The organism is Mesorhizobium sp. P2_E6 (genome assembly GCF_056403835.1).
In genome coordinates this window covers 57,318-112,003 of record NZ_JBFUEQ010000013.1, presented here as the reverse complement: position 1 = coordinate 112,003, position 54,686 = coordinate 57,318, and the positions used below count along the sequence as shown (strand labels likewise).

At 62.1% G+C, this 54,686-nt stretch carries 61 protein-coding genes and 1 tRNA gene (2 of these 62 cut by a window edge); 32 read left to right on the top strand and 30 right to left on the bottom strand.

Annotation, left to right across the window (positions count from 1 at the left end; translation table 11 throughout):
• Positions 1-816, top strand: partial view of a glycoside hydrolase family 25 protein gene (locus AC1D08_RS27635; RefSeq protein WP_457154131.1) — the 3' portion only. 297 nt of this gene lie to the left of the window's left edge; only the last 816 of its 1,113 coding nucleotides appear in the window; its start codon lies beyond the left edge, outside the window; it ends in the stop codon at positions 814-816.
• Between the two features lie 10 nt (positions 817-826).
• On the opposite strand, the gene AC1D08_RS27630 is transcribed toward AC1D08_RS27635, so the two are convergent.
• The gene (locus AC1D08_RS27630; protein WP_477424510.1) at positions 827-1,738 is read right to left on the bottom strand and encodes a LysR substrate-binding domain-containing protein; all 912 of its coding nucleotides are present in this window, start codon (positions 1,736-1,738) and stop codon (positions 827-829) included.
• A gap of 104 nt (positions 1,739-1,842) precedes the next feature.
• Here AC1D08_RS27630 and AC1D08_RS27625 point away from each other — a divergent pair, with 104 nt between their 5' ends.
• From AC1D08_RS27625 to AC1D08_RS27605, 5 genes are all read left to right on the top strand, one after another.
• The gene (locus AC1D08_RS27625) at positions 1,843-2,004 is read left to right on the top strand and encodes a hypothetical protein (protein ID WP_457154571.1); all 162 of its coding nucleotides are present in this window, start codon (positions 1,843-1,845) and stop codon (positions 2,002-2,004) included.
• Between the two features lie 70 nt (positions 2,005-2,074).
• Positions 2,075-2,683, top strand: a complete 609-nt coding sequence (locus AC1D08_RS27620) for a class I SAM-dependent DNA methyltransferase (RefSeq protein ID WP_457154570.1) — start codon at positions 2,075-2,077, stop codon at positions 2,681-2,683.
• Between the two features lie 92 nt (positions 2,684-2,775).
• A complete protein-coding gene (locus AC1D08_RS27615; RefSeq protein WP_457154569.1) occupies positions 2,776-3,747 on the top strand; it encodes a DUF3592 domain-containing protein in 972 nt (323 codons plus the stop codon).
• Positions 3,748-3,789: 42 nt separating this feature from the next.
• On the top strand, positions 3,790-4,311 hold the full coding sequence (locus AC1D08_RS27610) for a hypothetical protein (protein WP_457154568.1): 522 nt from the start codon (positions 3,790-3,792) through the stop codon (positions 4,309-4,311).
• 121 nt (positions 4,312-4,432) lie between these two features.
• Complete coding sequence (locus tag AC1D08_RS27605; RefSeq protein ID WP_457154567.1) at positions 4,433-4,930, top strand: hypothetical protein; 498 nt, start codon at positions 4,433-4,435, stop codon at positions 4,928-4,930.
• A 314-nt stretch (positions 4,931-5,244) separates the two neighbouring features.
• Here the strand turns inward: AC1D08_RS27605 and AC1D08_RS27600 are convergent, their stop codons facing one another.
• The 6 genes from AC1D08_RS27600 to AC1D08_RS27575 form a co-directional block, all read right to left on the bottom strand.
• Positions 5,245-9,027, bottom strand: coding sequence for a vitamin B12-dependent ribonucleotide reductase (locus AC1D08_RS27600; protein ID WP_477424507.1), 3,783 nt, complete (start codon positions 9,025-9,027; stop codon positions 5,245-5,247).
• Between the two features lie 594 nt (positions 9,028-9,621).
• Positions 9,622-9,933 carry a PilZ domain-containing protein gene (locus AC1D08_RS27595; RefSeq protein WP_457155393.1) on the bottom strand — a complete coding sequence of 104 codons (312 nt, stop codon included), beginning with the start codon at positions 9,931-9,933 and terminating at the stop codon, positions 9,622-9,624.
• A 127-nt stretch (positions 9,934-10,060) separates the two neighbouring features.
• Positions 10,061-10,549, bottom strand: coding sequence for an NUDIX hydrolase (locus tag AC1D08_RS27590; protein WP_477306424.1), 489 nt, complete (start codon positions 10,547-10,549; stop codon positions 10,061-10,063).
• 211 nt (positions 10,550-10,760) lie between these two features.
• The gene (gpt, locus tag AC1D08_RS27585; protein ID WP_006200882.1) at positions 10,761-11,261 is read right to left on the bottom strand and encodes a xanthine phosphoribosyltransferase; all 501 of its coding nucleotides are present in this window, start codon (positions 11,259-11,261) and stop codon (positions 10,761-10,763) included.
• A gap of 216 nt (positions 11,262-11,477) precedes the next feature.
• Positions 11,478-12,311, bottom strand: a complete 834-nt coding sequence (locus AC1D08_RS27580) for a universal stress protein (RefSeq protein ID WP_457153476.1) — start codon at positions 12,309-12,311, stop codon at positions 11,478-11,480.
• Between the two features lie 97 nt (positions 12,312-12,408).
• On the bottom strand, positions 12,409-13,152 hold the full coding sequence (locus AC1D08_RS27575) for a competence/damage-inducible protein A (protein WP_457153475.1): 744 nt from the start codon (positions 13,150-13,152) through the stop codon (positions 12,409-12,411).
• A 184-nt stretch (positions 13,153-13,336) separates the two neighbouring features.
• Here AC1D08_RS27575 and AC1D08_RS27570 point away from each other — a divergent pair, with 184 nt between their 5' ends.
• Both AC1D08_RS27570 and AC1D08_RS27565 read left to right on the top strand, forming a co-directional pair.
• Positions 13,337-14,350, top strand: a complete 1,014-nt coding sequence (locus AC1D08_RS27570) for an alpha/beta fold hydrolase (RefSeq protein ID WP_457153474.1) — start codon at positions 13,337-13,339, stop codon at positions 14,348-14,350.
• 53 nt (positions 14,351-14,403) lie between these two features.
• Positions 14,404-14,688 (top strand): hypothetical protein, encoded by a 285-nt coding sequence (locus tag AC1D08_RS27565; RefSeq protein WP_457153473.1) that lies wholly within the window; start codon positions 14,404-14,406, stop codon positions 14,686-14,688.
• A gap of 159 nt (positions 14,689-14,847) precedes the next feature.
• On the opposite strand, the gene AC1D08_RS27560 is transcribed toward AC1D08_RS27565, so the two are convergent.
• The 4 genes from AC1D08_RS27560 to AC1D08_RS27545 all read right to left on the bottom strand — a co-directional run bounded on the left by AC1D08_RS27560 (position 14,848) and on the right by AC1D08_RS27545 (position 17,101).
• Positions 14,848-15,087, bottom strand: coding sequence for a DUF2188 domain-containing protein (locus AC1D08_RS27560; RefSeq protein ID WP_127399068.1), 240 nt, complete (start codon positions 15,085-15,087; stop codon positions 14,848-14,850).
• 29 nt (positions 15,088-15,116) lie between these two features.
• Positions 15,117-15,395 carry a DUF982 domain-containing protein gene (locus AC1D08_RS27555; protein WP_477228526.1) on the bottom strand — a complete coding sequence of 93 codons (279 nt, stop codon included), beginning with the start codon at positions 15,393-15,395 and terminating at the stop codon, positions 15,117-15,119.
• A 153-nt stretch (positions 15,396-15,548) separates the two neighbouring features.
• A complete protein-coding gene (locus tag AC1D08_RS27550) occupies positions 15,549-15,866 on the bottom strand; it encodes an SH3 domain-containing protein (protein WP_457153471.1) in 318 nt (105 codons plus the stop codon).
• 131 nt (positions 15,867-15,997) lie between these two features.
• Positions 15,998-17,101, bottom strand: coding sequence for an NADH:flavin oxidoreductase/NADH oxidase (locus AC1D08_RS27545; protein WP_457153470.1), 1,104 nt, complete (start codon positions 17,099-17,101; stop codon positions 15,998-16,000).
• A 155-nt stretch (positions 17,102-17,256) separates the two neighbouring features.
• Here AC1D08_RS27545 and AC1D08_RS27540 point away from each other — a divergent pair, with 155 nt between their 5' ends.
• Entirely contained in the window at positions 17,257-17,835 is a 579-nt protein-coding gene (locus AC1D08_RS27540) for an NUDIX domain-containing protein (protein WP_477424503.1), read from the top strand.
• 1,750 nt (positions 17,836-19,585) lie between these two features.
• On the top strand, positions 19,586-20,215 hold the full coding sequence (locus AC1D08_RS27535; RefSeq protein WP_245331332.1) for a hypothetical protein: 630 nt from the start codon (positions 19,586-19,588) through the stop codon (positions 20,213-20,215).
• 139 nt (positions 20,216-20,354) lie between these two features.
• Here AC1D08_RS27535 and AC1D08_RS27530 read toward each other — a convergent pair.
• The 3 genes from AC1D08_RS27530 to AC1D08_RS27520 all read right to left on the bottom strand — a co-directional run bounded on the left by AC1D08_RS27530 (position 20,355) and on the right by AC1D08_RS27520 (position 22,821).
• Positions 20,355-20,440, bottom strand: a tRNA-Leu gene (locus AC1D08_RS27530).
• A gap of 340 nt (positions 20,441-20,780) precedes the next feature.
• Positions 20,781-21,428: a hypothetical protein gene (locus tag AC1D08_RS27525; RefSeq protein WP_457155033.1), complete on the bottom strand. Its 648-nt coding sequence runs from the start codon at positions 21,426-21,428 to the stop codon at positions 20,781-20,783.
• A 727-nt stretch (positions 21,429-22,155) separates the two neighbouring features.
• Positions 22,156-22,821, bottom strand: coding sequence for an outer membrane protein (locus tag AC1D08_RS27520; protein WP_457153912.1), 666 nt, complete (start codon positions 22,819-22,821; stop codon positions 22,156-22,158).
• Between the two features lie 183 nt (positions 22,822-23,004).
• On the opposite strand from AC1D08_RS27520, the gene AC1D08_RS27515 reads away from it, so the two are divergent.
• The gene (locus tag AC1D08_RS27515) at positions 23,005-23,382 is read left to right on the top strand and encodes a SecDF P1 head subdomain-containing protein (RefSeq protein ID WP_457153911.1); all 378 of its coding nucleotides are present in this window, start codon (positions 23,005-23,007) and stop codon (positions 23,380-23,382) included.
• Between the two features lie 105 nt (positions 23,383-23,487).
• Positions 23,488-25,305 (top strand): adenine deaminase, encoded by a 1,818-nt coding sequence (gene ade, locus AC1D08_RS27510; protein ID WP_477424501.1) that lies wholly within the window; start codon positions 23,488-23,490, stop codon positions 25,303-25,305.
• Between the two features lie 24 nt (positions 25,306-25,329).
• On the opposite strand, the gene AC1D08_RS27505 is transcribed toward ade, so the two are convergent.
• The 3 genes from AC1D08_RS27505 to AC1D08_RS27495 all read right to left on the bottom strand — a co-directional run bounded on the left by AC1D08_RS27505 (position 25,330) and on the right by AC1D08_RS27495 (position 29,212).
• Complete coding sequence (locus AC1D08_RS27505) at positions 25,330-26,493, bottom strand: alpha/beta hydrolase (RefSeq protein ID WP_457153909.1); 1,164 nt, start codon at positions 26,491-26,493, stop codon at positions 25,330-25,332.
• 143 nt (positions 26,494-26,636) lie between these two features.
• Positions 26,637-27,710: an alpha/beta hydrolase gene (locus AC1D08_RS27500; RefSeq protein ID WP_457153908.1), complete on the bottom strand. Its 1,074-nt coding sequence runs from the start codon at positions 27,708-27,710 to the stop codon at positions 26,637-26,639.
• Between the two features lie 98 nt (positions 27,711-27,808).
• Entirely contained in the window at positions 27,809-29,212 is a 1,404-nt protein-coding gene (locus tag AC1D08_RS27495) for an aminopeptidase P family N-terminal domain-containing protein (RefSeq protein WP_477424499.1), read from the bottom strand.
• A gap of 203 nt (positions 29,213-29,415) precedes the next feature.
• Between AC1D08_RS27495 and ilvA the strand changes: the two genes are divergently transcribed.
• Both ilvA and AC1D08_RS27485 read left to right on the top strand, forming a co-directional pair.
• Positions 29,416-30,672: a threonine ammonia-lyase IlvA gene (gene ilvA / locus AC1D08_RS27490; protein ID WP_477424497.1), complete on the top strand. Its 1,257-nt coding sequence runs from the start codon at positions 29,416-29,418 to the stop codon at positions 30,670-30,672.
• Positions 30,673-30,687: 15 nt separating this feature from the next.
• Positions 30,688-31,248: a DUF1697 domain-containing protein gene (locus AC1D08_RS27485; protein ID WP_457155388.1), complete on the top strand. Its 561-nt coding sequence runs from the start codon at positions 30,688-30,690 to the stop codon at positions 31,246-31,248.
• Positions 31,249-31,253: 5 nt separating this feature from the next.
• Here the strand turns inward: AC1D08_RS27485 and AC1D08_RS27480 are convergent, their stop codons facing one another.
• Positions 31,254-31,547, bottom strand: coding sequence for a DUF2218 domain-containing protein (locus AC1D08_RS27480; protein ID WP_095090733.1), 294 nt, complete (start codon positions 31,545-31,547; stop codon positions 31,254-31,256).
• A gap of 139 nt (positions 31,548-31,686) precedes the next feature.
• The gene (locus AC1D08_RS27475; RefSeq protein ID WP_095090732.1) at positions 31,687-32,127 is read right to left on the bottom strand and encodes a VOC family protein; all 441 of its coding nucleotides are present in this window, start codon (positions 32,125-32,127) and stop codon (positions 31,687-31,689) included.
• A 208-nt stretch (positions 32,128-32,335) separates the two neighbouring features.
• Here AC1D08_RS27475 and AC1D08_RS27470 point away from each other — a divergent pair, with 208 nt between their 5' ends.
• The 3 genes from AC1D08_RS27470 (at position 32,336) to AC1D08_RS27460 (ending at position 34,499) form a co-directional block, all read left to right on the top strand.
• Positions 32,336-32,932: a cold-shock protein gene (locus AC1D08_RS27470; RefSeq protein WP_457152787.1), complete on the top strand. Its 597-nt coding sequence runs from the start codon at positions 32,336-32,338 to the stop codon at positions 32,930-32,932.
• A gap of 215 nt (positions 32,933-33,147) precedes the next feature.
• Positions 33,148-33,711 carry a DUF192 domain-containing protein gene (locus tag AC1D08_RS27465; protein WP_457152788.1) on the top strand — a complete coding sequence of 188 codons (564 nt, stop codon included), beginning with the start codon at positions 33,148-33,150 and terminating at the stop codon, positions 33,709-33,711.
• Positions 33,712-33,731: 20 nt separating this feature from the next.
• Positions 33,732-34,499: an alpha/beta fold hydrolase gene (locus tag AC1D08_RS27460; RefSeq protein WP_457152796.1), complete on the top strand. Its 768-nt coding sequence runs from the start codon at positions 33,732-33,734 to the stop codon at positions 34,497-34,499.
• Here the strand turns inward: AC1D08_RS27460 and AC1D08_RS27455 are convergent.
• Positions 34,478-35,149, bottom strand: coding sequence for an HD domain-containing protein (locus AC1D08_RS27455; RefSeq protein WP_457152789.1), 672 nt, complete (start codon positions 35,147-35,149; stop codon positions 34,478-34,480). The two genes, AC1D08_RS27460 and AC1D08_RS27455, sit on opposite strands and share 22 nt — an antisense overlap.
• A 169-nt stretch (positions 35,150-35,318) precedes the next feature.
• On the opposite strand from AC1D08_RS27455, the gene AC1D08_RS27450 reads away from it, so the two are divergent.
• From AC1D08_RS27450 to AC1D08_RS27440, 3 genes are all read left to right on the top strand, one after another.
• Positions 35,319-35,957, top strand: a complete 639-nt coding sequence (locus AC1D08_RS27450) for a VOC family protein (protein ID WP_457152790.1) — start codon at positions 35,319-35,321, stop codon at positions 35,955-35,957.
• A 286-nt stretch (positions 35,958-36,243) separates the two neighbouring features.
• Positions 36,244-37,092: a serine O-acetyltransferase gene (gene cysE / locus AC1D08_RS27445; RefSeq protein ID WP_095091679.1), complete on the top strand. Its 849-nt coding sequence runs from the start codon at positions 36,244-36,246 to the stop codon at positions 37,090-37,092.
• 152 nt (positions 37,093-37,244) lie between these two features.
• Entirely contained in the window at positions 37,245-37,448 is a 204-nt protein-coding gene (locus AC1D08_RS27440; RefSeq protein ID WP_006200852.1) for a DUF3126 family protein, read from the top strand.
• 63 nt (positions 37,449-37,511) lie between these two features.
• Here the strand turns inward: AC1D08_RS27440 and AC1D08_RS27435 are convergent, their stop codons facing one another.
• The gene (locus tag AC1D08_RS27435) at positions 37,512-38,243 is read right to left on the bottom strand and encodes a hypothetical protein (protein WP_457152791.1); all 732 of its coding nucleotides are present in this window, start codon (positions 38,241-38,243) and stop codon (positions 37,512-37,514) included.
• A 121-nt stretch (positions 38,244-38,364) separates the two neighbouring features.
• Here AC1D08_RS27435 and AC1D08_RS27430 point away from each other — a divergent pair, with 121 nt between their 5' ends.
• Positions 38,365-38,706 carry a DUF6949 family protein gene (locus AC1D08_RS27430; RefSeq protein WP_457152792.1) on the top strand — a complete coding sequence of 114 codons (342 nt, stop codon included), beginning with the start codon at positions 38,365-38,367 and terminating at the stop codon, positions 38,704-38,706.
• Positions 38,707-38,725: 19 nt separating this feature from the next.
• Entirely contained in the window at positions 38,726-39,253 is a 528-nt protein-coding gene (locus AC1D08_RS27425) for a gamma carbonic anhydrase family protein (RefSeq protein WP_457152793.1), read from the top strand.
• Between the two features lie 40 nt (positions 39,254-39,293).
• On the opposite strand, the gene AC1D08_RS27420 is transcribed toward AC1D08_RS27425, so the two are convergent.
• The 5 genes from AC1D08_RS27420 to AC1D08_RS27400 all read right to left on the bottom strand — a co-directional run bounded on the left by AC1D08_RS27420 (position 39,294) and on the right by AC1D08_RS27400 (position 43,316).
• Positions 39,294-39,854, bottom strand: a complete 561-nt coding sequence (locus AC1D08_RS27420) for an ankyrin repeat domain-containing protein (protein WP_477424494.1) — start codon at positions 39,852-39,854, stop codon at positions 39,294-39,296.
• Positions 39,855-39,975: 121 nt separating this feature from the next.
• A complete protein-coding gene (locus AC1D08_RS27415) occupies positions 39,976-40,725 on the bottom strand; it encodes an NYN domain-containing protein (RefSeq protein WP_095090723.1) in 750 nt (249 codons plus the stop codon).
• Positions 40,726-41,060: 335 nt separating this feature from the next.
• The gene (locus AC1D08_RS27410) at positions 41,061-41,669 is read right to left on the bottom strand and encodes a transglutaminase-like cysteine peptidase (protein WP_477424492.1); all 609 of its coding nucleotides are present in this window, start codon (positions 41,667-41,669) and stop codon (positions 41,061-41,063) included.
• A gap of 279 nt (positions 41,670-41,948) precedes the next feature.
• The gene (locus AC1D08_RS27405; protein ID WP_095091678.1) at positions 41,949-42,566 is read right to left on the bottom strand and encodes a PilZ domain-containing protein; all 618 of its coding nucleotides are present in this window, start codon (positions 42,564-42,566) and stop codon (positions 41,949-41,951) included.
• A 117-nt stretch (positions 42,567-42,683) separates the two neighbouring features.
• Positions 42,684-43,316, bottom strand: coding sequence for a PAS domain-containing protein (locus AC1D08_RS27400; protein WP_457154678.1), 633 nt, complete (start codon positions 43,314-43,316; stop codon positions 42,684-42,686).
• Positions 43,317-43,706: 390 nt separating this feature from the next.
• Here AC1D08_RS27400 and AC1D08_RS27395 point away from each other — a divergent pair, with 390 nt between their 5' ends.
• The 7 genes from AC1D08_RS27395 to AC1D08_RS27365 all read left to right on the top strand — a co-directional run bounded on the left by AC1D08_RS27395 (position 43,707) and on the right by AC1D08_RS27365 (position 49,274).
• Positions 43,707-44,468 (top strand): rhomboid family intramembrane serine protease, encoded by a 762-nt coding sequence (locus AC1D08_RS27395; protein WP_457154677.1) that lies wholly within the window; start codon positions 43,707-43,709, stop codon positions 44,466-44,468.
• An 89-nt stretch (positions 44,469-44,557) separates the two neighbouring features.
• Positions 44,558-44,989: a CBS domain-containing protein gene (locus AC1D08_RS27390; RefSeq protein WP_184870665.1), complete on the top strand. Its 432-nt coding sequence runs from the start codon at positions 44,558-44,560 to the stop codon at positions 44,987-44,989.
• Between the two features lie 210 nt (positions 44,990-45,199).
• Positions 45,200-46,705, top strand: coding sequence for an Asp-tRNA(Asn)/Glu-tRNA(Gln) amidotransferase subunit GatB (gene gatB / locus AC1D08_RS27385; RefSeq protein WP_477306175.1), 1,506 nt, complete (start codon positions 45,200-45,202; stop codon positions 46,703-46,705).
• Positions 46,702-47,397 carry a hypothetical protein gene (locus tag AC1D08_RS27380; protein WP_457153306.1) on the top strand — a complete coding sequence of 232 codons (696 nt, stop codon included), beginning with the start codon at positions 46,702-46,704 and terminating at the stop codon, positions 47,395-47,397. Before gatB ends, AC1D08_RS27380 begins: the two co-directional genes overlap by 4 nt.
• A gap of 11 nt (positions 47,398-47,408) precedes the next feature.
• The gene (locus tag AC1D08_RS27375; protein WP_457153305.1) at positions 47,409-47,891 is read left to right on the top strand and encodes a GNAT family N-acetyltransferase; all 483 of its coding nucleotides are present in this window, start codon (positions 47,409-47,411) and stop codon (positions 47,889-47,891) included.
• Positions 47,892-48,052: 161 nt separating this feature from the next.
• Complete coding sequence (locus AC1D08_RS27370; RefSeq protein ID WP_095090716.1) at positions 48,053-48,751, top strand: AIM24 family protein; 699 nt, start codon at positions 48,053-48,055, stop codon at positions 48,749-48,751.
• A 178-nt stretch (positions 48,752-48,929) separates the two neighbouring features.
• Complete coding sequence (locus AC1D08_RS27365) at positions 48,930-49,274, top strand: VanZ family protein (protein ID WP_477424489.1); 345 nt, start codon at positions 48,930-48,932, stop codon at positions 49,272-49,274.
• Between the two features lie 23 nt (positions 49,275-49,297).
• Here AC1D08_RS27365 and panC read toward each other — a convergent pair whose 3' ends face one another.
• Together panC and panB are read right to left on the bottom strand one after the other, a co-directional pair.
• Positions 49,298-50,149, bottom strand: coding sequence for a pantoate--beta-alanine ligase (gene panC / locus AC1D08_RS27360; RefSeq protein WP_457153303.1), 852 nt, complete (start codon positions 50,147-50,149; stop codon positions 49,298-49,300).
• Complete coding sequence (gene panB / locus AC1D08_RS27355; RefSeq protein WP_457153302.1) at positions 50,146-50,988, bottom strand: 3-methyl-2-oxobutanoate hydroxymethyltransferase; 843 nt, start codon at positions 50,986-50,988, stop codon at positions 50,146-50,148. The genes panC and panB overlap by 4 nt, the downstream gene beginning before the upstream one ends.
• A 227-nt stretch (positions 50,989-51,215) precedes the next feature.
• Here panB and AC1D08_RS27350 point away from each other — a divergent pair, with 227 nt between their 5' ends.
• The 3 genes from AC1D08_RS27350 (at position 51,216) to AC1D08_RS27340 (ending at position 52,836) form a co-directional block, all read left to right on the top strand.
• Positions 51,216-51,614, top strand: coding sequence for an NADH:ubiquinone oxidoreductase subunit NDUFA12 (locus AC1D08_RS27350; protein ID WP_457153301.1), 399 nt, complete (start codon positions 51,216-51,218; stop codon positions 51,612-51,614).
• Positions 51,615-51,759: 145 nt separating this feature from the next.
• Complete coding sequence (locus AC1D08_RS27345; protein WP_457153300.1) at positions 51,760-52,374, top strand: DUF2155 domain-containing protein; 615 nt, start codon at positions 51,760-51,762, stop codon at positions 52,372-52,374.
• 75 nt (positions 52,375-52,449) lie between these two features.
• The gene (locus AC1D08_RS27340; RefSeq protein ID WP_457153299.1) at positions 52,450-52,836 is read left to right on the top strand and encodes a hypothetical protein; all 387 of its coding nucleotides are present in this window, start codon (positions 52,450-52,452) and stop codon (positions 52,834-52,836) included.
• Positions 52,837-52,848: 12 nt separating this feature from the next.
• Here the strand turns inward: AC1D08_RS27340 and aat are convergent, their stop codons facing one another.
• Together aat and accC are read right to left on the bottom strand one after the other, a co-directional pair.
• Positions 52,849-53,466 (bottom strand): leucyl/phenylalanyl-tRNA--protein transferase, encoded by a 618-nt coding sequence (gene aat, locus AC1D08_RS27335; RefSeq protein ID WP_457153298.1) that lies wholly within the window; start codon positions 53,464-53,466, stop codon positions 52,849-52,851.
• Positions 53,467-53,478: 12 nt separating this feature from the next.
• Positions 53,479-54,686, bottom strand: partial view of an acetyl-CoA carboxylase biotin carboxylase subunit gene (gene accC / locus AC1D08_RS27330; RefSeq protein ID WP_095090710.1) — the 3' portion only. Its footprint extends 136 nt past the window's final position; only the last 1,208 of its 1,344 coding nucleotides appear in the window; its start codon lies off the right edge, out of view — the gene reads right to left on this strand; it ends in the stop codon at positions 53,479-53,481.

Here is a 54,686-nt window from a genome sequence, read left to right as displayed (position 1 = left end):
TTTCCGGCGCCTGAACTGCCCGACAGCGCCGAACCGCCGGTCGAGCCGGCTGCGCTCGTGTCGCCGCCGAGGCTGTTGAGCCGCGCGGCACCGCCCATGCTGGCCGGGCCGGTCACCCGTTACGGCTTTCGCGATGCCAAGCCGATCAATTTCGGCCGGTCCTCGCCCCGGCACCTTGCCGTGCACGGCGTCGACGTTTCGCGCTGGCAGGGCAACGTCAACTGGGAAAAGCTGCGCGCGCAGGGCGCCAACTTCGCCTACATCAAGGCGACCGATGGTGGCGACCATCTCGATCCGATGTTCATGAAGAACTGGCGCAATGCCGACGCCGCCGGCCTGAAGCGCGGCGCCTATCACTTCTTCTACTGGTGCCGCACTGCGGGCGAACAGGCCGACTGGTTCATCCGCAACGTGCCCAAGGTCGACGGCGCGCTGCCGCCGGTGATCGACGTCGAATGGAACGGCGAATCCAGCTGCAAGCGGCGGCCGTCGCGCGAAAAGGTGCTGGAAAAGATGCAGGTGTTCATGGACAAGCTGGAGCGCCACTACGGCCAGCGGCCCATCATCTACACCGCGCCTGATTTCTATCGCGACAATCTCCGGGGCGAATTTCTCGATTATCCGTTCTGGGTGCGCGCCGTGGCGCGGCATCCGTCGAAGGTTTACCCCGACCGCAAATGGCTGTTCTGGCAGTATTCCGGCTCCGGCCTGTCGCATGGTGTCACCGGCCGCATCGACCTCAACGTCTTCCATGGCGACGAACGGCAATGGCGCGCCTGGGCCGGTGGACGGATTTCCGTCGCCGACGCCGACTGAGGCCAGCCTATCAGGCCCGGCGTACTTCGCGCTCGCGTATGTCAGCCGTCTGGGCCAGCACCCAGTCCCGGAACACCTTGATCTTGGGCGTGTTGCGGCGGCTTTCCAGGTGGACGAGCCAATAGCCGTCGCCATCTGATCCCAGCACTTCAAATGGCTGTATCAACTGGCCCTTTGCCAGCAGGGCGCTGTAGATGTTGCGGGTCAGGATCGCGGCGCCCTGGTCGGTTAGCGCCGCCATTGCATCGTAAGCCTGCGAACCCAGGTTCGGTCCGGCCATGACGCGATCGGGCTCGAAGGGCACCCCGGCTGCTTCGAACCAGATTTTCCACCAGGGATCGTCGGCACAGCACAGCGCCACCTTGTAGAGATCCTCAGGATGGCGAATGCCACCCACGCTCTCGGCCAGTTTCGGGCTGATCATTGGCGTATAGTCCGCCTTGAACAGGTAATGGGCCGTCAGGCCGGGCCATTTTCCGGTGCCGGTTCTGATCCCGATATCCATGTCCTCGCGCGTGAAGTCGACCAGCCGGGACGACGTATTCACCTTCACGGCGAGATCGGGATGCATCAACTGGAATGTTCCGAGCCACACGGCCAGCCAGTTCGATGCGAATGTTTCCGAGGTTGTGACGGACAGCACGCCAGTCGCTCCACCTTTTGTGGCGACCCACGCATCGGCCAGGGTCGAGAAGGCGCCCGTTGCGTGCGGCGCCAATTGCTGTCCAGCTTCGGTCAAGGCGATTTGCCTTGTTTTTCTTATAAAAAGAGGCGTTCCGGCGCGCTCTTCCAGCACCTTGATCTGATAGCTGGCCGCCGACTGTGTCATGCCGAGTTCCTCGGCCGCCTTGGTGAAACTGCCCAGCCGCGCCGCGGCTTCAAAGACGCGAATGGCGCCCAGTGGTGGTAGCTCCCAACTCATGACGCATCAATCCTCCTGATGCATGCTACGCGACGTTCGATTGGAAGCCAAGGCCGTGAACAGGCATACTCTGGTCATCAACTCGAACCCGAAAGGACACGGCAATGACCCTCTACAACACACTTCGTCGTCCGGTGCTCGACCTCTTCACCGCTCCGTTCAGACCCCGCACGCGTGGCCTGCTCGACCACCGTGCGCTGTCGGATCATTTCCTGCGCGATATCGGCGTGCTCGACGGACACGCCTCTGCCGGCAGCACCCGTTGACTTGCGTGCCCCGCTGACTTGCGTGCCCCGCTGACTTGAGTGCATTGACCGGTGCAAACGGGAGGAAAGGATGAGCGTATCTGCGGAGGCCCTGGCGAAGAGCCGTCAGACGATCTCCTCCTACGAGGATTATGCGGAACAGTATGATGCAGTCGTGCGGCATGTTCCCAACCCGAGGGAGCAGGCAGCGCTAAGGCGCCTCGTGGCGATCGCCGGCACAGGCGGCCAGATTCTGGAAGTCGGGTCGGGAGCGGGATACGACGCCGACTTTCTGGAGACCTTGGGCGCTAGGGTTCGGCGCACCGACGCGACAAGGCGGTTTCTTGAGCTGCAGGCCGCGCGCGGCAAGCACGGTGAACTGCTCGATCTCATCACCGATGATCTCGGCGGCCCCTACGACGCAGTCTTGGCCCTGTGCGTCCTGATCCATGTGCCTCGCGACCAGACCGACCAGGTCCTTGCCAAGATAGCCGGGTCGCTGCGGCCAGGCGGCGCGTTCCTCGTATCGATGCGCAATGGCGATGGTGAGACGAGCGGCGAATATCATACCGTCTACTGGCGCAGGGACGACTTTGCGGCCCGCATCGAAAGCGCCGGGCTGGTCCTCATCAGGGACGACTTCAACATCGGCCGCAACAACGAAGAGTGGAACACGTTCCTGGCCGTGAGACCGTCGTGACTGGATCCGTCACCTCCGATTTTTGCGAATAGGCGAGACATTGCCGCCGCAGTGCTGTCTAGTGCCTGTTCCTGCACTCCGGGGGGATCAGGGTGGAGCTGGAACTCAAATTTCTGCTTGTCGGCTTTGCCTGCGCGGTCTCCGGCATGCTGTCGCTCATCACCTTCGTGAAGTGGCGCGAGGTGCAGACCCTCAGCCGCTGGTTGCCGACGCCGGGAAAGATCATCTCGTCACGCGTCGAGGCGCGTGAGGTCAGAAGCTCGGGCGCTGGCTCGGACAGCACCGATACCACTGAGATGCGCAATTTCCCGGCCATCACCTTCGAATACAAAGTCGGCGGCAAGAAATTTCAAAGCTCGCGCTACAGCGTGAAGGAGAATTTGGGGAACTTTGAAGTCCCCGAAACCCTTGCGCAGTTTCCCCGCGGCGCGGAGGTGACCGTCTTCTACAATCCAGCCGACCCGAGCAAAGCCGTAATCGAGCGCACCATGCCGGATGGTGCCTTCAAGTTCATGGCCCAGCTCTCGGCCGGTTTGGTGATCGGCACGGCGGTTCTGGTGTTTTCCGTCGGCGGCGTGCTCGAGGCGATCCGGCCGCATCTGCCCAAACCACAAAACCTCGGTGCCGCGGCATTGCTGCTGTTCATGGGCCTGTTCGCCCTGCGCATGGGCTTTGCCCAGAAGTCGCTTGCCGAGCAGGCGGCAAAATGGCCGGTCGCCGCCGGCCGCATCGATGCGTCAGGTCTGCAGGCGCTGCGAAGCCATTCAAGCTATCAACGCTGGCGCACTGTTTTCAAATCTCGCATCGTCTACAGCTATGGCGTCGCCGGCCAGCGCTACAGCGCCGACCGCGTCACCTTCGGCGCCACGGTCACGGCTTCGCTGCCCGGCCTCGTCGGTGGCCAGGCGCGTCGCTACGTCGAGGGCAGCAAGGTCGACGTGCACTATGATCCCGCCAACCCCGGCTCGGCCGTGCTCGAATGCCGGGTGCGCGGGCTCTGGCTGTTGTGGGTCTGTTCGGCGGGATTTCTCGGCGGCGCTGCCTTTCTGGTCGGGCTGGTGTGAGGACCGGTTTTTGGCTTCCAAAACGCTCCCCGGAGACATCCTGTGATCATTCGCAAACTGGCCGTTGTGTTCCTGGGCCTGCTCGGCTCGCTGCAGACGGCGAGCGCCGGGGAATGTCTGCTGAGCCACGCCACCTACCGCGAGCCGCGCTCGGGCGCCGTTCTGCAATTTCGGCCGCTCGCCAACGAGCCGGCGGCGCTGACGGCCGAGGTGTTTTCGCTGACCGTTCCCCATACCGACACCCGCCTGCCAGCCGACATCACTTGGACGAATGGCAAGAATTCGTTTCCGCTCGGCACCATCCGCCACACCTGCACCGACGACGACCGCGAAGCCGGCCTGCAGGATGGCAGCGGCCTGTGCAGGATATGGGATGGACAGGTCTATGCCTTGACCGGCGGCGGCGCCGAGCAGTTGAATTCGAGCGAAGCGACACCAGCGCCGAAAGGCCTGTTGCTGCCCGATTTCGGCGCCGCTTTCACCGAATGGGCCGATTTCGCCAACGCCAATCCCAATGGCTCGGCATGGGACGCCTTTACTTTGACAGGATGCAGCGATGAATAGCGCCATGAGATCGATCACCTGGGCCTGTGCCCTGTTTGGATGCGTGGCGGTATCGGCGGTGGCACGTGCGGACGAGCCGGCTCCGTCGCGCCCGCCCATCGACAAATGCGTCTGGGAGAAGTTGACGGACAAAACTGTCGGGCTTGCCGCCTGGGTGCAGCGCTGCGATTTCGGCTTCCGCCAGATCCACTTCGAATTCACCGGCAACGCTCTCGCCATCAAATACAGCGATGGCGGCGCGGCCGATCCTCTTGTCGAGTTGTATGACATTAAGCCCGGCGAAACCGCAGAGGCCTCATTGCAGCGCCTGTTCCGCGAAAAGACCGACAAGGCCGTCAGCGCCCGCTGCGTGCTGGCGCCTTACACGGAGGGCACCGTGCCCGCCGGCATCAAGCGCTACACATTCAGCCCCGACGCTGCTTATGCGAAAGAGCTGGAAGCGAAGACCGATCCCAACGAGGTTCCGGACCCGCCCTGCGGCGACTGGGGTGAAATGCCCGACGGCATCCAGTATTTCGAGGTACCAGCTGGGGCAGCGCGCAAGCTGCTGTTCGTCCGCATAGGTCAGGACGAGCCGTTGTTTGACGAGCAGACACTGCAGGTGTTGCCGTCGGGGTAGGGAGTGTGATCCGGATTGGGCGGGCGACTCTCCCCTTCTCCCCTTGTGGGAGAAGGTGGATCGGCGCGCAGCGTCGAGACGGATGAGGGGTGCTGGAAGAAACTGGGCGTTATAAAATATCGAATGATTTTAAATCTTTACGGCTTGGGCGGTGACCCTTCCAGCACCCCTCATCCGACCGAGCTTCGCTCGGCCACCTTCTCCCACAAGGGGAGAAGGGAAGACGCACCTGATCGCTACCCTTAAGACATTTCGGCCCGATCTTACGACCGGGCCGATAACGTTGCGTTTTGGACTAGCGTCTCGGATGTCGCTCAGCTGCACCCGCTCGTGGCACCACAAGTATCGCACTTCTCACAGGTCCCGTTCCGCACCATCGTAAAGTTCTGGCACTCGGAGCAGGAATTGCCGGTGTAGCCTTGCAGCAGTGACTTGGCTCGGCGGTCGTTGGCGAGTTTCTTTGCCTCGGCCGCTTCATTGGCCGCGGCGTCGGTGAACAGTGCCGCCGTGGCGTCCGAAGCAGCGCCCGCCGCTTCTTCGAAAGCGATGTCCTCGGCCAATTCCTTCGCCCGTTCCTCATAGTCGCGCTTGTAGGCGACCGCCTCGTCGGTGGCCGGCTTCAACGCCAGCACGTTGGAGCCGGAGAAGGCGGTCGGCGCCGAGCGGGCAGGGGCGCCCGAGGGAGCCGCAAAACCCTTCGGGTCGTTGCCGCTCACCCGCGACACCAGCTTCACCGGCGAGGCGCCACGGGTCAGGCCCTTGGAGACCGCGTCGGTCTTGCCTTCGCTGATGCCACGGCCAAGTGCGGTGTTGGAAAAGTCCGACTGGTCGACATGGGCGAGGTCGTTGCGGCCGAGATAGGAAATCGCGAGTTCCCGGAACACGTAGTCGAGGATCGACGTCGCGCTCTTGATCGCATCATTGCCTTGCACCATGCCGGCCGGCTCGAACTTGGTGAAGGTGAAGGCGTGCACATATTCGTCGAGCGGCACGCCATATTGCAGGCCGAGCGAGATAGCGATGGCGAAGTTGTTGAGAAGGCCACGCAGGGTCGCGCCTTCCTTGTTCATGTCGATGAAGATCTCGCCGAGACGGCCATCGTCATATTCGCCGGTGCGCAGGAAGATGGTGTTGCCACCGATCTTGGCCTTTTGCGTGTAGCCCTTGCGGCGCCCGGGCAGCTTTTCCTGCTCGCGCGACACGCGCTCGATGATGCGCTCGACGATCCGCTCGGTGATCTGTGCGGCACGCGCCGCCGCCGGTGCGGCGATCAGCTGTTCGATCGCCTCGTCCTCGTCGTCCTCGCCATCGGCGAGCAGCGAGGCGTTGAGCGGCTGCGACAGCTTCGAGCCGTCGCGGTAGAGCGCGTTGGCCTTCAGCGCCAGCTTCCACGACAGCATGTAGGCGCCCTTGGCGTCTTCCACCGTCGCGTCGTTCGGCATGTTGATGGTCTTGGAGATGGCGCCGGAGATGAAGGGCTGCGCCGCCGCCATCATCTGGATGTGGCTGTTGATCGACAGCGAGCGCTTGCCGATCTTGCCGCACGGGCTGGCGCAGTCGAACACCGCCAGGTCTTCGGCCTTGAGGAAGGGCGCGCCTTCCAGTGTCATTGCACCGCAGACATGGATGTTGGCGGCCTCGATGTCCTTCCTGGAGAAGCCCAGCGCCGGCAGCATCTCGAACGAGAAGTCGTTGAGCTGCTCGTCGGTGAAGCCAAACGTCTCCTTCACCCAGTCGGCTCCGAGCGTCCACTGGTTGAAGACGAACTTGATGTCGAAGGCCGACTTCAAGGCTGCGTTGAGCGCCGCGATCTTGTCGTCCGTGAACCCCTTCGCCTTGAGCGCGCCGGGATTGATCGCGGGCGCCTGGTTGAGATTGCCGTGGCCGACCGCATAGGCCTCCATCTCGCCGATCTGGGCTTCGGAGTAGCCGAGCGTGCGCAGCGCTTCCGGCACGGCGCGGTTGATGATCTTGAAATAGCCGCCGCCGGCCAGCTTCTTGAACTTCACCAGCGCGAAATCGGGCTCGATGCCGGTGGTGTCGCAATCCATGACCAGGCCGATCGTGCCGGTCGGCGCGATGACGGTCGCCTGCGCATTGCGGTAGCCATGCTCCTCGCCGAGCTCGATGGCGCGGTCCCAGGCAGCCTTGGCGTGCACCGCAAGGTCCTGCTGCTTCAGGTCGGAGGCGACCAGCGGCACCGGGTTGACGGCGAGCTTCTCATAGCCCTGCTTGTCGCCATAGGCGGCACGGCGATGGTTGCGCATGACGCGCAGCATGTTCTGCGCATTGCGGTCGTAGTCGGCAAAGGCGCCGAGTTCGGCGGCCATCTCGGCCGAGGTGGCATAGGCCGTGCCGGTCATGATCGCGGTGAGCGCGGCGCAGATGGCGCGGCCCTCGTCGGAGTCGTAAGGGATGCCCGACGTCATCAGCAGGCCGCCGATGTTGGCGTAGCCAAGACCGAGCGTACGGTATTCGTAGGACTGCTTGGCGATCTCCTTCGACGGGAATTGCGCCATCATGACCGAGATTTCGAGAACGATGGTCCACAGCCGCACGGTGTGCTCGTAGGCAGCGATGTCGATCGTGCCGTCGGCGTTGCGGTAGGGCAGGAGGTTGATCGAGGCCAGGTTGCAGGCCGTATCGTCGAGGAACATGTATTCCGAGCACGGATTGGACGCCCGGATCGCACCGGCCGAAGCGCAGGTGTGCCAGTCGTTCATCGTCGTGTTGAAATGCAGGCCCGGATCGGCCGACGCCCACGCGGCGTAGCCGATCTTTTCCCACAGGTCTCGCGCCTTCAGCGTCTTCAACACCTTGCCGTCCTTGCGGGCGGTGAGGTGCCAGTCGGCATCGTCCTCGACGGCGCGCAGGAAATTGTCCTTCAGCGACACAGAATTGTTGGAGTTCTGGCCCGAAACCGTGAGGTAGGCATCCGAATCCCAGTCGGTGTCGTAGGTCTTGAACGACATCGACGTGTAGCCCTGCTTGGCGAACTGGATGACACGGTAGATGTAGTTCTCCGGCACAGCCGACTTCTTGGCCGCCTTGATCTCGCGCTTCAGCGCGGTGTTGATCGACGGGTCGAAGCAATCGTCGTCATGGCCTTCGCAGTTGACGCAGGCCTTCATGATCGCTTCGAGATGCTTCTTGACGATCTTGGAGCCGGTGACCAGCGAGGCGACCTTCTGCTCTTCATTGACCTTCCAGTCGATGAATTCCTCGATATCGGGATGGTCGGCGTCGACAATGACCATCTTGGCGGCGCGGCGCGTCGTGCCGCCCGACTTGATGGCGCCCGCCGCGCGGTCGCCGATCTTGAGGAAGCTCATCAGGCCGGACGAGCGGCCGCCGCCGGACAGCTTTTCGCCTTCGCCGCGCAGCAGCGAGAAGTTGGATCCGGTGCCGGAGCCGTATTTGAACAGCCGCGCTTCACGCACCCAAAGGTCCATGATGCCGCCCTCGTTGACGAGGTCGTCCTGCACGCCCTGGATGAAGCAGGCATGCGGCTGCGGATGCTCATAGGAGGATTTCGACTTGGTCAACTTGCCGGTGAACGGGTCGACATAGAAGTGGCCCTGGCTTGGGCCGTCGATACCATAGGCCCAGTGCAGGCCGGTGTTGAACCATTGCGGGGAATTCGGCGCCACGCGCTGGGTGGCCAGCATGTAGGCAAGCTCGTCGCGGAAGGCGCGGGCGTCTTCTTCTGACGCCTTGAAGTAGCCGCCCTTCCAGCCCCAGTAGGTCCAGGTGCCGGCCAGCCGGTCGAAGACCTGGCGCGCGTCGATCTCGGAACCGTAGCGCTCGGCTTCCGGCAGCTTGGCAAGCTCGGCCTCATCGGCGACGGAGCGCCACAGGAAGGAGGGGACGTCGTTCTCCTCGATCTTCTTCAGCCGCGCCGGGACACCGGCCTTGCGGAAATACTTCTGCGCCAGGATGTCGGCGGCAACCTGTGAGAACTGCGCCGGCACATCGATATTGTCGAGACGGAACACCACCGAGCCATCCGGATTCTTGATCTCCGAAAGCGCCTTGCGGAATTCGATTTCCGCGTAAGCCGATTGCCCTTGCTTGGTGAAACGACGCTCGATGCGCATTGGTCCTATCCCTTTTGTCTATATATAGCGCTTTCGTCAGGGGATTTCTGCCCCCAATGCGAAACGCGCATGTCCGCCGCCTGCCGGCGTTCGAAAACGGCCGGCTCTCCATTTCGCAGTCTCCGCCGGCCCTGCTGGTCAAACTCCTTGCGAAGTGCCTGTCCAACACGCCGACGAACCCCGCGGGTCCCTCAAAACTGATTTTTTTCCGATTCCCTCACTCGAGGGAAGTTCACACTATCTAGCGTCGAACCTGCCTGCAAACACTAAATATAGTGTTAACAGACAATTTATTCCAGTCCGACAATTCTCCCTATTGTCCCCAACCGCCCCACAACCCCAACGCTTCCGCCGGCCTCGTAAACGGGCGGAAATGCGGGCAAAAACGCACATAATCCGGGAAAAAGACCGGGCTCAGAACTTTCCGGTCGCACTCTCAACAGGAGCGCATGGCCTATAAAAGGCGACTCGTTTTGCGCCGTCAAGGATTCGTTTGCGTAGCTTTTGTGACCCCAACATCTTGTGTGTCACATATGTGGATAACGGGGATAGAATTGCCGCGCGGCGATCTCTTCGCCACTGTATCACGAGGGATCAGCCGTAATGCATTTTCGGCTTTGGCTCGGTGCCGGTGAACTGCACCCCGACGCGGTCCTTGCGGCGCCAGCGAACCTCGCACCGATAGGCGATGCCGTCGAGCGGCACGTAGAGAAGGAAGCGATCGGGAACCCGAGCCTCGAGGGGTATCTTCAGTTCGGCACCGCTGTCGTGCTGATTGCGCAGCGTGCAGCCGACCTCCGAGTTCTGAATCCCGGTGATGATCGTTCCGCCCTTGAGCACGCGCGGACGATGGTCGCGCTTGGGCTCGCCGGAATCTTCCGGCAGTGGGTCTACAGGGTTCACCATCGATAACACGCCAGACCGAGCGATTCTTATGCGTGAATGATTAGCAGACCATTCACGGCCCCGCATCGAAAACCGTGCGGGCGTACTTGGTGTGGAGCGGACTCCTGGAACCGGAGATCGCGGCCGATCAGGGAAATCTATGCGGATCGGCGCAGAAATAGGCGATGATCTGGCAAAGGTCGGGTTCGTTGATCATGCGTACCGCGTCCTTGGAACTGACCCATTTGCGGGTGCGCGAATTTTTTTCCTTCCAACGATCCGCGATCTTGTCGACGTGCAACGGAAACACCAGGACTTCGCACGGCACTTCCTCGCCGGAAGCCAACACCTTGGCGTAGAAATAACGACCGGCCTCAAGGTGCGACACCGTTCCGCGCAGTCCGGCCTCCTCGCCGGCCTCGCGCGCGGCAGCCTCGCAGAGCGGCTCCCTGGCCTCCGGCCAACCCTTGGGCAACACCCAGCGGCCGGTATCGCGGCTGGTGATCAGCAGGACCTCGACGCCATTACCGGTATCCCGCCAGGGTAGGGCAGCAACCTGCAGACGACACGGCGCCGTGCCGAAGAGTCGCCGGACCCTTTCAGCCAGATGGTTGTGCGTCGTTGGCCTTGTCAACATCGGAGAAGCTAGCCCCAGCCTCCAGAATCGTTTTGCCGCCTCACGAATCTTACGGCCAATGGTCAGCAATAAAAGTAAAAACTTTGGATGCACTGGCCAATTTCCGCCAACAAAGGTCGAATTCACAGGAAATCGTACCCTGTGGGCCCATTCCGAAAGCAAATGGTACCCGGGAGTGGCTACAAATTTAGTAAAAACGCGCTGTCGCGAATCAGCCGGCGTGATCGTCGGCGATCGGCTTCTGATAGGTGAAGCCCATGTCCCACGGGAAATAGATCCAGGTGTCCTGGCTGACTTCGGTCACGAACGTATCGACCAGCGGCCTGCCTTTTGGCTTGGCGTAGACAGTGGCGAAATGCGCCTTCGGCATCATCGCGCGCACAATGCCCGCCGTCTTGCCGGTATCGGTCAGGTCGTCGATGATCAGCACGCCGGCGCCGTCATCGGCCAGCAGGGCGGGGGTGATCTCCTTGAGAACCTGCAGTTGCCCCTGGCTGGTGTAATCGTGATAGGAGGCGACGCAGACCGTCTCGATAACGCGGATGCCGAGTTCGCGCGAGATGATGGCAGCCGGAACCAGTCCGCCGCGCGTGATGCAGACGATCGCTTTCCATTGCCCCTTGTTGGCACCCGCAAGCCGCCACGCAAGCGCGCGGGCGTCACGATGGAACTGGTCCCAGGAGACTGGAAAGGCTTTTTCGGGAAGGGACATGTCGCGCACTCCGCAGCACGCGGGGATCGCGCGCAAAGAAAACAGGGGAATGCGCGCGGAATTAACTGGAAAGCCTTGGCCTTGGCAAGGGCAGGGGCCGGCGATCGCTGTGGACTAAAAGCGCGTCGCGTTGAACGGATTCAAGCGACGCGCTTTAAGTTTTTGTTTTCTGCGTGTCGTTCTCCCAAAACCAGGGTCCGTTTTGGGCGACACGCACTAGCGCGACAGGAAGGCCGCCACCGGCGCCGTGCGCAGAACGGTGCGCGTCACGCCGCCGAACAGAAGCTGGCGCAGCCAGGAGTGGCTGTAGGCGCCGAGCACCAGCAGATCGGCGCCGGTCTCCGCGATTCTGGTCTGGATGATGTCGTCGATGGAATTGCCGCCCGACCTTTGCACCGAGACGCTGACGGTGGCGCCATGGCGCGACAGCGCGGACGCGATTTCGGCGCCGGCGGCTTCCGGGCTCTCGTCGAGCGAGTCTGGTGGGTCGATGACCAATATGTCGGTTTTCTCGGCTTCGATGATGAACGGCAGCGCGTCGAAGGCGGCGCGGGCGGCTTCCTTGCTGCCGTTCCAGGCGAGCAGCACATGCTTGAAGGTGGTGACTAGCGGGCCGGCGTGCGGCACCACCAGCACCGGGCGCCCGGCATCATAGACCAGCGTATCGACATCCGCGCTCGGGTCGCCGCCCGTCTCGCGCTGCGCGGCGATGATCAGATCGGCGGCGCGCACGCTGGAAATGCCGGTCAGCGCGCTGTCGCCCGAAAAGCTCTCCAGGCTTCGCCACTCGAAGGAAAGTCCGGAGTTCTCGATATGCCGGAGAAAAATGGCCTGTAGCTTCTCGGCCCGCTCGCGGTTCATGTCGGCCGAAACCTGCAGGAACTCGGTGTCCGGAAAGCCGGTGGCCGAGGTGTAGGGCACCGGAAGCGTTTCGGCGTGGATACCGGTCAGATGGCTCTGGAACCGGTTGGCGAGCGGAACGGCGCAGTCCAGCACGCGCTCGGCGTCCTGTTCGTTTTGCAAAATGGCGACGATGGTCTTGAATCGCATGGTAATCCCCTCAGTTTACAAGCGATAGAATTGCGGCCGATCGAACTCGCATGAAGGAAACGTCGCAGCGTCGTGCTTGGTTCCGGTCTGGACCAGATCAGCCCGGATTGCTGGCGAACCCGGCCACCATTGCCTCGACATCGGCACGCGCTGCGTCAAGCGCTTCCTGGCTGCGGGCGCGCACGACCAGTTCGGTCCAGAATTTGCCATCGCCATATTTCGGATAGGAGCCGATGATCGTGTCCGGATGCGCTTTCTGGATGTCGCCCAGCGGTCCGCCGATGAGGCCTTCGCCGAAGGGACAGTGCACGCTTGCCGATAGCATCCGGGTGCCGGCCTTCAGCGTCGGCACGACATTGTCGAGCATCGCCTGGAAGATCGACGGGACGCCGGCCATGACATGGACGTTGCCGATGCGGAAGCCGGGCGCAACGGACACCGGGTTGTCGATGAGATCGGCGCCGCGCGGCATCCGCGCCATGCGTTTGCGGGCCTCGGTGTATTCGATGCCGCGCGCGGCATAGCTTGCCTCGAGCATGGCATAGGCCTTGGCATCGTATTCGCAAGGCACGCCGAAGGCCTTGGAAATCGAATCGGCCGTGATGTCGTCATGCGTCGGGCCAATGCCGCCGGTGGTGAACACATAGGTGTAGCGTGCGCGCACGGCATTCACCGCCGCGACGATCTCGTCTTCCTCGTCCGGAACGATACGCACTTCCTTCAGGTCGATGCCGATCGCCGTCATGATATCGGCGAGATGGCCGATGTTCTTGTCCTTGGTGCGGCCGGACAGTATCTCGTCACCGATGACGAGCATGGCGGCGGTTACGATTTCGGGCATGGAAGGCTCCGGCAAGACGAGTCGCCTCAGATAGCGCGGCGCGGCAGCAGCCGCAATGCCGGCTGGGCGGCGAACAATCTGTGCCGGTATGCGAGATATCCATCGAACCAGGCCCGGTTTCGATGCAAGGTTGCAGCGGCACCGGATGCGGCTAAGCTCAAGCCGGTTCTGGTGCGGGTGAACAATGCTCCTGTCGATTCTGTCATGGCTGCTGGCCGGACTTTTGTTGCTGGCGGTCCTGGGGATCACAAGCCTGGTGCTGGCGACGCTGTGGATCGCGGCCAAGGCCGAAAGGCTGGTGCCGCCGGTCGGAAAATTCATCGAGGTCGACGGCAACCGCATCCACTATGTCGACCAGGGCGAGGGGCTGCCGATCGTCTTCCTGCACGGGCTTGGCGCCCAGCTCCACCATTTCCGGCACACCCTGTTCGGCCGGCTAGGTGCGGGCTACCGGTTGATCGCGCTCGATCGACCGGGAGCGGGCTATTCGGTGCGTGCGAGCGGCGCAACGGGGCGGCTGCCCGAACAGGCCGAGATCGTGCGACGCTTCATTGAAGCTCTCGGGCTTGAAAAGCCGCTGGTGGTCGGTCATTCCCTGGGAGGTGCCATCGCGCTGACCCTGGCGGTGGAACATCCCGAGGCGATTTCCGGCATCGCTCTTCTGGCGCCATTGACCCATATGGAAGCCGGCGGGCGCGAAAAGTTCGGCTCACTCTATATTCCGTCACGCCTGTGGCGCTGGATCATGAGCTATACGGTGGCGATACCGACAAGCCTCAGATATGCGCGGCCGACAATGGAATTCATCTTCGCGCCGCAGGTCCTGCCCGGCGATTACATGGTCGGAGGCGGCGGCTGGCTCGGGCTCAGGCCGGCCCATTTCTACGCCATGTCCTCCGATGTCGTGGCGATTGAGCGCGACCTTGGCCGCATCGAGAAGCGCTATGGCGAGATCGCCATGCCGGCCGGCATTCTGTTCGGCGATGCCGATCGCGTCACCACCTTCCACACCCAGGGCGCGCCGATGAGGTCAAGGATCGAGGGGCTCGATTTCGAATTGGTCGAGGGCATGGGGCACATGCCGCAATTCGTCGCGCCGGAGCGGATCGTCGCCTTCATCGAGCGCGTCGCCAATCGAGCCTTCGCCGGTCGGGCATCACCGCCGGCTCACGACAATTTCACTGAACCATCAGGCTGATTGCCGGTTTTACCCGTGTCGCACCCAAGGCGGCAAAGACACGGAGTAGTTCAATGGTCACGAAACTTCTTGCAGCATCCGTTCTGACGATTGGTCTTGCCACATCGGCGATGGCACAGTCGTCGGACAGCACCTACCTCAACAATCACGACTGGTGGCCGTTCGGCAATGGAAACCATACAAGCGTCGATACCACCACCACCGGAAGCATCAACGGYGACCGCTCAGGATTGAACACCCTGGGCAATACCGGCCCGATCGGCCCTTGTGCCTCCGACACCGCCGGTCCCGATGCGAATGCCCAAGGGAACGTGAACGATCAGTATTGCGGCAAATAGTCGGAGCACGAGCCCGAAAACCGAGTCATCGGTTTTCGGAAAAGATCTCGCTCAAAAGACAAAACCCGCAGGGCAGCCGCCGGCTGCGGGACGTCTTCTCTCCGGACGTCCGCGGTCGGCGCCGTGCCTGCCCGATTACTGAGACCAGGATACAAGAATTTAATCGGAGACTTCTGTCTGCGGGCGGTCCCGGCCGTCGGCCAGTTCGTCGTGCCATTTGCCTTCGGCGTCCTCGTACTGGATGCCGTCCGTAGCCCCGGCGACCTGTTGCTCGGCCGAAGCGATTTCGGCGGCGCGCAGTGCGTCCTGATGCGTGGGAAACGTCTCCGAGAAGGTCGCACCGACCTTATAGGCCCAGCCGCCGTCATGCTCGACGATCTTGTAAGTCAGCTTCGCCATCAAAACCTCCAGTTGAAAGGTCCGCCTGCTCAATGCAGCCGGCCGTCGGGCAGTCTGTCGTCGGGCACCAGCACTTCCGATTCCTTGGCGGCTTCAATCAGTGCCCGGCGCGCATCTGCTGTCGAACGATAACCTTCCAGCACTTTGAGGCAAGTGTCGAGGGCATCACGATGGCGCGGACCGCGATTGAGCGGCCAAACGGTCATCAGGCACTCCGCCGCTTCCTGGGCACTGCGGATATGGCGATATTTGCCGACGTGGCCAAGTTCGACGACGACCGGCACTTCAAAAGGTTTGTTGTCCATCATGGCCGCAACGCAAAGCAGCCAATTTGGTTGCAACCATGTCCTTGAGCCTGCGCCCAAAAGTCGCGTCGCGTTTGCGACACGCTCTAGGTCCTTGTTTGACGCATGTCGTCATCCCAAAACCGGATCCAATTTTGGGTGACATGCACGGGCGTCTCAGTAGCCGCAATCGTTGCGCAACCAGCGTGCATTTGCCCAGCCGGTCCTGCCTCCGATCTCGACCTGATACCAGTTGCCGCGGCGGTCGAAGATCTCGGTGTGATCGCCATTGAACAACTGGCCGATCATCCGCGACGACGAGTTCGGCCGTGTCCGCACGGCAAGAAAGCCGCTGCCGGTCGCCAGATTGTAGCGGCCGGACAGGCCGTGCACCGTGCCCTCGCAATATTGCGCGCTGGCCGGTGTCGACGCGCCGATCCAAAGTCCGGCCACAGCTATCAGTGCTGCAACAGGCAAGAATGCCCTGAACGACATGATTTCCTCCCAAGCCCGGCCGCGCCCGCCGCAGCCTCACCCAAGGTAACAGTTCGCGGACAGAATTGAAGCCAAGCTGTGGCAAACTGTCCAGAACTGCGGGCCGCGCCGGGATCAGGAGAACCGATCGATCAGCCCGCCGCCTTCATCCAGTGCTGCATCGTCGTCACCGAGCGGGCAAGCTGCGGCGCCGGGTGGATTGTCTCGCTGAACGTGGCCGCCGCACGCCATCCCCAGCGCGGATCGGCCAGGAAGGCGCGGGCCAGCGCCACGATATCGGCGCGGCCCTCGGCAACGATCGCTTCGGCCTGCTTCGGGTCGTCGATCAGGCCAACCGCGCGGGTCGCAATGCCGGCGCCCTTGCGCACGGCTTCCGCCAGATGCACCTGGTAGCCCGGTCCGGTGGGCAGTTTCTGCAACGGCGAGTTGCCGCCGCTCGAGCAGCAGAGATAGGCGACGCCGGCATCCTTGAGGGCTTTTGCCACTTCGATCGCATCCTCGATGTCGAAGCCGCCATCGACCCAATCCTTTACCGAGAGCCGTGCGCCGAGCATCAGATTTGGCGTTGCCTTCCGCACTGCCTTGGCGATCTCGACGGCAAGACGCATGCGGTTTTCCAGCGAGCCGCCCCAGCGGTCCGTGCGCTGGTTGGACAGTGGCGACAGGAACTGGAAGATCAGATAGCCGTGTGCTGCGTGCAGTTCGAGGAAATCGAAGCCGGCGCGTTCGGCACGTCTTGCCGCCTCGGCGAAGCGTTCGATGAGCTGCAGGATTTCTTCTTCCTCCAGCGCTCGCGGCACGTTCCAGCCGGTGTCGTAGGCGATGGCCGAGGCCGACACCGTCTGCCAGGGATCCTCGTTTGGCTGCAGCGGCCCGCCCCCCTCCCACGGCTTGCGGTTGGAGGCCTTGCGGCCGGCATGGGCAAGCTGCGTGCCGAACTTCGTGCCGGGAGCGGCGACGCGTCTGGCCGCATCCAGCGTGCGGCGGGCGGCCGCCTCATTGTCTTCGGAATAAAGGCCGAGGCAGCCATGCGTGATACGCCCGCGCCGTTCGACATCGGTCATCTCGACCGTGACCATGCCGGCGCCGGACATGGCAAGGTTCATCCAGTGGTAGAGATGCCAGTCGCTGGCCGAGCCGTCTTCGGCGGAATATTGGCACATCGGCGCGACGGCGATGCGATTGGGGAAGGTGAGGCCGTCAAGGGTGATTGGCTGAAAAAGCGATGCGGTCATGAGAAAGGGCTCCGGGAGGGGTAAACCGCTATCTAGGTAGTGGATCGAAGGCGCGCCAGACACGAGAAGGTGACACGCCCTTTTTGGACCGATTGCCTGCATTGCGCAAATGCCGGTTCGCGGCTACGCCTCGACCGGGTAGCATGGAGAGCACGATGGAAGATCGCATTCGCATCCGTTCGGAGGAAATCCTCTCGGACGACTGGGCTGTCCTGAAGAAGACCGTCCTTGACTACCGCCGTCGTGACGGACAGTGGGAAACGCAGATCCGCCAGACCTATGATCGCGGCGACGGCGCGGTGATCCTGCCTTACGATCCCTCGCGCTCGACCGTGCTTCTGGTGCGCCAGTTCCGCTATCCCGCCTACGTCACCGGCCACCGCGAGCCGCTGATCGAGGCCTGTGCCGGCCTGTTGGACGAAAACGATCCGGAAACCTGCATCCGCAAGGAGGCCGAGGAAGAGCTGGGTTACCGGCTGCAGAACGTGGAACGGCTGTTTTCACCCTATATGAGCCCGGGCAGCGTCACCGAACGGCTCTGGTTCTTCATCGCCCGCTATTCGCCTGCCGACCGCATCTCGGCCGGCGGCGGCGCGCCGGAAGAGGGGGAGGACATCGAAGTGCTGGAAATGCCGCTCGACGAAGCGCTGGCCGGCATTGCCGATGGCCGCATCATCGACGCCAAGACCATCATCCTCATCCAGCATCTGAAGCTGAATCCGATTCCTGCTTGATCGATTTCTGGCGCTTGCATCCTGTCGCCAGGCTGGCTCTCGGATCGATGGCCGAATACAGGCGGTTGGCCGTTGATATTCAGCGTTCGCGCGCCCGGCGTGCCGAGGCTGGACCGGGGCCGCGCATATAGTGAAGTTCTGGCCGGTAGCGCGGTGCGACGAATTCGCGAAAGGCTGATGCCAACCGAGTGATCAAGGCCAAACGTGCCATGACCCAATCTAGATAAGACGCCGCCGCAGGAGGCTGTTGGTTTCCGAATTTTGGCTGTGCTATCCACATGACGGCAAAGTCCGTGACGTTGAAGCCGACGCCGATACGGTCTCACGTGATGGACCGCTTGAACAAAAGACCGAATCGGATTGGATCGCCGTCAGAAATTCCCATGACATCTCGGACGACAAGAGGGCTACCGCCAGGGCCGTGACCAGGAACACTGCGGGAAGGCCGAACAGAAGCTTGCGCGACATCATTGTCCCAACCTCACACGCCGGTGTCGATGTGGAACAGCGTCTTGCGCCCGGCATGTCTGAAACTGTCGGAGCAAGAACCGTGCCACGCCTGCGCCCACGCGCGATTCCGGCCGGACCAATCCTGGCCCGCGGCCTCCCAAGCTGACGCACGCAGATGTCCCGTAATGGGTCACTTGCGCTTGGCACCAGATTTGCAGTGTCAGCAATGCCGGGTGTTGGGGCCGGCATTGGGGTGGGTGGGGGCCTCGCCGCTTCGCAAATGGAGCGGCGAGGCTTTTCATTCAGCCATCAGCCTTCATGCGGCTCGACAGCCGATCGGGGTGACGAGAGGCCGCCGAGCCTAACCGGCTTGGGGCTTCTTGTTGGGGCAAGCCGGCTGAAGCCAACCCTAATATTAGCTACCCTGCAACAGAAGCCTGTTCGGACGTTTTCCCCTGCTATTGGCCACTGTGCTGCAAGTCCACAAAGTCGATGTCCAGGCGCTGATCGACAGGCTCGGCCCGGATCGCGAGTCGATGCATTGGGAAACTGGTGCGGGACGTGTTTGACGATATCGGAGAGTGGCCCGGACCCTGCATTTTTGYCGTTTGGATCATACCGACTTTGCGGTGGGACACGACCCGGGGCGGGGCGGCCCAGCGGCCTGGTTGCTAGTTGTGACCGGCAGCTAGGCGGCTGGGCCTGACCGGCGGGGCGGGTTGGGGCGGCGCCGGCTGGCGACGATATATATGCTACTGCTAATATAAGGGGAACACACCCATATGAACGAAGGAAGTAGCAAAAGGTGGAGCACAAACCGGCCGCAACCCAGATGGTAAGCGTTTTCGAGAAGCCGCCTCGGCGGACCGTGCTCGACCACCAGAGTCAGGGCCAAAGCGAGGGCGGCAAGGGAGCTCGGCGACAAGGTGATGATCGCGGAGATCGCGCCGAAGGTGATGCGCTGACGGGATTGGATTTTTGCCGGGGCGGCCCAGCGACTTGCTAGGGGACTAGCAGCGGTGGCCGCTGGGCCTAACCAGTCCGGGCTCGAGGAGGCGCTGTGCTGGCTAACCCGAAGCATGCGCTCACGCTAATGCGAGAGCCAGAGCGCATCCGCATGAAGGGATACCACCGAAAGGTTGAAGCGCGCCCGCTGCCGACGGAGTGTGAGGGACGAACCCCGAATGCAAGATGGCTCTATGAGGTACACCCGGATGAGGTACAGCCGTGCCTCACATGGCGAGCCTTTTGACTGGCTCACGGAACAAGAGATCCGGTTTCAGTGATGGGGGAAGTGGACATGCCAAGCAGAGTCAACGATCCGCCACCGAAGCCTGACACGAAGAAGACACTCCGTCGTCCCGACAAGGAAGCATCGCCGGAGCCTGAACATGTCGATCCGCCACCGCGAGACGTGCGAGAGGCCCCGGCACCAAATCCAAATGGCGATAAGAAGTCCGGATCGCACGGGCGCGACGAAGGGCCCGCCGCCCGACCGTGGCGGGCTTCTCCATTGAGCGCTGATTTCAACATGGTGCGGACGACAGATTCGAACCCGCACGATCAAAGCTCAAGGGATTTTAAGTCCTTTGAGGCTTTGCGCGTTGCTGGTAGGCTGCCAGAGCGGCAAGTAAAGGGAAGGGGAATGCTTATGATCAGTCGCAGTTCGTTCTTTCGCGCGGTCGCCATCTGTGGCGTGCTCGCGATCTCTTCGGTGGCCGGCGACGGCTTTGACGGCAGTTTGGGCTTTCGCCTGGTCAACCCGGCGGAAGCAAAGACGGTCGTGATCCAGAGGACGACCATCTACATCACGACCCTGCCCAAAGGATGCGTGAAGACCACCTACAACGGTGGCGCCGTGGTCTGGAAATGCGGGACGAAGTATTACCAGCCCTACAAGGGCCGCTACGTGCTGGTTTATATCAAGTAAGGGCGCTCGCCTCACCGTAGAGGCCCCGAACAGCCTTTTCGCTAAGCCGCTGGCGTGACACTGCGCGCCGGCAGCCGTTCGGCTGCGATCCCTGGTTCGTCCGAGGGAGCCTTTTGCCTGGAGGCGTGTGAGCCAAGAGTGGTGCGGACGACGGGAATCGAACCCGTACGATCAGAGATCGAGGGATTTTAAGTCCCTTGCGTCTACCAATTCCGCCACGTCCGCAGGCCGCGATTACAAGCACTTAAGCGAACATAGGTCCAGCCATTCGAGACCAGTTGGCACCGGATTGGCACTGAAAAGCCGGATTACTGTTCTGCGCCCGTTCTCATCGCGGTTTCAATCGTCGCTGCAACACCTTCGTCCGATCGTGCAAACAGATGGACGTAGACTGACAGCGTGACCACAGGTGACGCATGCCCTAGGAGACGGCTGATTGCAACCACATCGAGCCCGGTCGATCGATCGCGTCGCGCCATGCAACGACTATGAGCCGGACAGCGACTGCGAGCATAGGCGCCTGCGAACGCCACCCAACGTCACGGGAAAGCCCGTGGGGAGCGGCTCACGATGAAGGTCGATGATACCGCGCTGATCGAGGATGGCGAACGGGACGCTGGGGAGATGCCCGAGGAATGCCGGACGGTGGACGGAAGCTGAGTTTCGACCCAGTTTGAGAGGTTCCCGCCGTCCCTAGTGGCGGGTTTCTCACCGGTGCCCACATCCCTCCGGTGAAGTTGTCCGAATCGGCGATCTGCAAAACGTTAAGTGGGTCCGAATCGTACTTAGCGCCGAACCAACCTTCATATTCAATGCGGATCCAAAACTGGGCTTGCGGTTTCCAAAAGCTTTGCCGCGGATCGCTGTGCGTCATCCCAAACGAGCAGGTCGTCTTATCGCCGTTTTGGAGGAGTGGAATTTCCGTCGACTGAGTGAAACACGCCAGCCACCGTTTTTTGGCATCCTCATTGGCACCGACTCCGAGCGCCGCTTTGAGGCCGGCCTGGTCGTGGACGATCAGGCGGATATTTTTCGCGGGAATTGATCCAGAGTTCAGCACCACGAGATTGTAGGCAATCCCATCGTTTCCGCCGCTGTGAGTTTTGACCGCGGCCGTTACGATCGGGCGAAATTGTCGCCTCCAGAAGAAGACGGACATGCCAAGTGCAACCAGAGATACGGCCAGAGCGGCAAGCGCTAATAAGGTGTCCAAGTTCGTTCTCCTTCTCGTCTTGGCCCGCCTGGCTAACGACGGCGGGCCTCTTCAAGGCGGAAACACGAGGTATATCCCTCGTGGCACTTGAACAAATCTTGGTCAACCTCTCCCCTGGTCAACCAGCTTTGAGCGTTCCCCTGAAGCGGGCCGCTCCCGATGGAGTGCAGGGAAGAACGCGAAATGCAAGATGGCTCTATGAGGTACAGCCGGATGAGGTACACCGTGCCGCCAACGGCCCGCCTCAAGGTGGCGGGCTTTTGATTTGGCACCGCAATTGGCACCGGAAGAGCAGGGAAGGGTAGGGATTGATAGATATGTCGGGCTCAGGTCGCGCCTGCAAAGCCCGGAAAACAAGGCCGGCCAAGACTGCGAAGGACGCGTCTGGATGGGCTAGCTCGCATCTAAGATCCCTTGCCTCTACCAATTCTACCACATCCGCAGGCCGGCCTTTTTCAGATGTCAGGATGCGGGCCGTCCAGTCGTGTTCCTGGTCAAGTCTGAATACGGAAGCCAGACCGGGCGGTTTGAACAGAATGGTGCGATCACGGAATTATGCGCGCCGGAGGTACTGGTATGATACTACTCGGCGGATCAAACCCGCCCAGGCCGGCGCTTCTCAGCCCAACCCATCACCCCGCCCAACTGGGGGCGTCGGCCGCCCCTTCCACCAGAGAGCTTCTTAAGCCACAGCCTTGGCCGGGTCGCGCCAGGCCGCTCGCGAGGCTCAGAACTTGTAGCTCAAATTTATACCCACCGTGTTCAGCTTCACATCCTGGTCGCGGTCGGTGAAATCGCCGGACGCGTCAAAATGCTCCGAGCCGAAATCATAGTAGCGATACTGGGCGCCGACGACGAACTTGTCGGTCAGCGCGTAGTCGACGCCGGCACCCACTGCCCAGCCGACACTCGTGCGTGAGCTGTCGAACGCCGTGCCTGTCGCTTGCGACGTTTCGATGCCGGCAAAGGCGATGCCGCCGATGCCATAGACCAGCAGCCGGTCCATTGCGTAGCCGGCCTTGGCGTTGATTGATCCGAACCATTTGACGTCGGTGCCGAAAGTGTTTCCCGGCTCCGCCTCGGTCGAGCCGTCGACCGAGGAATAGTTGAGGTCGGCCTCGGCGCCGATCACTGCCTGGTCGAACTGCCACAGGCCGGCGATATGGCCGCCGACAAAACCGCCGTCGATATCGGGCGAGACGGAAAATGGCTCGCCCCCCGTCCCGTTGATATCGGACTGGCCCCAGCCATATCCAGCCTGCAGGCCGGCGTAGTAGCCGGTCCAGTCGAAGCCGGGCGCGGTCATCGGGACGTCGACGGTGGGGTCGGCTGCGGAAGCCGGCACGGCCAGGGCAGCGAGAAAACCGGCAGTTGCGACCATCAGGCGACGCACATCGAACTCCCCGAAATGACGAATTCAGAAAGGCCCTTGTCGGAAGGGTAACCCGATTTACGACAAAACGGAATCCTATTCTGGCCGATACCGGTCGCAAGCCCGGTGCCGCCAGACCGGAGACAAGCGGCATTGGCGCGGCAGCGTCGCCGTGCAAGATCGGCGGTTTGGAGAAAATTCCCGATGCGCGTCCTGTTTCTCCCGATTGCTGCAACGGCCATCGGACTGCTCGCCTGCGGCCTCGCCATGGCCGAGCCATTGACGCTAACAATCGCCAAGGCCGTGGTGGTACCCGATCCGGCGCCAGGACAAGTGGCGCTCAACCTCAAGATGACGCCGGACAGTGGGCGTGCATTCGCCGCTTTCACCAAGGCGAATGTCGGGAAGACGATTGATCTCAGCGTTGGCGGCAACGTCGTGATGTCGCCGCGGCTGGTCGAACCCATCCTCGGCGGCGAGGTCATGATCAACGGCAGGTTCGCCAAGGGCGAACTCAGGCGTCTCGCCGATCAAATTTCGGCCGGAAAGGCGAAAGTCACGGTCGACGTCAGCGCGCAGTAGCCTTGGTGAAAAGCCGGACGGCCTTTGTCATGGCGCAACAGGTCCCAGTTTGATGCTGGTCAAAACCACACCGGCTTGGCACAGTCGGGCAAACAGGAGTCTTTCATGGCCAAGAAGCCATCGGCGCATGCGACAAAACCCAAACCCTGGACCGAGATGGCAACGCAGCTGGTCGATGTCGCCATGGGCCGCAAACCCGCCGATCTCGTCATCCGCAACGGCCGCTGGGTGAACGTCCATTCTGGCGAGGTCATCGCCGGGACCGACATCGCCATTGCCGGCGGGCGCTTCGCCTATTGCGGGCCGAACGCCAGCCATGCCATCGGCCAGGGCACAAAGGTGGTCGACGCCGGCGGGCGCTATCTGGTTCCCGGCCTTTGCGACGCGCACATGCATGTCGAGAGCGGCATGGTGACGGTCATCGAGTTCTGCCGCGCCGTCATTCCGCACGGCACCACCTCGATGTTTGTCGATCCGCACGAGATAGCCAATGTGCTGGGCCTGCCCGGCGTGCGGCTGATGCATGACGAAGCCGTCGCGATGCCGGTCAACGTGCATGTGCAGATGCCGTCCTGCGTGCCTTCGGCACCAGGGCTGGAACATGCCGGCGCCGAGCTGACGGTCGCTGATGTCGCCGAAGCGATGACTTGGGAAAACATCATCGGGCTGGGCGAAGTGATGAATTTCCCCGGCGTCGCCGCCAACGACCCGGTCATGTCTGGTGAGATCGCGGCGACCGTGAAAGCGGGGAAAACGGTTGGCGGACACTATGCCTCGCGCGATCTCGGCCTGCCGTTCCATGGCTATGTCGCTGGCGGGCCGGAAGACGACCACGAGGGTACGCGGGCCGAAGATGCCATTGCGCGTGTGCGCCAGGGCATGAAGGCGATGCTGCGGCTCGGCTCGGCCTGGTATGACGTCGCCTCGCAGATCAAGGCGGTGACCGAGAGCGGCATCGATCCGCGCAACTTCATCCTGTGCACGGACGACAGCCATTCCGGTACGCTGGTCCATGAAGGCCATATGGACCGGGTGGTGCGGCACGCCATCCAACAAGGGTTGAAGCCTGTAACAGCAATCCAGATGGCGACGCTCAACACCGCCCAGCATTTCAAGCTCGAACGCGAGATCGGCTCGATCGCGCCGGGCCGGCTGGCCGACCTGCTGATCGTCTCGGATCTCTCGGCGATGACCATCGACGAGGTCTATGCGCGTGGCGTCAGGCTGGCCAAGGGCGGCAAGCTCGAAATCGACATTCCGGCCTATGACTACCCGAAGACGGCCAAGAACACCGTCAAGCTCGGCAAGAAACTCAAGGCCGGCGACTTCGACATCGCGGCTCCCAAGGGCGCCAACGAGGTCCGCGTGCGCGTCATTGGCGTCATCGAGAACCAGGCGCCGACGCGTGCACTGGAAGCGGATCTGCCGGTCGAGGACGGGCTGGTCGCCATGGATCGCCGCAACGATATCTGCCAGATCGCGCTGGTCGAGCGCCACAAGGGCACAGGCGGCGTCACCAACGCCTTCGTCTCCGGCTTCGGCTACATGGGCGATTGCGCCATGGCCTCCAGCGTGGCGCACGATTCGCACCACATCATCGTTGTCGGCACCAATAAGCAGGACATGGCGCTGGCCGTGAACCGACTGGGCGAGGTCGGCGGCGGCGTCGTGCTGTTCTCCAAGGGTAAGGAACTGGCGCTGGTCGAAATGCCGATCGCGGGGCTGATGTCGGACGAGCGGGCGGAAATCGTCGCCGCCAAGGCCGAGAAGCTGACCGAAGCGATGCGCAAGATGGGCTGTTCGTTGAACAACGCCTATATGCAGCACTCGCTGCTGGCACTGGTCGTCATTCCGGAACTGAGGATTTCCGACGTCGGGCTGATCGATGTGACGACGTTCCAGAAGGTCGATCTTTTCGTCTGAGATCAGCCGTCGGCGCTCGGCTGATCACCCGCCAGCGCCGACGGTCAGCACCTTGAACGGCGTGGTGATCACGACCTCGGCGACCGAGCCGACGGCCTTGCCTATACCTTGGCCGATGTCATCGAACCGCACCGCGTCGGGCTCGTCCGCTCGTAAAGCGGCCGGTGTGCGCAGCCGGTCGCCGAGCAGTTGCACCAGGATCGGGTTGTCGGCGAATTTGGCATGGTTCAAACGGTCGCCGCTCTTGGTCTTGGTCAGGTCCACCACGACCACGCCATAGCTGGCAAGGTCGGCGGCATTGCCGTAATCGCCAACGCGCGGCTTGTCGCCAGAGATTAGGGAAGACAGCTTGAGGGCGCGGTCGTCGCCCGAGAGCAGGATGGCGAACGGCTTGTCCGGCTTGCCGTAGCGGATCATCTGCTTCTTGAACACATCGACATCGATGTCCGGCGAGGCCAGGACGACATAGCCGAGCTTGCCGCCGAGATCGCGATCGCCGGTGATGGCGAGCTGCCGCAGCGCTTCCATCGTCACCCAGGTTCCCATCGAGTGAGCGATGATGTCGATGCTCTTGACCCGCGTCTTGGCCAGCATCCTGAGCGTCGCCTCGAGGTCGTCGCGTGCCGCGTTGGCGCTTTCCTTGTCGTAGATATAACCGGTCGTCTTGCCGCTTGACGCCCAGGAAAACAGCACCGGTGTGCCGGGATATTTCGTGTCGTGGGCGATCTGCGTCAGCCGATAGATGCCGTCGTCGAAACCGTTGTTGAAGCCGTGCACGAAAACCAGCGCACGTCCGCCGCTCATGGCGATGTCGGCGCCGACCGCCTTGGCGAATTGCGGCGCGCCTTCATAGAAGGTCACGTCCTTGGCGGTGAAATCCTTGGCCGGATTGCTGTTTGCGGATCCCTTGACCCGCTCGATGGCGCCGAGCTGATGGCTTTTGGGAACGGTCACGTCGACCCGGGCAAAGCTGGTGGTCAGCGAACGGTCGCCGTCGTAGACCTGTCGCGGGTTCTTTGTTGCCCTCTGCCGGGTGGTGGCAACGAAGATCTCATGCGTCGCAGCGATGTCGGAAGCGGGCACCGTGATCGTCGTCTTGTTGAGCAGATCATGGGTTTTCTGGCCGGCGCAGCCGGTGACAGCGAGCGCGAATGCGACGACAAGGTAGCGCTTCGAACGCACGGTCACACGCCGGCTCCGCAAGGGGGGGACGTCAAACGCATGACGTCGCTGGATATTCCGATAAAGCCAGAGGGCGGCGCGGTCCAGTTCAAAGTGCGCCTAGACGTCTGCGATGATGAACAGGCACGGCAAAATCGTGGGATTTCGTCTTATTTTCCGAGCAGGCCGATGCGATCGGTCACGTCGCGATCGCTGGCAAAGCCGTCATCGTCGCGCAGCCGCTGGCCGATCATCTTCACCAGTTCGGGATTGTCGGCGAATTTGGTGTGGTTGAAGCTATCGCTTCCCTTGACCTTCGAAAGATCGACCACGGTCACGCCGTAGGAGGCAAGATCGGCGGCATCCTTGTAGTCGCCGACGCGTGGCCGCGAGCCGGCAATCAGGCCGGAGAGCCTCAGTGCCCGATCGTCGTCGGACAACAGCAGGATGAATGGTTTGTCAGGCTTGCCGTAGCGCCTCATCTGGCTCTTGAACACATCGACATCGATGTCGGGCGAGGCCAGCACCACGTCGCCGAGTTTGCCGCCGAGATCGCGGTCGCCGCTGATGGCCATCTGGCGCAGCGTTTCCATCGTCACCCAGGTGCCCATCGAATGGGCGACGATGTCGATGCGCCGCGCTCCGGACTGCTCCAGCATCCTCAAGGTCACTTCGAGCTGGTCGCGGGCCGCGCTGGCGCTTTCCTTGTCATAGACATAGTCGGTGGTCTTGGCGCCGGAGGCCCAGGAAAACAGCACCGGCGTGCCCGGATAGCCGGAATCGTGGACGATCTGCGTCAAGCGGTAGACGGCATCATCGAAACCGGTGTTGTAGCCATGGACGAAGACCATAACGCGGCCGCCGCGCGCCGCGATGTCAGCGTCGAGCGCGCTGGAGAACTTCGGCTGTGCGTCGTAGCCGACGACTTCGGACGCCATGAAATATTTCGCCGGGTCGTCGGATTTGCCGCGCGACCGGCGCTCGATCTGGCCGGTCTGGTGGGAGCCTGGCACCGTGACGGTGACGCGGGCGTAATTCAGCGTGGCCGAGCGCTCACCGTCGAAAACCTTGTTGGGATCGTCGGATTTCTTGCGCGTCGTCGCGATGAAGATGCTGTGGTTGCCGGCGATCTCCGTCACCGGCGTCGCGACGATCGCGCTACCAAGCAGTTCCTGTGTTTGCGTACCGGCACAGCCGGCGACGAGCAAGGCAAGGACAATGGCAAAGATATTCTTCAAAGGCACTCAGAAATTCCAACTCCGGCCAAAAGGCCTGCCTACCCCCGCGACATCCCGGACAGCCAGAGTGCGGCAGAACTAAGTCGCGTCCAGCCGAAATGTGGTCAGCGCCCGGTCACAGTCATCGCACTGTTGCGCGAAAGCCAAAACGGCGGCAGAAACGCCGGAATGTTGGAGAAGGGCAACACCTCCGGCTTGAGGCGGATGCCGAGTACATCCGCCATGAAGCCGCGCCGCGCCTCGATGCGGCTCCAGGCCTCGGGATAGCGCGCCGCGATCTCCTCGCGCAGAGGCTCGTCGGCGAGCGCGATGCCGTCCTCGATATTGGTGGTGAAATAGGGGCTGCCGGTCGCCGGAATGACGTCGACCTGCAGCGCCATGCCCGATCGCAGTCTGATGTCGGAGCCGGAAAACACCGGCGAATGCATCCATTCGTCGATATGGACGAGATGGCCGGGATTGAGTGAAACACCAAAGAAGGGATCGCCTATGCGGTCATGCACCGCTTTCCACAGCGTGCCTCCCGTGGTGCCGATGCCGATCGCTTCGTACCAGTCGACGACAGCGGCAAAATAGGGTGCGACCAGTCTTTCGACATAGTCGCGGATGGCATGCGGAAGCTCGCATGCCTCCTCGGCGAGGAAACCGGCGCGTGCATTGAGCGCACCCTGGATGCCATAGGCCATGGTGATCGGGTCGCCACGCCGGATGATGTCGAGGCGCGGGCTGGGCAGGCCATAGACGGCCCGCTTGCCCGCCGACAGCATCGGATGACAGCCATGCGGCAAGCCGTTCATGCCCATCAGCCGGGCCGCCTGCAATTCGGTCATACCGGGTTCGATGCCTTGCAGGACATTGCGCAAGCCCTGCGAGGTGAAGGTCGCGGCGAATTCGAAGGCAGCCAGTTGGTCGGCCTCGTTGATGGCGCGCAGTCCGTCGGTGGGGTTCATCAACAGATTGGCCGCGTTCACGACCGCGCCCTTGTCGCCGACAAGCGCGCGCAGCGTATCGGCGATGAAGGAGGGCATGTCGAGCGCCATCTCGCCAAGACCTGCATCGCCTGCGCCGAACGGTTTCCAGCCGACCGCGCCGATGCGCTGGCCGGGCCTCAGGCCGCTATCGGCGAGGATGTCGGGCAGCGCGTCCGAGCGGTCGCGCGGCTGAGCCGGCAGCGAGAACGTCTGGTAGAGGACACGTTCGTATGGCCCGTCGCAGAGTTCGGCATAGCCCCAGCCTTCATTGCCGACGAGAAGCCTTGGCTGCTTGCCGGGAATGATGACCAGCAGCGTTTCCTCGAAGCGCGGATCATAGCCCGAGAGATAGGCAACATTGGCCGCGTGTTCGCGGTCGCCATAGATGGCGAAGGCATCGAGGCCGGCCTTGGCGCCCAGTGCCGTCAGCGCCGCGATGCGGGCTTCGTGGATGGCGCGCGCAACCAGCGGCATCACCGTCGGCTCGCCGAATTCCGGCAGCGACATGGATTTCAGGCCGACCGATGCGACAGGCATGAACAAACGCCTCCAAGTGCTTGCAAGGATTCTGCGAATGCCCGCTGCAGAGGGGCAAGACTGGCAGGACAATGGCGTCGAGGCCCCGGATATGCAATAGGCGGGATCGGCCGCACGACGGCAGCGCGTGCAACATACAGCCGGAGCGCGGCCCGATCGATGATAGCGGTCTGCGGATAACAGGCGGTGCAAGGTGGTTTTCGATGAACAGTTTCTCTTCCCGTGTCGCCACCGCTGCCGCAGCGATCCGCCAGATATTTCCGGAAACGCCGCTGCAGGAGAACGACTACCTGTCGAAAAAGACCGGGGCTCGGGTGCTGCTGAAGCGTGAGGACCTGTCGCCGGTGCGTTCCTACAAGATCCGTGGCGCCTTCAATTTCTTCCGCAAGACACTTGCGGCCGGCAACGAGGCTGAACTGTTCGTCTGCGCGTCCGCCGGCAACCATGCGCAGGGCTTCGCTTTCGTCTGCCGCCACTTCGGCAAGAAAGGCGTCGTGTTCATGCCGGTGACGACGCCGCAGCAGAAGATCGACAAGACCAGGCTGTTCGGCGGCGATTTCGTCGAGATCAGGCTGGTCGGCGACTTTTTCGACGATTGCTACCGCGCCGCCTTCGAATTCACCGAAAATTCCGGCGCCCACATGGTGCCGCCCTTCGACCACAAGGACATCATCGAGGGCCAGGCGACTGTCGCCTATGAGATATCAGGCCAGATGCCGGGCGCCCGTATGCCCGACATCATCATGCTGCCGGTCGGCGGTGGCGGGCTCGCCGCCGGCGTCACCCATTATTTCGCCGATCAGGGCCGCGAAGCCCGCTTCGTCTTCTGTGAGCCGGCCGGTGCGCCTAGCCTGCGGGAGAGCCTCATTGCCGGAAAGCGCCTGAAGCTCGCCAAGGTCGACAATTTCGTCGATGGCGCGGCGGTCGCCGAGATTGGCCGCGAGCCGTTGCGGCATCTCAAGGATTTCCCAGCCGACATGGTGCGGCTGATCCCGGAGAACCGGCTCTGCGCCACCATGATCGAGATGCTCAATGTCGAAGGCGTCGTGCTGGAGCCGGCCGGCGCGCTGGCGATCGACGCGCTGAAGGATTTTTCCAGGAAGGAGATCAGGAGCAAGACGATCGTCGCCGTGGTTTCGGGCGGCAATTTCGATTTCGAGCGTCTGCCCGACGTCAAGGAGCGGGCGCTGCGCTTCGAGGGCCTGAAGAAATACTTCATCATCCGCTTTCCGCAGCGGCCGGGCGCCTTGCGCGATTTCCTTGAAATGCTTGGGCCCGACGACGACATCGCCCGCTTCGAATATCTGAAGAAATCGGCCCGCAATTTCGGTTCGGTGCTGATCGGCATCGAAACCAAGGATCGCCGCAATTTCGACCTGCTCAAGGCGAATTTCGAGGCCGAAGGCGTCCAGTACCAGGATATCACCGACAACGAGACGCTGGCCGGGTTCATCATATGAGTGATCGATGATCAGATGACTGATCAGGGAAAAAGCTTCGTTGCGCTGTTTTCCGGCATCAATGTCGGCGGCAACCGCATCGTCAAGATGGCGGAGCTGCGGTCGTTCTTCGAGGACCTCGGATTTTCCGATGTCGCCACCTATGTGCAGAGCGGCAATGCCGTTTTTCGGGCAAAGGCGGGTGACGCGGCGACGCTGACGAAACAGATCGAAGCAGCCTTCGAGAAGAAGTGGGGATTCCATTCGCGCATCATGGTGCGCGATCTCGGCTGGTTCGAGCGGCTGGTGAGCGAAAATCCCTATCCGGAAGTGGCCGCGGACCACACGAAGCTCCACGCCTATGTGCTGGAGCGCGAGCCGACCGGCGATGAAGTGGCGCGGCTGGCCGAAAAGTGCACCGGTCCCGAACGGTTCGAGATCAAGGGCGACGTGCTTTACCTGCACGCGCCGGACGGGCTCGGCAAATCGGTTTTTGCCGGGCTGATCCCGCGTACGCTGAAAGTGCCGGGCACGGCGCGCAACTGGCGCTCGGTGTTGGCGTTGCTGGCGATGGCCGGTCAGGCAGGCGGAGCTTAGGCCGGTTACGCTGCCGTGGCGGGCTTCCAGTCGAAGGTCAGTTCTTCGCGAAAAGCAAAGCGCTTGATGTGATCGGCGACGACGCTTTCCAGGCGCTCTAGTGATCCGTTTTCCTCGGTTGACACCGTGATATGCAGCGCGCTCGCATCGGCATCCATCACCGTGCGACCGAGCGAGAGATCGATCGTGCCATGGTGCGGATCGAACTCGACGGGGAATTTGTGCGCCCAGTGCTTGCACAGCTGCTGCAAATAGCGGCTGGCATGTTCGGTGGCGACATCGGCATGGCTGGTCGGCATCAGTGAACTCTCCGGGAGGGCAGGCGCCCATTGCTTGACATGGCGCCAGGCTTGCCAGGCTGGCGCGACAGCCGGGTAGATAGGTGCCGTCGCGCAAAACGCCAAAGGCTGCCGGGCGATCTTTCGCCCGGATCGAGGCCTACCAGCTGCCGGTGTTCGCCATTGAAGCCCAAGGCTCGGCCTTGGCCTTGGCCGGGCCTTTTTGCAGGAGCTCGATCGAAATGCCGTCCGGCGACCTGATGAAGGCCATGTTGCCATCGCGCGGTGGCCGGTTGATGGTGACGCCATTGTCCATCAGATGCTGGCAGGTGGCGTAGATGTCGTCGACCTCATAGGCGAGGTGGCCGAAATTACGCCCGCCCTTGTAGTCTTCCGGATCCCAATTGTAGGTCAGTTCGACCAACGGTGCTTTTTCGTTGACGCCGCTCTCCTCGTCTTCCGGTGCGGCCAGGAAGATCAGCGTGAAGCGGCCTTGCTCGTTTTCGTATCGGCGCACCTCCTTGAGGCCGAGCTTGGCGCAGTAGAAATCGAGCGAGGCGTCGACGTCGGCGACGCGGACCATGGTGTGCAGATAGCGCATGTGATTTCCTCGATGAATTGCGTTGCGGCGCAACATAGGGTCGACCCGCTCAAAGGGCAATCGTTCGGCATTGCGCAATGCCGGCAAAGAACAAATCCGGTATTCCCCCAAAAAAGGCACGTCAGGTCTTGCACACACCGGAAGCCGCGGTGTTAATCTGGTGTCAAGAATCAGTTGCGGTGTTCTTGAAAAATAAGGGGGCATTGTTATGGGGGAAAAGGCCTCTTTCACGGGGCGGAACGGAACCCTTGGCGACGCCTTGCATCGTGACGAAGGCGGCGATGCTGCCGATCTGCTCGAAGTCGCTGGCGCCATCAAGTGGTTCGATGTGGCCAAGGGCTACGGTTTCATCCTTCCAGATGACGGCATCTCGGGCGACATCCTTCTCCATGTGACATGTCTTCGAAAGGACGGCTTCCAGACGGCCCTGGAGGGCGCACGCGTGGTTTGCCTCGTCAAGCAGGGCGATCGCGGATTGCAGGCCTTCCGGGTGCTCTCCATGGACGTCACCACCGCGGTCCATCCTGCCGAAATGCAGGAGCAGCGCACCCATATCGCGGTGACGCCGGAAAGCGGCCTCGAACGCGCTTTGGTGAAATGGTTCAACCGCACCAAGGGGTTTGGTTTTCTGACCCGCGGCGAGGGCACCGAGGACATCTTCGTCCACATGGAGACCTTGCGCCGTTACGGCATCACCGAGCTTCGGCCGGGGCAAGTCGTGCTGGTTCGTTTCGGGCGCGGCGACAAAGGCCTTATGGCCGCCGAGATTCACCCCGACATGGGGACCTTGCCGGTCTCGCACTAATTCAGTCGCCCAAAAGTGGCCCATCCCGACAGATCGGGATGGCGCTCTATCTCCTCTTTGTTTGACCATGATCTCTGGACACGCGGTTTCCGTTTGTCCGAGAAAATCGGTTCCACTTTTCGGGATCGTGGTCTAATGCATGTCGCCCAAAGGCATGCCCACGAGCCTGATCCGAGGCGACGTGCTCCAGGACAATTTCCGGCCGAGGATTTTGAATGGCTTACAGGAACTGGCTGACGGCGGGTGTGTTGTGCGCCATTGTCGCCGTGGTCGTGGCCGCAGGTGCTTACTTCTATTCCGACCGGCCGACCGCGGCCGACAGCCGGGCGATGATCCTTCCTGTCGATCCGGCGCCGCTGGTTGTGGTGACGAAAGGCGGCGATCGTTCTTTTTCCATCGAAGTCGCCAACACCGCCGCGGAGCGCGAGGCTGGGCTGATGTACCGCCAGGACATGGCGGACGACCATGGCATGTTGTTCGTCTTCGATATCCAGCAGCAGGTTGGCTTCTGGATGCAGAACACCCCGATGCCGCTTGATCTGATCTTTGTCGGCCAGGACGGTAAGATCCGGGCGATCAAACACGGCGAGCCGCAATCCGAGGCCATCATTTCGCCTGGCGTGCCGGTGCGTTTCGTGCTGGAGCTCAAAGCGGGCACCGCCGCCAGGAACGGCATCGAGTATGGCGACCTTTTACGCCATCCGGCCGTTGGCACGGCGTCTGGTCCGGGCGTGCCGCCATCGGACAATGGCGATGCGCCCAACGGCGGTGCCGGTTGAGCGCGCAGGCGGGATCGCTGATGCAGGTTTTCACCCATGACGGCTTTGATCTTGCCTTCCTCGACCGCCAGCCGGCGTCGGGTGAGGGCGATCCGGTGCTGATGATCCATGGCTTTGCCTCGACCCACTATGTCAATTGGGTATCGCCGGGCTGGTTCAAGACGCTGAACGATGCCGGTTACCGAGCCATCGCCTTCGACAATCGCGGCCACGGATCGTCGTCGAAGAGTTATGACGAGGCCGATTACACGCCGGACAAGATGGCTTCGGATGCCGCCGCCTTGCTTGGCCATCTCGGTATCGAGCGCGCCCATGTCATGGGCTATTCGATGGGCGCGCGCATCGCCGCGTTCCTGGCGCTGTCCGATCCGGACAAGGTGGCGACGCTGGTCTTCGGCGGCCTCGGCATCGGCATGATCGACGGCGTCGGCGATTGGGATCCGATCGCCGCGGCCCTGCTCGCCGACGATCCTGCGGCAACCAGTCATCGGCGCGGGCGATCGTTTCGCGCCTTCGCCGACCAGACGCGCAGCGACCGCCGGGCGCTGGCCGCCTGTATCGCCAGGTCGAGAGAATTGCTGAGCGAGGACGATCTTGCGCGCATTGCCCAGCCGACGCTGATCGCCGTCGGCACGACGGACGATATTGGCGGCTCGCCCGACGAACTCGCGGCATTGATGCCGAACGCCAGGGCCTTTCACATCGAGGGCCGGGACCATATGCTGGCGGTCGGGGACAAGACCTTCAAGCAACGTGTGCTGGAGTTCTATGCCGAAAATCCGCTCTGAGCGGACGGCGGCGCGGGCGTAAGGGCCGCCAACGAGCGCGCCATGTTCAATCTGGCCTGCGGCTCGAAGCGCCGGCGAAACTCTTCGGTGTGGAAGATATGCGGGCGGGCGAGGAAATTCTTCAGGACCGCGCTGCGGCCCGCCCGCCACATCGGCTCCTCAACCCAGTGATATTCGCGCCGCACAGCGCGTTCATAGGCATCGAAGGCATCCGGCGCAGCACCCAGGATTGACAGATCCATGTCGAGGAAAAGACTGGCATCCCGTACTGTCGTCGGGTCGTCATACAACGGCAGTTGGTGGGTGGCTGTAGCGACGATCATCGCCGAGATGCGGTCGAGGCGCCCGGCTTCAGCCCGGCCCGCGAGCTTCTTCTCGGCAAGGGCGGCACTTTGGATCTCATTGTCCTTGGCCTTGCTGTCATAAATGGCATCGTGGAACCAGATCGCCGCTTCGACGGCTTCGGGATCGCCGAGCAACCCTCGATACTCGCCCGCCAGGCCCAGCATCGCCTCGATATGGGCAAGGTCGTGATAGTGGCGGTCTTGCGCGGCGTAGCGCGCCGAAAGCTCACTTTTCAGCGCGTCGTCGATCAAGGGTTCGTTTCCAGAAACGGCGTCACTATCCACCCGATGAAATACTCCCGGCATCCTGGGCCAAAACACGGCCTAGCGGAAGGCGTCGGGGAGTCATGGTGCCGCAGCCGATTGACCAATTCGCATGATGGCGGGAAGCTGCTTGGCATGAGCAGGATCCACACGGTCACCGGCTCGGACGCATGTTGTCATTTTCAAAGCACTCAAACCCAAGGAGCCTGACATGACCACCGCAACCGAGACCCCGAGACCGGGGACTATCGACATGAAGCTGGAGGCCGTCATCATTTCCGTTTCGGATACCGATCGGGCCAAGCGTTTTTATGGCGGCCTAGGCTGGAGGCTGGACGCCGACTTCATCGTTGGCGATGCGTTTCGCGTCATACAGTTCACGCCCCCGGGTTCGCCATGCTCGATCCATTTTGGCAAGGGTCTCACGACCGCCGCGCCAGGCTCGGCAAAGGGTCTTTATCTCGTGGTGTCGGATATCGTGGCGGCGCGTGCCGAACTGGTGGCGCGCGGGGTCGATGCGAGCGAAGTGTTTCACCGTGCAGGCCCCGGGCAGCCGCCGATCAGCGGCAGAGATCCGGAGGGGCGCAGTTATTCCTCCTTTGCCTCGTTCAGCGACCCGGACGGCAACAACTGGCTGCTGCAGGAGATCACCCAGCGATTGCCTGGGCGTGTGGATGCGCACGACACGACATTCACCTCATCGACCGAGCTAGCCGCAGCGCTGCGGCGTGCGGCGGCCGCGCATGGCGAGCACGAGACGCGGACCGGCGGACAGCGCGATGAAAACTGGCCCGACTGGTATGCCGAATACATGGTGGCCGAACAGGCCGGCAAGCCGCTGCCGACTTGACCAGCGGCCATGGTAGCGCGGCGCCATCGACGTCGCGGTTCACTTGGGCTCGCAGGCCATCTGATCGCCATGCTTTGCGCCCGGCCAAGCGCGGAAGGGTCGCTAGTTCGGCGCGTCGTCGATCAAGGGTTCGTTTTCCATGGCCGCTTGAATTCCCGCGAACCAAATCCATTTGACATTGCACTAAGGAAAATTGAGTTCAATCGTGCTATGATCTGGCTTATATGTGCGGCCCGACAAGGCGAGCACAACAGGCCAGCCCGGCAGGACGCAGGACGAGACGGCGATGAACAGCATCAGCATTTCCCGACAGAGCGCATTGCAGCCGGTCGATCCGATCTGGCGCTCGATCCGCGACGAGGCGATGGAGGCGGTCAACCGCGACCCTCTGCTTGCCGCGTTCCTCTATTCCACCATCCTCAACCAGGACAGCCTGGAAGAGGCGGTCATCCACCGGCTGGCCGAGCGGCTCGACCATCAGGACATCGGCTCCGATCTCATCCGCCAGACCTTCAAGTCGATGCTGGCCGACGACAAGGACTGGCCGACGACCGTGCGCGTCGACATCCAGGCCTATTACGACCGCGATCCGGCCTGCGACCGCTTCATCATGCCGGTGCTCTATTTCAAGGGCTTTCACGCCATCCAGACCCATCGGCTGGCGCATTGGCTGTGGAAGCAGGGCCGCAAGGATTTCGCGCTCTATCTGCAGAGCCGTTCGTCCTCGGTCTTCCAGACCGACATCAACCCGGCCGCCCGCATCGGCAAGGGCATCTTCATCGACCATGCCACCGGCCTCGTCGTTGGCGAGACCGCGGTGATCGAGGATGATGTGTCGATCCTGCATGGCGTGACGCTGGGCGGCACCGGCAAGGCCGGCGGCGACCGTCACCCCAAGATCCGCTACGGCGTGCTGATAGGCGCCGGTGCCAAGATCCTAGGCAACATCGAAATCGGCCATTGCTCGAAGATCGCGGCAGGCTCGGTGGTGCTGTCGCCTGTACCGCACAACAAGACGGTTGCCGGCGTGCCGGCCCGGGTTGTCGGCGAGACGGGCTGCGATCAGCCGTCGCGCCAGATGGACCAGCTTCTGCCGTCGCAGACGATGGATCAGGTCGTCAGCTTCGACATCTGATTTTCATCTGCCCGCTGCCTGCGGCCGGGTGCCGGCCGTGGGAAGGAGCGGGCGGTTGTTCCCGTGTTATCGGGCCGCTTGCCTTTACATCGCCATTGTCGACGTGCCAGAAGCGCGTTCGAACGAGCAAGCCCGATGATCGGAGAAGACTGTTGAAGCCCGACGAAATCAGAAAGCTGGACGCCTATTTCAAGCGCGTCTTCCAGAACCCCAAGCTCGAGGTCAAGGCACGGCCGCGCAAGGAAGATTCGGCCGAGGTCTATGTCGGCGACGAGTTCCTCGGCATCGTCTTCAAGGACGAGGACGACGGCGACTACAATTTTTCGATGGCGATCCTCGACATCGACCTGGCCTGAGCCAGCAATCCTGGGCTCGGCCGGCTCCGCTTCGAATGCGGCCGGCCAGCCCGGTTTCCCCTCCTAATGTCCTCTTTTCAGGAAGCGCGCGGCTTGGCCGGCGATTGCCGCGTCGAGCGCCTGCCAATCACCCAGGAACTCCCTGGGGAAGCGATAGGTGAGGCTGAGTTCGTCGCCGACCTGGATGTCGCGCTCGCAGGGCGCCAGCGATTCCTCGGCACTCGGCCCGCTCAGGCAGCGGGCCACGAACGGGTCCTTGCCAGGACGCCTGCCGACAACCAGCACCTCGTTCAGGTAGCCTGATTTCTCGTTGAAGCCGTACACCGTCGTGCCGCCGGGGCCAGCAATGCCGGGTTGGATGATCAACGCGCTGTAGATTGGCGCGAAGCGGCCGCTCATGTCGCGCGACATCATCTGCTGTTCGAAGGACAGGAAGATGATGTTCCTGCTCGCTCCCATGTGATTGAAATCGTCGCGCGCCGGCTCGCTGTAGCCGTCCATCTGGGGATAGCGCAGATAGAGGTCGAGCCGCGAGGCAATGCCGTCGCGCCGGGCCTGGGCGAAACGGATGACGTTGGCCGGCACCGCGATGACATTGTTGCCGATCACCACCTGATGGATCGTTGCGTCGTCGGTGTATCCGGCCATGGCGATCGAATGGCCGAACCATTTGCCGGCAAGGCTGATCGCTACCGACAGCAGCGCCAGCGCCGCGAATGCGTAGAACACCCGCTTCATCAGCATGGAATCGACCACGGTGAGTTGGGGGCCGTCGGTGATCGCTGCCTGCTTCATCTCAGTCCTCGGATATCAGCCGTCCGCCCTTGGGTGTCCTTGGGCGGCACACATCGCGCGGCACGGCTCTTGCAGCCTTCATGGAACGACTGTGCAATTTCATGGTAAATGGAACGTAAAGATGGGCACGCTGGAACTCACCGTATTCGCTTTTGTCGTCGGGATGACAGCCTGCGGGCTGGCTGGATCGATGATGGAACTGGTGTCGGGCCGCAAGGTCGCTTTCACTGAGCCTTACGTGTCGCCGTCGCATCTGCTGCGCTCGCTGCTCGCCACCGCTTGTGCGGGCCCCTTCATGTTGGTCAACGACGCCCTCGATGCCCGGCGTGAGCGCCGCATTTCGACCTTGGCGCTGATGTCCTGCGGCTGCACGGCCATCGCCTGGTCGTTGGCCCTGGGCGTCGTCGTGCTTGCCATTGCCTCCTGGACGATCGGTCTCCTAGGCTCCAGCCTTCCAGGCTGAGACGATTCGGAGACCGAAAATGCCGCTTTACGCGATCGATGGAACGGAGCCGAGCTTCGCGGATGCGGACTCAAACTGGATCGCGCCCGATGCGACGCTGATCGGCGACGTGCGCGTCGGCCGCAATGCCGGCTTCTGGTTCGGCGCCGTCATCCGCGGCGACAATGAGCCGATCGTCATCGGCGACGACACCAATGTGCAGGAACACACGGTCATGCACACCGATCCCGGCTTTCCGCTGACCATCGGGCAAGGCTGCACCATCGGCCACCGCGCCTTGCTGCACGGCTGCACGATCGGCGACAACAGCCTGGTCGGCATGGGCGCCATCGTGCTGAACGGCGCCAGGATCGGCAGGAATTCGCTGGTTGGCGCCGGCGCGCTGGTCACTGACGGCAAGGAATTTCCGGACAATTCACTAATCGTCGGCTCGCCGGCCAAGGCGGTGAGGGTGCTGGACGAGGCGGCCGTTGCCAGACTGCGCGGCTCGGCCGCGCACTACGTCGCCAATGGCAAGCGCTTCAAGGCGGGACTGAAGAAGGTTTGAGGCGAGCCCTCGCTCGCCGACGGTTTCATCGTGCCCCAACTCACCGTCGGTTGGAGTTGCGCCTGGCCATCGCATCGTGCAGCAAGGAAGCGCCTGCTTCAAAGCCGGCAATGTCGGCTTCCTGTGCGGCTGTCCTGTAGTCATCGATGCGGGTTTCGAGCGCGGGGTCGGCGCCTGCAGCCAAAAGCAAGCCGATCGCCTCGACGCTCCGGACGGCCACCGAATAGTGAAGCGGCGTCCAGTCGTTCACGCCACGCATATTGGGATCGGCGCCACCCTCGATAAGCACCCGCACGATTTCCAGTCTGTCGGCCCGGTCGGTGGATAGCGCCGCAATGATTGCCGGAAATCCACCGTGATCCTGATAATTCGGATCCGAGCCTGCATCCAGCAAAGTCGAGATGAATCCTAAGGGGCTCCAATAGATTGCATACTCCAGCGGATGCCCGAGGCCGAGCTCGAACGGCATGCGCTCGTCGAACCAGCAGGGCGAGCCGCCCAAGGCCACGCCGAGGCCCTCGAAATCGCCGGCCTTGAAGGCATCGTCGATCGCCTTGAACAGACGATGGCGCTCGCATCGATCTTCCGGGATTTCCAACATCGCCGTGATCCAGAAGGCGAAACCAACGGCCTATAGTGCCTCGATCTCCTGCCCGTGGAAAGGCGGTCTTGATGTTCTGACGCGATTGGGGTCGATGGGACCTATGACCCTCTAGGCATCGCTAAGCGGCTTTCTTTTTTACCTTCTTCCCAGCAGTAGGCTTGGTCCGTATTCTCATGGCTCCGCCCTGGACTTCGATTTCAAATGCGTCTGTATTCCTCACCAGATCGCTCAGTTTGCTGAAACCGTAGCTGCGGGGATCAAAATCTGAAAACAGGTTTGATAGCCGTTGTCCGAAGGTTCCGAGATGTACCCAACCATCCTCGCCTTCCATCTGGCCTATGACCTTCTTGAGCATGGGAATCGCGGCACTGGGCAATTGAAGCGGCTTGGCTGCGGGCGCACTATCGTGAGTGTTTGCGGTGCCGCGTAGAAGGTTTTCGGTATAGACGAAACGCCGACATGCTTGCCGGAAACTTTCCGGCGTTTTCTGCTCCCCAAACCCGAACACGTCGACGCCTTGTTCGCGTATGCGCGCAGCAAGCCGGGTGAAATCACTGTCGGAAGAGACCAGGCAGAAACCGTCGAAACGACCGCTGTGAAGCAGGTCCATGGCGTCGATCACCAGTGTGATATCGGACGCGTTCTTCCCGATGGTGTTAGCGAATTGCTGCTGCGGGATAATCGCATGCTTTGACAAGACATCAGCCCATCCCTTCGACCGGACGTTTGAAAAGTCACCGTAGATGCGGCGGACGCTGGCTTCGCCAATCTTCGCGATCTCCTCGAACAGGCCGTCGACAATCTTGGCCGAAGCGTTGTCGGCGTCGATAAGAACCGCAAGGCGCGGTGATCGGGGTTCGGTCGGCATGCGACACTTCCTGGGCTGACGCACTCTCGAGTTTCGAACTTTAGCTGGTGAAACCATCACCACCGCGGTTCGCTACTCTGCCGTTGTAGCAGAAGTGAGCCGCAAACCGAAATCTAAGCTGTTGGAATTGTGCCTTTATCGGGGTTTCAAAAGGTTGTCCCAGAAATGGCGGAGCCGGCCCGGGGACGGGGCCGGCTCCTTTGACCCGGTCGTTGGGGACGGGGAGGGTGGGGACTCGACCGGGTTTCTCCTGAAGCGGTCGCCTTCATGCGACGCGCTTGACCTCTAGTTTATGCATGTCGCTCAAAACCGGGGCCACTTTTGAGCGACATGCATTAGCGGACGCTGGCGACCGCGTCGGAGCGGCCGTCGTTTATCGTCACCCAAACACCGGAATTCTGGTCTGACTGGCGCTTGAGGTAGGTGTAGTCCGTGTCCGTCCAGGCCAGCACCTTGGTTTCCAGATTGTCGAGGATGAATTCCCCAAGGCTGGTGCGCACGGTCAGCACCGCATGGCCATCGCCATTCGGCTGGCGCGCGACAGTCATCAGCAGATTGCCGGCCGGCACGCCCGCATTCAACAATTCGCGACGCTTTTCCAGCGCGTAGTCCTCGCAATCGCCATAGCCATTGTCGGGATAGGCCCAGTATTCCTCGGCACCGTAATTCTCCATGTCGGTGCGCGGCTTGACCCTTGCGTTGACCGAATTGTTGATGCTGACGATCGTCGCCCACAATTTGCGGGTCAGTTCGACCGGCGGGCCCTTGGGCGTCCGTTCGCTGCATTCGCCAGGTATGCGCTGGCAGAATTCATAATGGCCGACAGGCTGCGTGGTGCGTCCGCCGGTGTGCATATAGGCCGGTCCCGCGGCATATGCTGATCCCCAAGCTGTAAGCTGCATCGCCATTGCCGCCAGCAACAGCTTGCCCCTCGTCTTCTTCATTCCGGTAGTCTCCCCGTTCGAAGGAGACATTGCCACATGTGGATTTATTTGGGGCAAAAGTGCGAAGTAGATATTGAGTAAAACCCCAGTAGAATAAGCGTAAAATTTGAATCATTTGAGTATTGAATTGTTTGGATTTTGCTGCGAGGCGCTCCGCGAGCCTCTATGTCATGCGGCCCAGTAGGAAATGGCCTCGGATTGTCGAAGCGTCTCCTTCTGGGCTCGAAAAACAAAAAACCGGCCGCTAAGGGCCGGTTTCCCGAAGTGCTTCAGGCCTTGTCAGGCGCGCGGGGTGTTGAATTCGGAATCGAGCGTTTCGGGACGCTGGATGACGGCAAATTCGATGGCGACGCCGTCCTCGAAATGGCGGACGATCTGCCCGCGCATCGTGCCGAGCATGACCTGGACGCCGATCGCCGGCTTGACGTCGATCTCGATCGCGGCGCCGGAAAGCGACAGGTCGATGATACGGCACTGGTACTGACGGCCGTCGGTGAGCTGCAGCACGCTGGTTGGATTGCGCGGTGCGACACGCTCGTGCCGACGGTCTTCGGGCAGGTCGAGTTCGTGCTTGTTGGCAAGCCAGGTCAATTGCGCGGCAAGCTTGTCCTTCTTGCGGTCGGACGCGATAACGGTCATCGCGAAACCATCCTGCAAGGTGCGCGTGACGACACCTTCGATGCGGCCGATATGGTCGATATAAGCGATGACTTTTTCGCCCGGCATGCCAATGCGTTCGGTGCGAAGCGCTACATTGCCCGGTGACATGTCGACGACCTGGCAGGGGTGTTCGGTGCGGTCTTCCAGCATGAAGCGCCCGTAAATCTTGACCCGGACGCGCTGAAAGTTACGCCTTTCAGCTTGGGACGGCGCATAGTCGACCGCCGCTGACCTCATGACTGCCACACCTCGTTTGGCATCCCGCGCGTCGATGCGAGGAACTTCATCGGAGAAGTACAACAATAAGGGTTAACAAAGGGGAAAAGCAGGCCCCGTTGCGGCGAGATTTGGCCCCTATTCCTCGCGTCCGCCATCGAAGACGACGAGATGGCGGATGCGGCGCGCGCGGCCAAGCGCCGATATCGTCTCGGGTGCCGCGAGTTCATCCGGAACCAGCGAAGGAACATCGATCGCCGGACGGTTGTTGAGAAGCTCCTTCTCCGGATCGATGACGCGAATCGAATCGATCAACGCGTCGGTGATCGGATCGGCACCCAGCCAGAAGGGCTTCTCCACGGCACTGATCACGCCCAGGCAGCGCGGATTTTCAACACCGCCGTCAAGCGGCAAGGCAAGCAGTTCGAACTTGTTGGTACGGCCGTTGCGGCTGAAACCCTCGAAGGCGATGAGCACGACCGACTTCTGGTCGAAGACGCCATGAATCAGCCTCGAGACGAGCCGCTGATCCTTCTCGCGCCACAGCGACGGAAAGGAGAACCCCTTGAGTTCGCGGCCATAATAGGCGCAAAGCCTGGTGCCGGCGAGCCGGAAGACGGCTTGTCCGCGCGTGTCCCTTTCCAGGATGAACGTATCGGCCAGCAGCGACTTGATGTCGGCCGGCTCGACCTCCGAACGCTTCGGGGCGGGGCGTCCGTCACGCAGGCGGTTCCAATATTGGAACAGCGTGATCGATCCGTTCTGGTTCATGCTATTCTGCTCCGCGCAATCTGTCGTCTGATGTCCCATCGGTGAACAGAAAGGGCGCCCTCCGATGACCTACATGCGTTGCGGAGCAGGAAGCGTGCCAGCGTCGTTAACACTTGTTCACGGGTCGGGGCCGTTAAGGTTAACAACTGGTTGACGTTGCAGCGAGGCGGGCCCTATGGCACACAAAAACCACTCCAGAAGCGGTCGTTTCGCGACGATCGGCAGCACTTCAGTTAAGAGTTTTAGGGGGAGCAGGGGGCTCGACCGGCCGTTCAAGGGAAACCTTGAGCGGCTTTTTTTTGATTCGCGATGAGGCGATTCGCCGTTTGCGGTTCGTTCGGGGGTGATCTAGATGCTCGAACCCGAATCCCTGTTTGAGTGCAATTTCATATGAGCGAACCGGAAGGCCCCTCGGAAATCGAGCCGATCGAGGATGGAGCCGAACAACGGCGAGAGCCGGTGTTCAATCTGCCACCTGTCGTCCTGGCGGTGATGGGCATATGCGCGGTCGTCTACCTGTTGCAGCAGTACGTGCTAACCCAGGAACAGCAACTGACGCTGCTCTACGACGGGGCCTTCATCCCTGTTCTCTACACCGGCAAATACGGCTTCGACTGGTTCCTTTTCACCCGCCCGTTCACCTACGCCTTCCTGCATGGCAGCTTTGCCCATATTGCCATCAACATGGTCTGGCTCGCCGCTTTCGGTTCTCCATTGGCAAATCGCCTGGGGCCGCTCCGGTTTTCGCTGTTCTTTGCCGTGACCGGGCTGGCTTCGGTTGCGCTTTTCTGGGCCATGCATCCGTACGGAGAAGCGCCGCTGGTCGGGGCATCGGGCGCTATTTCCGGCATGATGGGCGCTGCCGCGCGTTTCGGTTTCCACACCCAGCGCTCGTCGGCCGGCAAGGCTGCCTTCGCCGGCCCCGTGCTGCCAATCGCCATCGTCCTGCGCTCGCGCGGCGTCGTGATCTTCCTAGCCGTGTGGATGATCATCAACCTCGCCACTGGCCTTCTCGGCTTTGCCCCCGGAATTGACGGCCAGATAGCCTGGGAGGCCCATATTGGCGGCTTTGTCGCCGGCTTCTTCGGCCTGCGCTGGTTCGACCGACCATGGCAGGCGCCTGAATGGGACACCACCGACCGCCGCACTTGAAATGCAACCGATGACGGCGCACCATGTTCACTCTTATGTGAAGCCGGTCAGGGCAGGAACCGGCAGGCAAAGCAGAGGAGGAGGACGCCATGACGGTTAAGGCAATTCTCGAGAAGAAAGGCCATGACGTGTTGACGCTCGGGCCGAACGAAAAGCTGAGCGAAGCCATCCGCATCCTGGCCGAACACAAGATTGGCGCGCTGGTCATCACCAATGGCGATCGCAAGATCGTCGGCATTCTTTCGGAGCGCGACATCGTGCGGGTGGTCGCCAGGGAAGGTGGAGCCGCGCTCGATATCGCCGTGCGCTCGGCGATGACGCCGAAGGTGAAGATCTGCAATGAGAACCACACCGTCAACGAGGTGATGGAGATCATGACCAAGGGCCGCTTCCGCCATCTGCCGGTGGAAAAGGACGGTATGCTCGATGGCATCGTGTCCATCGGCGACGTGGTCAAGCGCCGTATCGAGGACGTCGAGCGCGAGGCCGACGAGATCAGGGCCTACATCGCCACCGCTTGAGCGGTGAACGGAAACCGCCGGCCGGCGAACCGACCGGCGGAGCCGAGGTCTGGCTGTGGTCGATCCCGCTCGGGTTCGAGGCGGCTGAAAAGGCCAGGCCGTGGCTTTACGCTTGTCTCTTTTGGCGGTTTGCACTAGCGAATGACTTCCACGTTCGACGTGAAATTCACGTTCAAATGTGAGTTCAGTCACCGCAAGTCGCAGGCCATCATGACCCTCATCGACACCCGTACCCCCGATGCAAAACGCCTGATCCCCGGCGCCACCGGCGACTGGGAGATCATCATCGGGCTCGAGGTCCACGCTCAGATCACCTCGGAGGCAAAGCTGTTTTCCGGCGCCTCGACCGCTTTCGGTGCTGCGCCCAATGCCAATGTCAGCCTCGTCGATGCGGCCATGCCGGGCATGCTGCCTGTCATCAACGAGGAATGCGTCAAGCAGGCGATCCGCACCGGCCTTGGCCTGAAGGCGCAGATCAACCACAAGTCCGTCTTCGACCGGAAGAATTACTTCTATCCGGATCTGCCGCAGGGCTATCAGATCTCGCAGTTCAAGCAGCCGATCGTCGGCGAGGGCACCGTGATCGTCTCGGTCGGTCCGGATCGTCAGGGCGAGTTCGAGGACATCGAGGTCGGCATCGAGCGGCTGCACCTGGAGCAGGATGCCGGCAAGTCGATGCACGACCAGCATCCGACCATGTCCTATGTCGACCTCAACCGCTCCGGCGTGGCGCTGATGGAGATCGTCTCCAAGCCGGACATGCGCTCGGCCGATGAAGCCAAGGCCTATGTCACCAAGCTGCGCACCATCGTGCGCTATCTCGGCACCTGCGACGGCAACATGGATGAAGGCTCGATGCGCGCCGACGTCAACGTCTCGGTGCGCAAGCCGGGCGGAGAGTTCGGCACGCGCTGCGAGATCAAGAACGTCAACTCGATCCGCTTCATCGGCCAAGCCATCGATTATGAGGCACGCCGGCAGATCGCCATTCTCGAGGATGGCGGCAAGATTGATCAGGAAACGCGGCTGTTCGACGCCGTCAAGGGCGAGACGCGCTCGATGCGCACCAAGGAAGAGGCGCACGACTATCGCTATTTCCCCGATCCCGACCTTTTGCCGCTGGAGTTCGATCAGGCCTATGTCGACGCGCTGGCTGGGAAATTGCCGGAATTGCCGGACGACAAGAAGGCGCGGCTGATCGCTTCGCTCGGCCTGTCGACCTATGATGCGTCGATCCTGGTCTCGGAAAAGCCGATCGCCGACTATTTCGAGAAGGTGGCCGCCGGCCGCGACGGCAAGCTTGCCGCCAACTGGGTCATCAACGACCTGCTCGGGCAATTGAACAAGGCCGGCAAGGATATTGAAAACGCTCCGGTTTCGCCCGACCAACTCGGCGCGGTCATCGACCTGATCAGGGATGGCACCATCTCCGGCAAGATCGCCAAGGACCTGTTCGAGATCGTCTGGACCGAGGGTGGCGATCCGCGCCAGCTGGTCGAAAGCCGTGGCATGAAGCAGGTCACCGACACCGGCGCCATCGAGAAGGCCGTGGATGAGGTGATCGCCGCCAACCCCGACAAGGTCGAACAGGCCCGCGCCAAGCCGAGCATGGCCGGCTGGTTCGTCGGCCAGGTGATGAAGGCGACCGGCGGCAAGGCCAACCCGCAAGCCGTCAACGACCTCGTCAAGGCCAAGCTCGGCATCGCGGATCAATGAGCGGAGACGCGAAGCCCGGCAACCCGGCTAGCGTCTCGTCGGCCCTTTTGATTGCCGGCGCCGTGCTGCTTTTTGTCGGCACGTCGCTGCATCCGATGCATGAAGACCCGAATGACGCGCTTGCCGCCTTCGGTGAATATGCCGCCGACCACATCTGGTTGTTCAGCCACATGGCACAGCTCGCCGGCGTTCTGTCGATGGTTGCAGGCCTGGTGCTGATCCTTGGCCGTCTGTCGGACGGCCCGCCACGCGGCTGGGCTCTTCTGACGATCCTGTTTGGCGCGGCGTCGCTGGCGGCGGCAGCTGCCTTGCAGGCCGTCGATGGCATTGCGCTGAAAGCGGTGGTCAATGCCTGGGCGATGGCCGATGCGGCGACAAAGCCATCGTTGTTCAGCGCCGCCTTCGCCGTACGCCAGATCGAAGTCGGTTTTGCCGCGATCAGCGCCATGCTGCTCGGCTTGACGGTTCTGCTCGCCAATGTCGCCCTGCGCCAGGCCAGGCGCAGTCCGTTGTGGCTGTCGTTGCTCGGCGGTGTCGGTGCCGTGGGTGTTCTGGTCGGTGGTTTTGCGACTGCTGCAACCGGTTTCTCCGGCACCGCCATGGCGGCCAACATGCCGGGCAGCATGGTGCTTCTCGTCTGGGTGGTGCTGCTTGCCGTGGCCGACTTCCGGCGCAAGCCGGTCGCAACATAGGGGGGAGAACCATGTTCGTTCGCACCGCCGGGGAACGCGACCTTGCCGCAGTGCGTGCGCTGCTGGTCGAAACCTGGCATGCGACCTATGACGCAATCTACGGCGCTGCCAAGGTGACCGAGATCACCGACGGCTGGCACTCGATTTCCTCGCTGCGGTCGCGGCTGACGCGGCCGAACTCGGAATTCCTGGTGGCCGATGATGGCAAGCTGATCGGCGGCATGGCTTTTGCCGAAGGCGTCGAAGTGATCATGCTCAAGCAGCTCTACGTGCTGCCCAGCCTGCAGGGGCGAGGCATCGGCGGCATGCTGCTCGATGAGGTCATCGAAAGCTTCCCAGAGGCCCGCGCCATCCGCCTGGAGGTGGAGGAACAGAACATCCGAGCCATCGCCTTCTACGAGGCAAACGGCTTCTTGCGATCCGCCGATGTCGGCGAACACGCAGGTGCCTTGGGACATCCGACGCTCGTCTACATCAGGACTCTTGTTGGCTGACCTATCAGCCGGCGTATCTCGATCACCTTCGCGCGAGCACCACGACAAAGCCCTATTTTCGTTTGACGGCTTGAAAGTCCCGCAGCAAAGCTCCTTCAGCTGACCCTGCCGGAAGCCGGAACCGACAGACGCGCGTGTTGGGCAGCGTTGGGGGGATTTTCATGCCGAGCTTACCGGAACTGATGCCGACACAGGTGTCGGACGAAACCTTTGGCGGCGTCACCTATCATATCGCCGGCGAACTGGTGCCCGTGCTTTCGGTCGATGTGACGCGCATGCCGGTCTATTTCGAGCATCACATCCTGCTGTGGAAGAACTCGACCATCAACATTGGCCTGAAATCGCTGAAGGGTGCGCTGAAGCGCATGATGGCCGGCATGCAGATCTTCGTCACCGAAGCGTCCGGAGCAGGGATCATTGCCTTCAGCCGCGATGGGCCCGGCCATATCGTGCCGATCCATCTCAGGCGTGGCGAGGAGATCCAGGTGCGCGAGCACCAGTTTCTCGCCGCCACCGGCAATGTCGAGTACACTTTCGAGCGCGTGCGCGGCCTGGCGACGATGCTGTTTGGCCAGAGCGGCTTCTTCATCGATCGCTTTCGCGGCGATGCCGGCGATGGCATCGTCTGGCTGCACGGCTACGGCAACGTCTTCGAGAAAACGCTCGCCGCCGGCGAAACCATCGACATCGAGCCCGGCGGCTGGCTGTTCAAGGATGTCTCGGTCAGGATGGAGACCAAGATCGATCGCCTGTCGAGCGGCTTCTTCGGCGCCAACATGAATTTCATCGTCAACCGCTTCACCGGGCCGGGCCGGGTCGGCATCCAGTCGATGTATCTGCACATGCCGACCGAGGAATAGGCGGCGATCAGATGGCTCGCGATCTTTGCAGGTTGGCAGGCATGGCTCCGGCCCGGGAGCCGGGGCGACCTGCGCTGACATTACGCTCCACCGGCATTGCTGGCCGTAATCGGTTCCGCACACGGCCATGCGTCATCTCGGCGTTTGCTGCGCCGGCTCACGACGGATATGCAGGAACATGACCAAACTGTCCCGCATTGCAGCGCTGGTGCTGCTCGCCATCATCATTTTCTCAACCCTGTCGCCGATCCAGATGCGGCCACACATAGCCGAGGCGAATGTTGAGCGCGCCTTGGCTTATGTGCTCTTGGGCTTCGTCCTGGCGTTCGGCTTCCCCAACCGCCTGTATCAAGCTGCGATTTTCGTGATTGTGACCGCCGGCGTCCTGGAACTGCTTCAAATCATTGATCCTGGTCGCCACGCGCAGTTTGCCGATGCACTCGTGAAAGCATCAGCCGGAATTGTTGGGATCTTTGTGGGGCAACTGTTCGTCAGGCCCAGCGGACGAATGGGAGAGAGGTAGGCGCGCGGCAGCAACCCGCGGCGCTAGGTGGAGCGAACGTCCACATTGTCGATCAGCCTCGTCTTGCCGAGCCAGGCGGCCGCAAGCACGCGTCCTTCACGATCGCGACGCCATGGCGCAAGCGTCAGGCTTTCACGGGCCTCGACGTAGTCGACCTTGCGGAAGCCGGCCGCGACCAGGGCACGGCTGGCCTCCGCGGTTGCGTTGTTTTGGTCGGCACCTGCCGTCAAAGCCACCGCCGTGTCGCGTAATATCACATTGAGTTGGCGGGCGATCTTGAGTTCGGCTTCATCGAGATAGGCGTTGCGTGACGACATGGCGAGACCATGTGCGTCGCGGATCGTCGGTGCACCGATGATCTCGACCGGCAGGTCGAGGTCGCGGCAGAGCTGCCTGACGACACAAAGCTGCTGGTAGTCCTTCTCGCCGAAGATCGCGCAGTCAGGCGTTGCCTGCAGGAAGAGCTTTGCCACGACGGTGGCGACACCGTCGAAAAACGTCGGCCGAAAGTCCGATTCGAGCCCGGCGGAGGGACCGCCGACCGAGATCCTGGTAGCAAAGCCGGCGGGATACATCTCGCCAACCGTCGGTATGAAGGCAAGGTCGGCCTTGGCCGCTTTCAGCCGGTCGAGGTCGTGGGCGAGCTGGCGCGGGTATTTGTCGAGGTCTTCCGTCGGCGCGAACTGCGTCGGATTGACGAAGATCGACACGACACAGCGATCGGCCCTTTCGAGTGCGATCCTGACCAGCGAGATGTGCCCGTCATGCAATGCGCCCATGGTCGGCACCATGGCGATACGAAGGCCGTCGCGCCGCCAGTCGCGGAGCTGCGCGCGCAGTGCGGCAACGCTGTCGACGATGACGAGCCGGCTCATGCGTCATCCCCGTGCTTTGTCGCCGAAAAGACATGGCCGGGGCCGGGAAATGTCCGGCTTCGCACCTCCGCAGCGTAGCGTTCGGCGGCGTGTGAGATGACGCTGCGCAGGTCGGCATATTCCTTGACGAATTTCGGCACGCGGTCGACGGTCAGCCCGACCATGTCGTCGATGACCAGGATCTGGCCGTCGCAGTCGCTGCTGGCGCCGATGCCGATGGTTGGAATGGCGATGCGGCGGGTGATGTCGGAGGCGACGGTCTCGACCGTGCCCTCGATGACCACCGAGAACGCGCCGGCGCTTTCGACCGCGAGTGCATCGCGAACCAAAGCCGCAACGGCCTCTTCGGTGCGGCCCTTGATCTTGTAGCCGCCGTTTTTCTCGACAGATTGCGGCTGGAGGCCGATATGTCCCATCACCGGAATGCCGGCAGCGACGATCGCGGCGATCTGCCGGGCCATGTCGACGCCGCCTTCGAGTTTCACCGCCTGGCAGCCGGTTTCGTCGATCATCCGCCGCGCCGAAGCAACGGCTTGCGCCGCCGAATCCTCATAGGTGCCGGCCGGCATGTCGACGACGACGCAGGCCTTGGCCGCGCCGCGCATCACCGCTTGCCCATGCGCGATCATCATCTCGAGCGAAGCGCCTAGCGTCGTCTCGTGGCCGTGCAGCACCATGGCGACGCTGTCGCCGACCAGGAGCAGGTCGACATGGTCGTCGAGCAGGCGGGCGATGGGATAGGTGTAAGCGGTGAGGCAGACAATCGGTGTGCCGCCTTTGCAGCGCCGAATCGCGTTTGCGCTGATGCGAATGTCGGTGGTCGGCATTTCCGTGGCCAATCGTCACCTCCGTCAGCCTGCAGCGGGTCGGATACCGGCCTTGGCGCGCAAAGCTTTAGAAAGACCGCAAAGGCTTGGCAAGCGCGCATCGCGCGGTCGAGAAGATCACGGGCTTGTGTCGGGTTTCCGGCAAGCCATTTGCGTGCACCCTGCGGCAAAACCCTTGCCTTCCCGAAGGCCTGACGCCATAAGCAGGAAACGGGCGCTGCCGGCGCGAGGGTTCTGAGATGAAGACTTTCCTTACGCAGTTTTTCACCTGGTGGAACAGCCAGACGCTGGGAACGCGCCTGTACACCTGGCGGCACGGCAAGAAGGTCGGCCAGGACGAGACAGGCAATGTCTATTACGAAGGCGGCATCGATTCGGAGGGCCGCACGCGCCGCTGGGTCATCTACCGGAATTATTCGGAAGCCTCCGCGATACCGCCCGGCTGGCATGGCTGGATGCATCACCGTGTCGATGTCGCGCCCGCCAGCGAGACCTACAAGCCCCGCGACTGGCAGAAGCCACATCAGCCCAATCTGACCGGCACTCCGGCGGCCTACCGCCCGAAAGGCTCGGTGCTGACCAACCAGCATCGCCCGCAGGTCACGGGCGACTATGACGCCTGGACACCCGGATCGTAACGGCCCCCGACTTGTAACGGCGCAAGGTGCAGGCCGGTCCTTTATCGCCACAATTGGTGTTTAGCTGCTTGCTGATCAAAAAAAAACGGCGACTAGCCTTGGCGATCGACAGAATCACCCGGGCGCGAACCACCGGTACCCCTAGATGAGCTTTTTCAACCGAATATCGACGGGCGGCCTGGCGCTAGCCGCCAGTCTTGCCGTCAGCACCGCTGCCTTTGCCGCTTCGCCTGAACCGGCGCCCGCTGCACCGGCGCCGGCGGCGCCCGCAGGATCGGACCGGGTCACCAATCCCATCGCCGAGTTTGCCGGCATCGACAAGATCACCGGCCGCATCATCACCTTCGATGTCTATATCGACGAGACGGTGCAGTTCGGTGCTTTGCAGGTGACGCCGCGCGTCTGCTACTCGAGGCCGCAGACCGAGGAGCCAAAGACCGATTCCTTCGTCGAGGTCGACGAGATCACGCTCGACCGGAAGATCCGCCGCATCTTCACCGGCTGGATGTTTGCCGAAAGCCCTGGCCTCAACGCCGTCGAACATGCCGTCTATGACGTCTGGCTAAAGGAATGCAAGCAGAAGTCGGATGTGCCGGCGCCCGACGCCGCCAAGGCTGACGCGACCAAAGCCGACGCGTCGAAGCCTGCCGCGGCCGAGCCGAAGCCTGCCGCCACTCCGGACGTGGTACAGCCCGATGCCACGGAACCGGCTATCACCGAACCGGATACCACGGAACCGGATACCACCGAAGCCAACTGATCCTCTGGAACCGTCGTGGCCACCATGCGTTGGACCACGGACGACCGCGCATTCATGCGCATGGAGGATATTCCGATGTCAGACAGCAAGCGGATCACCGCCGGCAAGGCGGAATTGCTCGAACTCGAAAAAGGGTTCTGGACGGGTGACGCGGCCTACTACGCGGCCAATGCCGACACCGAGTGCCTGGTGGCGTTTCCGCAGATGGCACAGGCCATGGACAATGCCGATCTCGCCAAGACCGCAACCAAGCCCAACCGTTGGCGCGATCTTGACATCGAGCTCAAGGGAATAATCGAGCCGGGCAGCGATATCGTCATGCTGACCTACGAGGCGCACGCGACGCGTGAGAATGGCGAGCCCTACGCGGCGCTGGTCAGTACCGGCTACGTCCATCGCGTCAACGGCTGGAAGATGATGTTCCATTCGCAGACGCCGCTGCAAGCCGCGGCCGGGAAGTAAGAGGCCCGATCGTCAGGGGTAGAATACGGCCTCGCCCTTCAGCGCGTCGGCCAGCATTTTCTCGTATTTGCCGCGCGGCACGTCGACCGCGCCGAAGCGCTTGAGGTGCTCGGTGGTGAACTGCGTATCAAGCAGAGCGAAGCCGCGCGCCTTCAACCTCTCGACGAGATAATAAAGGCAGGTCTTGGAAGCGTCCGTCTCCCTGGCGAACATGCTTTCGCCAAAGAACACCCGGCCAAGCGATACGCCGTAGAGGCCACCGACCAGCCGGTCCTCGCGCCAAGCCTCGACCGAATGACAATGCCCTATCCGGTGCAACTGGACATAGGCTTCGCGGATCGGCGCATTGATCCAGGTCGACCGGCGCTCCTCGCGTCTCTCGGCGCAACCGTCGATCGTTGCTTCGAAATCGAAATCGAAACGGATGTCGAAAGGGTGCTTCTTGATCGTTTTCCTGAGGCTTTTCGGCGTGTGAAAACCGTCAAGCGGGATGATGCCGCGCGTTTCCGGCCGCACCCAGAACACCTCCGGATCGCTGGCACTTTCGGCCATCGGGAACACGCCCGAGGCGTAGGCCTTGAGCAAAAGGTCGGTCGGGATGCGATAGCCGGGCGCGAAGGGGCGGGTCATCGCGTCCCCGGACTACTCTTCCTTGGCCAGATATTTTTCCAGCCAGTGGATATCATAGTCGCCATTGGCGATGTCGGCATTGCCGACGAGATCGCGAAACAGCGGCAACGTCGTCTTGATGCCGTCGACGACGAATTCATCCAGCGCGCGCCGCAGCCGCATCATGCACTCGACGCGGTTGCGCCCATGCACGATCAGCTTGCCGATCAGGCTGTCGTAGTAGGGCGGGATCTTGTAGCCGGAGTAAACGCCGGAATCGACGCGGATGCCGAGACCGCCCGGCGTATGGAAGTGGGTGATCGTGCCGGGCGAGGGGGTGAAGGTGCGCGGATCCTCGGCGTTGATACGGCATTCGATGGCGTGGCCATTGAACTTGATGTCTTCCTGCTTGACCGAAAGTCCGCCGCCCGAGGCGACGCGGATCTGCTCGTGCACGAGGTCGATGCCGGTGATCGCTTCGGTCACCGGATGCTCGACCTGCAGGCGCGTGTTCATCTCGATGAAATAGAACTCGCCATTCTCGTAGAGGAACTCGATCGTGCCGGCGCCGGAATAGCCGAGGTCGGCGATCGCCTTGGCGCAGACGCCGCCGATGCGCGCACGCTCCTCGGCATTGAGGGCCGGCGAGGGCGCCTCTTCCCAGACCTTCTGGTGCCGGCGCTGCAGCGAACAATCGCGCTCGCCGAAATGCACGCCGCGGCCAAAACCGTCACCGAACACTTGCACCTCGATGTGGCGCGGTTTTTCCAGGTACTTCTCGATGTAAACCGCATCGTCGCCGAAGGCGGCACCGGCCTCCGAGCGCGCCGTCTGCAGGGCGACCTCGAGGTCGGCTTCGGTATGCGCCACCTTCATACCGCGTCCGCCGCCGCCGGCCGACGCCTTGATGATCACGGGATAGCCGATCTCGCCGGCAATGCGCTTGGCCTCTTTTTCATCGGTGACCGCACCGTCCGAACCGGGCACCACCGGAATGCCGAGCCGTTTTGCGGTGCGCTTGGCCTCGATCTTGTCGCCCATGATGCGGATATGGTCGCCGGACGGGCCGATGAAGGTGATGTTGTGGGCGGCCAGGATGTCCGCGAACTTGGCGTTTTCCGACAGGAAGCCATAGCCCGGATGCACGGCATCGGCGCCGGTGATCTCGCAGGCCGCGACGATCTGATGGATGTTGAGGTAGCTGTCGCGCGATGGCGGCGGCCCGATGCAGACGCTTTCGT

Bases quoted from the DNA above. Each gene is read 5' to 3' on its own strand.
- AC1D08_RS27630 (WP_477424510.1), bottom strand. From the start codon at position 1,738: ATGAGTTGGGAGCTACCACCACTGGGCGCCATTCGCGTCTTTGAAGCC.
- AC1D08_RS27625 (WP_457154571.1), top strand. From the start codon at position 1,843: ATGACCCTCTACAACACACTTCGTCGTCCGGTGCTCGACCTCTTCACC.
- AC1D08_RS27620 (WP_457154570.1), top strand. From the start codon at position 2,075: ATGAGCGTATCTGCGGAGGCCCTGGCGAAGAGCCGTCAGACGATCTCC.
- AC1D08_RS27600 (WP_477424507.1), bottom strand. From the start codon at position 9,027: ATGCGCATCGAGCGTCGTTTCACCAAGCAAGGGCAATCGGCTTACGCG.
- AC1D08_RS27595 (WP_457155393.1), bottom strand. From the start codon at position 9,933: ATGGTGAACCCTGTAGACCCACTGCCGGAAGATTCCGGCGAGCCCAAG.
- AC1D08_RS27590 (WP_477306424.1), bottom strand. From the start codon at position 10,549: ATGTTGACAAGGCCAACGACGCACAACCATCTGGCTGAAAGGGTCCGG.
- gpt (WP_006200882.1), bottom strand. From the start codon at position 11,261: ATGTCCCTTCCCGAAAAAGCCTTTCCAGTCTCCTGGGACCAGTTCCAT.
- AC1D08_RS27580 (WP_457153476.1), bottom strand. From the start codon at position 12,311: ATGCGATTCAAGACCATCGTCGCCATTTTGCAAAACGAACAGGACGCC.
- AC1D08_RS27575 (WP_457153475.1), bottom strand. From the start codon at position 13,152: ATGCCCGAAATCGTAACCGCCGCCATGCTCGTCATCGGTGACGAGATA.
- AC1D08_RS27570 (WP_457153474.1), top strand. From the start codon at position 13,337: ATGCTCCTGTCGATTCTGTCATGGCTGCTGGCCGGACTTTTGTTGCTG.
- AC1D08_RS27560 (WP_127399068.1), bottom strand. From the start codon at position 15,087: ATGGCGAAGCTGACTTACAAGATCGTCGAGCATGACGGCGGCTGGGCC.
- AC1D08_RS27555 (WP_477228526.1), bottom strand. From the start codon at position 15,395: ATGATGGACAACAAACCTTTTGAAGTGCCGGTCGTCGTCGAACTTGGC.
- AC1D08_RS27550 (WP_457153471.1), bottom strand. From the start codon at position 15,866: ATGTCGTTCAGGGCATTCTTGCCTGTTGCAGCACTGATAGCTGTGGCC.
- AC1D08_RS27545 (WP_457153470.1), bottom strand. From the start codon at position 17,101: ATGACCGCATCGCTTTTTCAGCCAATCACCCTTGACGGCCTCACCTTC.
- AC1D08_RS27540 (WP_477424503.1), top strand. From the start codon at position 17,257: ATGGAAGATCGCATTCGCATCCGTTCGGAGGAAATCCTCTCGGACGAC.
- AC1D08_RS27535 (WP_245331332.1), top strand. From the start codon at position 19,586: ATGCCAAGCAGAGTCAACGATCCGCCACCGAAGCCTGACACGAAGAAG.
- AC1D08_RS27515 (WP_457153911.1), top strand. From the start codon at position 23,005: ATGCGCGTCCTGTTTCTCCCGATTGCTGCAACGGCCATCGGACTGCTC.
- ade (WP_477424501.1), top strand. From the start codon at position 23,488: ATGGCCAAGAAGCCATCGGCGCATGCGACAAAACCCAAACCCTGGACC.
- AC1D08_RS27495 (WP_477424499.1), bottom strand. From the start codon at position 29,212: ATGCCTGTCGCATCGGTCGGCCTGAAATCCATGTCGCTGCCGGAATTC.
- ilvA (WP_477424497.1), top strand. From the start codon at position 29,416: ATGAACAGTTTCTCTTCCCGTGTCGCCACCGCTGCCGCAGCGATCCGC.
- AC1D08_RS27485 (WP_457155388.1), top strand. From the start codon at position 30,688: ATGACTGATCAGGGAAAAAGCTTCGTTGCGCTGTTTTCCGGCATCAAT.
- AC1D08_RS27480 (WP_095090733.1), bottom strand. From the start codon at position 31,547: ATGCCGACCAGCCATGCCGATGTCGCCACCGAACATGCCAGCCGCTAT.
- AC1D08_RS27475 (WP_095090732.1), bottom strand. From the start codon at position 32,127: ATGCGCTATCTGCACACCATGGTCCGCGTCGCCGACGTCGACGCCTCG.
- AC1D08_RS27470 (WP_457152787.1), top strand. From the start codon at position 32,336: ATGGGGGAAAAGGCCTCTTTCACGGGGCGGAACGGAACCCTTGGCGAC.
- AC1D08_RS27465 (WP_457152788.1), top strand. From the start codon at position 33,148: ATGGCTTACAGGAACTGGCTGACGGCGGGTGTGTTGTGCGCCATTGTC.
- AC1D08_RS27460 (WP_457152796.1), top strand. From the start codon at position 33,732: ATGCAGGTTTTCACCCATGACGGCTTTGATCTTGCCTTCCTCGACCGC.
- AC1D08_RS27455 (WP_457152789.1), bottom strand. From the start codon at position 35,149: ATGCCGGGAGTATTTCATCGGGTGGATAGTGACGCCGTTTCTGGAAAC.
- AC1D08_RS27450 (WP_457152790.1), top strand. From the start codon at position 35,319: ATGACCACCGCAACCGAGACCCCGAGACCGGGGACTATCGACATGAAG.
- cysE (WP_095091679.1), top strand. From the start codon at position 36,244: ATGAACAGCATCAGCATTTCCCGACAGAGCGCATTGCAGCCGGTCGAT.
- AC1D08_RS27435 (WP_457152791.1), bottom strand. From the start codon at position 38,243: ATGAAGCAGGCAGCGATCACCGACGGCCCCCAACTCACCGTGGTCGAT.
- AC1D08_RS27430 (WP_457152792.1), top strand. From the start codon at position 38,365: ATGGGCACGCTGGAACTCACCGTATTCGCTTTTGTCGTCGGGATGACA.
- AC1D08_RS27425 (WP_457152793.1), top strand. From the start codon at position 38,726: ATGCCGCTTTACGCGATCGATGGAACGGAGCCGAGCTTCGCGGATGCG.
- AC1D08_RS27420 (WP_477424494.1), bottom strand. From the start codon at position 39,854: ATGTTGGAAATCCCGGAAGATCGATGCGAGCGCCATCGTCTGTTCAAG.
- AC1D08_RS27415 (WP_095090723.1), bottom strand. From the start codon at position 40,725: ATGCCGACCGAACCCCGATCACCGCGCCTTGCGGTTCTTATCGACGCC.
- AC1D08_RS27410 (WP_477424492.1), bottom strand. From the start codon at position 41,669: ATGAAGAAGACGAGGGGCAAGCTGTTGCTGGCGGCAATGGCGATGCAG.
- AC1D08_RS27405 (WP_095091678.1), bottom strand. From the start codon at position 42,566: ATGAGGTCAGCGGCGGTCGACTATGCGCCGTCCCAAGCTGAAAGGCGT.
- AC1D08_RS27400 (WP_457154678.1), bottom strand. From the start codon at position 43,316: ATGAACCAGAACGGATCGATCACGCTGTTCCAATATTGGAACCGCCTG.
- AC1D08_RS27395 (WP_457154677.1), top strand. From the start codon at position 43,707: ATGAGCGAACCGGAAGGCCCCTCGGAAATCGAGCCGATCGAGGATGGA.
- AC1D08_RS27390 (WP_184870665.1), top strand. From the start codon at position 44,558: ATGACGGTTAAGGCAATTCTCGAGAAGAAAGGCCATGACGTGTTGACG.
- gatB (WP_477306175.1), top strand. From the start codon at position 45,200: ATGACCCTCATCGACACCCGTACCCCCGATGCAAAACGCCTGATCCCC.
- AC1D08_RS27380 (WP_457153306.1), top strand. From the start codon at position 46,702: ATGAGCGGAGACGCGAAGCCCGGCAACCCGGCTAGCGTCTCGTCGGCC.
- AC1D08_RS27375 (WP_457153305.1), top strand. From the start codon at position 47,409: ATGTTCGTTCGCACCGCCGGGGAACGCGACCTTGCCGCAGTGCGTGCG.
- AC1D08_RS27370 (WP_095090716.1), top strand. From the start codon at position 48,053: ATGCCGAGCTTACCGGAACTGATGCCGACACAGGTGTCGGACGAAACC.
- AC1D08_RS27365 (WP_477424489.1), top strand. From the start codon at position 48,930: ATGACCAAACTGTCCCGCATTGCAGCGCTGGTGCTGCTCGCCATCATC.
- panC (WP_457153303.1), bottom strand. From the start codon at position 50,149: ATGAGCCGGCTCGTCATCGTCGACAGCGTTGCCGCACTGCGCGCGCAG.
- AC1D08_RS27350 (WP_457153301.1), top strand. From the start codon at position 51,216: ATGAAGACTTTCCTTACGCAGTTTTTCACCTGGTGGAACAGCCAGACG.
- AC1D08_RS27345 (WP_457153300.1), top strand. From the start codon at position 51,760: ATGAGCTTTTTCAACCGAATATCGACGGGCGGCCTGGCGCTAGCCGCC.
- AC1D08_RS27340 (WP_457153299.1), top strand. From the start codon at position 52,450: ATGTCAGACAGCAAGCGGATCACCGCCGGCAAGGCGGAATTGCTCGAA.
- aat (WP_457153298.1), bottom strand. From the start codon at position 53,466: ATGACCCGCCCCTTCGCGCCCGGCTATCGCATCCCGACCGACCTTTTG.